Genomic DNA, 56,765 nt, shown 5'->3' on the forward strand with positions numbered 1-56,765 from the left:
TTAGCTACTACAATCACCATCGTTACCAATGGAACATGAAAAAGATGACTCCTGTACAGTACAGGAATCATCTTCTTCAAGTCGCATAAGTTTTTTTTCATATGTCCTTTACATTGGGTACAGATTATTCTTCGTACCGGTTATTCTTCTAACGCTTTCCGTTCCGCCTCGGAGCGAGGATACGTGTTCGCCTGCCACTCGGCCCGGTAAATCGAATCGAGTTGCGTCAATCCGACCTCGTCATCATCCTTATCGGCATCCACACTCGGCGTCTCGTCCCACTTTGGTTCAAGATACGTATGGTCTTCTTTCCGGGCCCGGTCGTCCAATATCTTTTGAATCCCGACCCGAGCCACCGCCGCTAGTGCCAATCCGATTCCCGCTCGCACGAGCAATCGCTTCACCATAGCCGTCCCTCCTTAACGTCCAAACCGATAAAGTGGCATCCCTTTCACGTCCGTATCGATCTTGAAGACCGAACCCGCATCCGGATGAGCGGCGAGCGCCTCGTCGTCCATGCCTTCCCGTGCCGTCGTGATTGCCAATTGCTTTAAGTCATCCCCGATAAAACTACACGACGTGACGTTCGGCGCCGGGACGATGACTTCAAGCACTTTTTCACCCGTCTCCGGATTCCACCGCGTGACGCGCCCGCCTGCAAAGTGGGCAATCCATAAAAAGCCGTCTTCATCCGACGTCATGCCGTCCGGGAACCCTTCCTCATTCTTGAAATCAATGACGACCTCACCTTCCCCGAGCGTGCCCGTTTTCAAATCGAACGGGAACTTGCGAACCGTCTCGGTCGGCGTATCGATATGGTAAAACGACGTATGGTCAGGTGACCACGTCAACCCGTTCGATAACGTCAATCCGCTCAACATGACCTCGGTCGTGCCGTCGCGGTTCAAGCGGAACAACGTCGCCTGCTCAGACTCGTCTTTTAAGTGGAGCGTCCCGGCGAAGACACGACCGTACGGGTCGGCCTTCCCATCGTTGAAGCGAAGGACACCCTCCGGGTCATCAAGTTCGACGAGTTTATCGAGTTGTTTCGACGTTTCATCCCACTCATAGATACCATCCTTCAATCCGACGATCACGCCGTCGGTCACTTTAGGGACGACAAACCCGACCTGCTGTCCCATATCAAACGAAGATAATTCATCTTCTTTCTCATCGTACCACCAGAGCGCGTGCCCTTCGATATCGACCCAGTAGAACCGCTTCAGTTCAGCGTCCCAGCAAGGCCCTTCCCCGAGCGTGTTTCTGACTCGAATCCATAACGTAGCGTTTACTGTCTCCATTGAATTGCCTCCACTCTCTGCTTTGATATCAAAAGACTATTCCCTGAGGGGGTAAGGACTATTCATCATTCACAAAAATGTTTAAAGATATTTCTCGTCTGACGCATTATACGCCCGGGCACGATAAAAACGCTCCGAATCGGTTTCGATTCGGAGCGCTCGTTTATTTGGCGCCTTCGACGTTCATTTGTTTACTACGTAATTGGCCGCACGCCGCATCGATATCGGTACCGTGCTCGAGACGCACGCCCGTATTGATGCCCCGTTTTTTCAAGACGTCGTAAAACGCCATGATGTCCTCGGTCGTACTCCGCTCGTACTGGATGTGCTCGTTGACCGGGTTGTATGGGATCAAGTTGACGTAAGACTTGTCTTTGATGTCATCGATCAACGCCGCGAGTTCTTCGGCATGTTCCGGCAAATCGTTCACTTTCGAGAGCAAGATGTACTCGAACGTGATCCGTTTATTCGTCTTCTCGACGTAGTAGCGGATCGCCGGCATCAGTTTATCGAGCGGGAACGCCCGGTTAATCTTCATGATTCTCGTCCGCAGCGCATCGTTCGGCGCGTGCAGCGAGAGGGCCAAGTTGATGCGCAGGTCAAGGTCGGCGAACTTGTAGATCTTGTCGGCGAGCCCACTCGTCGAGACGTTGATTTTACGAGGAGCGATGGCGAGACCGCGTTCGTCTTTGACGACACGGAGGAAGTCGACCAAGTTATCAAAGTTATCGAACGGCTCCCCGATGCCCATGACGACGATGTGGCTGACGCGGTCATCCTCACCGACCTCGTCTAAATAGTGTTGAACGGTCATGATTTGTTCGACGACTTCGCCAGCCGTCAAGTCGCGTGTTTTTTTCAAGAGACCGCTCGCACAGAAACTACAGCCGATGTTGCAACCGACTTGTGTCGTCACACAGACGGAACGTCCATACTTATGGCGCATGAGCACCGTTTCGATATAATGCCCGTCGTGCAGTTTAAGTAAGAATTTGACCGTGCCGTCACCCGCTTCTTGTTTGACGAACAGTTCTTGTGTCGTCAGCGCATAGTTCGCCTCAAGCTGTTCGCGCACTTCGGGACGAACCGCGATCTCGTCGAGCCGTCTGACACGGTCGATGTAAAGCGAGTCCCATATTTGTCTAGCGTGGTAGGCACTGTATCCCCAAGATACGCAAGCGTCCGACAGCTGATCAAACGTCAGCCCATATATAGATGATTTCATTGTAATCTGTCCTTTCTTCAATCCGCATACGTACCATTGTAGCGGACGTGAGCGACAGGTGCAACGTTCTTACATAGGCGGGATCGGACGCGTCACGTGGCGTTCGAACGCGTAGGCGATACGGATGAGGTCTCGTTCCGCATAGCTCGTACCCGTGAATGACAGCCCGAAAGGTGCCCCGCTCTGTTTGAGCTTGTATGGGATCGTGATCGTCGGATGGCCCGCTTTCGCCGCCATATCGTAATTCAAGTCGTGTGGCAACGCCAGGGCGTGAAGCGTTTGTTCCATCAATATACGGTCGAGACCGTCCGTTTTCGCCTGCCGGACGTCGGCTAAGCGTCGCTCGAGGTAGCTCGACTCGGTCAAGCGACCCGATAACTGATTCGCTTTCTCGAACGTAACTTGTCCGTGCGGGACCGTTTCCGGGTGACGCTTGTTCCAGTCCATCAAATCGTCGAGCGTTTCATACGGGAGCGCTGTCGTCGCCAAATACGCCTCGATCCCGAGCTTAAACTCATGGTAGAGGACGTCGCCTTGGTCAAGTCCGTCGTTTGACGGCAGGTCGACTTCGACGAGCTCGACCCCGCTCGCTTTGAGTAACGCCAGCGCCGCTTGATAGAGCGTCTGTTCTTCATCCGACAGTTCAGCCTTCACGAAACCGACACGCATGCCGACGGCTTGACGTTCGTCGAGACACGTCCGGTACGGTGGACCGGCCGGTAGATGTGTCGTCGCCGGGTCCGAGTCGTCTTCCCCGCACATCGCTTCTAGTGCGAGCACCGCGTCGCGGAGCGTCCGCGCCATCGGACCGGCCGTATCTTGCGACCGTGAGATCGGAATGATCCCGCTCCGGCTGATGAGACCGACCGTCGGCTTGATGCCGACGATGCTGTTATGAACGCTCGGGTGGATGATCGACCCGCTCGTCTCGCTGCCGACGGCGAGCAACGTCAAGTTCGCAGCGACGGCTGACGCCGAACCAGAGCTCGACCCACCGACGTCAAGCTTGTCACCATACGGATTGAGCGTCTGCCCCCCGACGCCGCTCCATCCGTTCGGCATCCCTTCTGTCAAAAAGTTGGCCCATTCCGACAAATTGGCTTTGCCCAGGATGACCGCCCCCTGTTCCCTCAACCGACGGACGAGCTCGGCGTCGCGACCGGCGAAATGGTGCTCGAGCGCGACGGCGCCGGCAGTCGTCTTCATGAGCCCTGCTGTTTCAATGTTGTCTTTAATCAATACGGGAATCCCAAGAAGCGGTAAACGCTCGCCGCGCCCGTAGGCACGTTCGGCCGCCTCGGCCTCGAACAGTGCGTCTGGGTTCACTTGGATGACCGCTTTCAGTTTATCGTTCAAGCTAGCGATCCGTGTCAAATAGTAGGCCGTCACGTCCCGGGCCGTGAACGTCCCTTCTTTATAGCCGCGCTGTGCGGTCTCGATGTCTAGTTCAAATAAGTCTTGCATCTAGTTCCCTCCTTATAGGCAATGTTATTCGGTATTCGCTGAATGCATCGAATCCCCTTCTTTTTATCGCCATTGGATGTGCAACTTGATACACTAGAAGAAACGTTATTGGAGGTAGCCATGTCCCGCTCTTACATCCTTGTTTTACTGTCCGTGTTCGCCCTGTTCTTTCTACAATTGTTCGGGGATGATTTGCCGTGGGCATTCCCTGCGTCCATTGCCCTCATTATCTTGATTGTTGGTGCCACGCTATTTCAACTTCGGCGCACACCAAATCGTTGACGTTTAAACGAGACAGATGATATGATGCTGTCACCAACTACATATCGATATCTTGAGTGAACGAGAGACCTGGCTCTACGACTTCACAGCAACCTGCTTCGGCAAGGTGCTACTTCCAGCAAGGCATCGCCTTGGACGATATGACAAAACGCTCATGTCGATGACATGGGCGTTTTTTTGGAATGAACATGAGGGGGATTTTATTTTGGAAAAAGCTACATTCGCAGGTGGTTGTTTTTGGTGCATGGTGACACCGTTCGAGGAACAGCCAGGCATCGAAGGCATCGTATCCGGTTATACGGGCGGGCACGTCGACAATCCGACGTATAAAGACGTCAAGACAGGCACGAGTGGTCACTACGAGGTCGTCGAGATCACGTTCGATCCTTCTCAATTCTCATATGAGCGCCTGCTCGAATTGTATTGGATTCAGACTGATCCGACCGACGACGGCGGCCAGTTCCAAGACCGCGGGCAACAATATGCGCCCGCCATCTTCTATCATACGGAAGAGCAACGCGTGGCGGCAGAACAGAGTCGCGACGAACTCGCCGCGAGCGGAAAGTTCAAACAACCGATCGTGACGAAAATCTTACCGGCTGACGTCTTTTACCCGGCCGAAGACTATCATCAAGATTATCATAAAAAAAATCCGGCCCACTATAAAGCGGACCGGAAACAATCTGGCCGTGACGAGTTCATCGACCAGACGTGGACAAGCTGACAACGACGGGCCTCATGCCCGTCGTTTTTTTAGCTCTTGGCGAGCCCGAGCATGAATCCAGCGACCACGATCAGACCGATCCCCATAAAGACGAAGACGCGTTCTTTCGACGTCTTTTCTTCTTTTAACAAGTAAATACCACCGAGTGTCGCGACGACGACGTTCAGTTGAGACAGTGCGAAAGACGTCGCGATGCCGACTTCTCCGCTCGAGACGAACAACCCGAAGTTCCCGATCCCCCAGGCAAGCCCGGCGAAAATGTTCTTGAACGTTTTCGGATCAAACTTTTTCACATCTTTTTCACGAAGGCTGAACAAGAGCGCGGCGATGAACATCCCGAGTGACTGCGGTAGGATGGCGGTGATGCCATCCACTTCAAAGTAGTTGGTCAGGACGGCGTACGTCACGTAACCGATGCTCGAAACGAGGAGCACGAGTAGCCCTTTTTTCAAAGCACTACTGCTGTCGGATTCTTTATTTTGTTGATATGACGTCATGACGGCCCCAATGATGATCAAGACGAGGGCCGAGAAGCCGAGCCATAGCTCGGTCGATGTCTTCCAGTCCCCAAGGACGATGACCCCGAACAGTGATGTCCCGACAAGCTGCATCCCTGTACTGATCGGCATCGCTTTCGAGACGCTTAAAATTTGGAACGACTGGAACTGAAGGTATTGTCCAAGCGCCCAGAACACACCTGATATGAAACCAGTCACGATCGCGAGCGTCGTGAACTCTGGCTTGAAGACGAGCGCGATGACAACCGCCATCACCATCGCGCCGATCGTCGTACCGATCAATTGTTGAATCGGCTTGCCGCCGACAATAGATACGATCAGCGGGATACTCCCCCACATGAGTGCGGGCAGTAGCGCTAGCAAAATCATCTCCATACGTTGCACCTGCTTTCTTAATATAACATCCTATCTATTTTTCCCAGCTCTAACGTCCATTAAACTTCAAAAAAATGATTTTCAAAGTTCTTTCGTTTTTCTTATTGCCAAATCATTTATTAGAATGATATAATAATTTCCAACGGGGCATTAGCTCAGCTGGGAGAGCGCCACGCTGGCAGCGTGGAGGTCAGCGGTTCGAGCCCGCTATGCTCCATTCCTTAAGTCGGTCCACTGATGTGGGCCGGCTTTTTTGTGTCCCCGCCTCGGTTTAAGTCGACACGAACCGGGTAATGATTGTAAGACATCATTTATCTTAAGGGGGACTTCCAATGAACCGAGCCTCTGTCGAAGAGACGATTTTGGCCGTGATCGACTGTATACGGGCGAGCAACCATTGCTTCTCGAAATGTTTACAAGAAGAAGACCTGCTGATGGTCTCGGAATGTATCCGGTTGACAAAAGAATGTGCCGAAGTCGCCACACTCACCTTGAACGCGCTCGAAACCGACTCGGCGTTCACAAGACCGATCGGGGCGCTCTGCGCGCAAGTGTGTGATACGTGTGCCGTCGAATGCGGGCGTCACTTGTACGACCATTGCCAACGCTGCTCTGAAGCTTGCTTGCGCTGCGCCGAGGCGTGTCGGCATCTCTCGGCCGCATGATCGCTTTACAGTCTAACCTTGTGTTAGACTTTTTTTGTACAGATTTTTAACGAAGAGAGGAACTTTTATGCCACATTCTATTCTAGCAATCGACGTCGAGACGGCCAATCGCGACAGTCGGAGCATCTGCTCTGTCGGTTGGAGTCTACTGACAGACGGTGAAGTCGTCGAGACGAACCAATTGCTCGTCAATCCTGAGGAAGACTTTGACCAAGGCAATATTCGCGTCCACGGGATTCGCCCGAGCGACGTCTGGGACGCCCCGGCATTGCCCGAAGTGCTCGAACAGCTCTATCCGACACTGAACGCCGTCGACGTCGTCATAGCCCATAACGCCGCGTTTGACATGGGTGCGCTCCGTAAAGCGATCGCCAAGTACGACTTGTTCACTTTCCCAACGATTGAATACGGCTGTACCGTCAAGTTGTCCCGCAAGCTCTACCCGGGGCTACCGAACCATAAGTTGAACACGATGGCCGAGCATTTGAACGTCCCGTTCATCCACCACGATGCCGCCGAGGACGCCCGCGTCTGCGCCCTGCTCATGCGCGACATGATGATCAAGACCGGGATCACCGACGTGCGCGAGTTGCACCGCTACACGTCGATCAAACTTGGAACGCTCGCGTATTGACGAAAGGCCCGACAGCTGTCGGGCCTTTTAGCGTTTGAAGATCCATCTTTTTTGGACGTAGTAACTCAATACGAACAATACACTGTCGACGGCGACCTTGAGGATGACCTCGCCGTCCCGGAACAGCAGGAACAACACGTAGACGAGACTCGCCGACAGCGCCATCTGCACAGCGACCAGCCCAAAGTATTTCAACATCGAGCGCTTCGCTTTCGATTTGAAGACGACTTTCCGATTGACGTAATAGTTGAATAACGAAGACACGATGCGCGCCAAAATCGTCGCCACGATGACATGGACTGATTCGAACCATGGATTCAATAAGAAGATCAACAACGCGTAGACGCCGATGTCCATTAAGAATGAAGCGACTGATGATAAGGAATAGGCCAAAAACATGCGATAAATGAGAATCGAATCGATGACTGGACGAAAATGTGAGGACGCGTTCTCGTCAACGTATACCGTTTCGATCGGTGTTTGATGGATCGGTACTTGCAATCGTTTCGTGAATGTCAACATGTTCATCTCGAACTCATAGCGGTTGCCCGGAATATCGATCAGTTGCTTGGCATAGCGGAGCGGAATCGCCCGCAGTCCGGTCTGTGTGTCGTTCAGACGGAGACCGCTGCCGAGCAACATGACAAATCTCGTCATTTGATTGCCGAACCGGCTCCGGAACGGAATCGCAGGCGACGAGAAATCACGACAGCCCATGATCAGATGATGCGGCCACTTCACCCCTTCATCGTACAGGTTACGGACGTCCGCCGGCAGATGTTGTCCGTCCGCATCGACGGTGATCACGCCGGTCGTCTCCGGGTACGCATCGACGATGTGGCGGAGCCCGGTCTTTAGCGCTGCGCCTTTACCGGCATTTTGTTCATGCTCGAGCAGAGCGGAGACGTCCGCCTTTACGTCATCGAACACGACGCGGCACGTATCGGCACTGCCGTCGTTCACGACGATGACATGGGCGAACCCTTCGTCCTTCAACTCCCGGACCAGCGTGACGAGCGCCTGATCAGGGTTATAGGCCGGTATTAATACGACATAGTCGTCTAAACGTTCCACGGCATGCATTTGCATCGCCACCCCTCCTTCTTTCCTCCTATACCCCAGTCAGACGAAAGTGATACCGAGACAAGAAAAAAACGTGATGGCTTTGCGCCATCACGTCAAATCGACGAGCTGATGATTCATCCGGTAAAGATGAGATATGAAGAAACGGCGTAGACGAAGACGACGAGAATCGAAGGAAGGGCGTATCTGACTTTCGATGTCACGTCTTTGCGAAGGACGCTGTACATGACCAAGATTGACAGAATCGTGATCCCGATCGCCGTGACCAAGTGTGATGCCGACACATCCGCTAAAATCGACCCGTTCTGATAAAATACGTCCGACATGGCGATGATGAGCATGTTGAAGATGTTGCTCCCTAAGATCGAGCCGAACGCCAAGTTGACGTTACCGAGTTTCAAGGCGACGAATACCGCGACCGCTTCAGGCAGCGACGTCGACGCCGCAATCAAGAAACTACCGACGAAGCTTGAGCCAAGCCCTGTGACGACGGCGATCTGGTCACCCGTGATCGACAGCGCCGTCCCGGCAGCCATGATGACGAGTGCCGCGATAACGAACCCGACGCCGGCTTGTTTCACTGAAATCGTATCCGTGACACTCGCACCGACTTCTTGTTCGACTTCTCGTTCGGCCGTCGGCTCTTGAGGCCGCTTCCCGATATAATAAATCCCAATCGCATACAAGACGGCAATTAATATCGCGTCAATGCCAATTCCTAGTACTGTATAATCAATCCGGACGATGAGCGCGACCATCGTGACGAGCGTCAACATCAATCCGAGACTGGCTGTATATAGATGGTCTCGACTCGCGTCATTGAACAGTCGCTTTTGACGATAAAATAGATCGAACATTGCCAAAATGAAGATGTTGAACAAGTTCGAACCGAGCATGTTCCCGATCGCGATATCCGGGTTATTGATCAAGACGGCGGATACGCTCGTCGTCACTTCCGGAAGTGACGTCGCACCTGCAAGCAAGACCGTCCCGACGAGCATCCCGCTCATCGTTGACTTCTCACTGATGACATCAGCGTACGTCGATAATTTTATGGCAGCATACACTGTAATCGCAGCAGCCAAAATAAAGTAAATAAATACCATGTAGATTTTTCTCCCCTTTTCATGAATTCAAAAAGACCTTTTTATGGACGCCGAAAACGCATCCATAAAAAGGTCTTGCGGACTTGGTAAGAAGCTCGATGGACCGAGTGCATACGCACCGTAATGACGACCCATCGACCACGTTCGTGGTCGCTACTCCCCTTCTCATGTTCATGACGAATATAACACGTTCAAGGTCACTTGACAATCATTTCACTTCAACAACGTGATGACGTCCTCAGACCGGAGCGCAGCCCGGTAAGATAATTCGTTGATTGCTTGCAAGACGGGAATTGACAAGTCTTGTCTAAGACCGCTGTCTTGCAGTTGATCTTTCAGCGTTTCGAGTTCAAGCCTTTCCGCTTCAGAGCCGTGACGATAGCCTTCCCGCATCGACTCGTTCAACTCGTAAGCAGTTTGACAAAGCGTCGACGACTCTTGGAGCCAATCGTCTTCGTGGAACCCATGCCCGATCACATCGAACAGTTTGTTCAACTTCTCGTCACGGTCTTCTTCGACACCGTAGAACAGCAAATTCAACTCAATCTCAAATTCATCGATCAAACTCGTCGTCTGACTGAAAGGCTGAAGTGCGTGGAGCAGCTCATGATAGTACCAAGACTGATCACGAAGCGGTCGCTTGAACCGTCCCCACACCTGCTTACCTTCACGCTCAATGTCGAGTCGGATCGAGCGCAGATTATGTAACTTGTCTGCCGCTAGAAGCGCAACTTCGTCATACTGGAGCGTATGAACTTTCTGAATCGTCATCCGCTTACGTTCTTCCCACGAGTGATGCTTCCCCGGTTCCGAGACGGCTTGGACTAACCGGGCGACTTCTCGTCCGAACTTCTGTTCAATCTCCTCGGCCGTCGTCAGCGTGTCTTCTAGTAAGTCATGGAGCAGTCCCGCCGCTACGACCGGAATCGGCTGCCGGTCTTCGACGAGCAACATCGAGACGGCGACCGGGTGGGTCACATACGGAATGTTCGTCCCTTTGCGAAACTGCCCGTCATGACGGACGGCCGCAAAGCGCAAAGCCTCTTCGATCAGCTGGTGCACGACGTTTCCCCCTTCAAATTTGTCTACTCACTCCTTCCTGTTATACCCATGACTAGGACTTATCACTCACATCCGCATTTAGAATATAGGGTAATCGTCCTACCGGCAGACTTCATCAAGACTCGTAAATCATTTTCTTTGTCATTCCACCATCGACGACGAGGTTATGTCCGTTCACGAAATCGTTCATCGGATCGATCAAGTACGTAACGGCACGGACGATATCTGTCGTCGTACCGACCCGGCCCGACGGATGTTGACGGTGGTCGACGTCTCGCAACGGGTCGTCGGACGTATGGATCCAACCTGGGCTGATCGCGTTCACCGTGACCGGTCGAGCTGCGAGCGAGACGGCCATCGAATTGGTCAACGCGACAATCCCGCCTTTTGACGCTCCGTAAGCTTCCCAGTCCGGCTCGTTTTGGTGCGCACGCGTCGAGGCGAGATTGATGATGCGTCCATACTCCGCCCCTTCATTTAGCGTCAAAAATGCTTTTGAACAAGCAAACGTCCCGACAAGGTTGACATCGATGACGTGTTTAAACGTCTCGACGTCCAACTCTTCGATCGGGGTCTCAAGTGACGACACGCCCCCATTATTGATGAGGATATGTACGACACCGAAGTCTTGTCCAATCTTCTTGAAAGTGTTCGACACGTCCTCTTGGTTGCCTAAATCCATCTGCATGAACGTCACATCGCGAAGCAACGGATCCTCTCCGATGTCGAGTCCGATGACGTGATATGACTCCGCAAAATGATGCGCGAGCGCGTAACCGATCCCTTGACTGACTCCTGTAATGACCATTGTCTGTTTCATCGTCTATCCCTCCTCGAAATCATTTACCCGGAATGTGCTTACTTAAGTCCTGCCGCACGCCAAAGCGTTTGATCGGACGTCGTCACGACCGTCGCTCCGGCCGCGAGTGCTTGCTCAACTTCATCTAGCGACGTAATCAATCCGCCCGCGAACACGGGGATACCCGTCTGTTCTTTGACGAGCCGGATGTATTTAGGGACGAGCCCCGGCAAGACCTCGATATAATCAGGTTGCGTCCGATTGATTAACCGATAACTTTTTTCGAGCGAGCTCGAATCGATCAAAAATAGGCGTTGCACGGTCTTGACTTGTTTTTGTTTCGCCTTTAGGATCACATTCCCTTTCGTCGAGATGATGCCGTACGGTTTATACGACTGACAAATATATTCGGTCGCGAACTCGTCGGCCTTCAATCCTTGGATCAAATCGAGATGGACGAAGACCTGCTTACCGTTCGTCTCAAGCAACCGAAAGACCGCATCGAGACGCGATATGTGGATCTCGAGCAAGACGCCGATGGCGAATTCACTTTCCAGAAAAATTTCTACATCCCGCATATCACGAAGCGCGGGCAAAATCGATTGGTTCTCAAACATTTGGCCGCCACACCCTTTCCATTTTCTTTCATTATTCGGACAAAGGCTTTATGAAATCAAGGTTTATGAATTCAATATAGCGGGAAAACGATTACAACTTGTGTGGAGGGGGACTCATCTTATGGTAAATGAAGTCGAGGTACGGATTGAAACACCGACACCGGAGCAACATCAACAGCTCAGGGTCAAGGCCGGAATGCCAAAGCGTTCAGACAAAGGAACGATAAAAGGACTGGCCAACACGCTATTCGGTGTGTGCCTATATAGAAACGATGAGATGGTCGGCATGGGTCGCGTCGTCGGGGACGGGGGGATGGTATTCCATCTCGCCGATATCGTCGTCGACCCGGATTGCCAAGGCCTTGGGCTCGGGAAGCTGATCATGGAACATTTGATGGACTGGATCTTGAAAGAAGCGGACGAGACTGCCATCATCAGCTTGATTGCCGACATCCCGGCCGACGGGCTGTACAAGCATTTCGGTTTTGACTATTCGCGGCCAGAATCGGTCGGCATGGAGTACCAGTGGAATCAAGACTAGTCGCTGTGGACGGCGACTCGTCACAAAGGGGTGACGTATGGAACTATTGAATATTATCGTTTTACTCGGTTTAGGACTGACCGTCATCTCTGTTCTTAGCCTTATCATCGAGCGACTCTTCTTCCCGAGTATATTGGCATTTATCGCGATCGGGGTCGCCGTCGGCTTCTTCTGGGATGGGAACGAAGTGTTCAAGGTCGCCGGTGAGATTGGGATCATCCTATTATTTTTCTTGCTCGGACTGAAGTTCCCGTTAACAGAGCTCGTCAAGCGGATGAAACAAGTCTGGAAAGCAGGCGTTTTAGACATCGTGCTCGCGTTCGGTGTCACCATCGGCATCGCCTTGCTGTTCGGGCTCGATTTTCCGCAAGCTTTCTTGATCGGGGCCGTCCTTTACGCGACGAGCTCATCGATTTCTGCCAAACTGCTCGAGCGAAATTCGGACAAGCACGAGGACATTAAAGAATTCGTGCTCGCCTTGCTCATCTTTGAAGACATCTTCGCACCACTCATCTTGACCGTCGCTCCGTTCATCATTCAAGACGAACCGATCGCTTTCTCTGACATCGGCAAAGTGTTCGTCGGTTTCCTCGTGTTCGGTGTTTTGTTGTTTGTCGGCTCACGCTTCGTCACGAAACAACCGAAGATTGCGAAGCATATGCTACGTCAGGACGATGCGAGCATCGGCTTGATCGGCTTGATTTTGTTCTTCGCGGGCATCGGCATGATATTCGGGTTATCGGAGATACTCGGAGCGTTCATCGCCGGAATCATGCTGGCCGGCATTCACGACGTCAGACCGTTGAAACGTCTGACCGTACCGGTCCGTGATTTGTTCTTACCGATTTTTTTCATCTCATTCGGAATCTCGATCAACCTCGAGCAAGGAGTGATCATCAACACGCTCTTCTTCGTATTGATCGTCTGGGGCGTGCTGTCGAAGTGGATCGTCGGCCGTGTCGGCGGCAGGCTGTTCGGGTTGACGCGGGTTCAAGCGAACGAGGCCGGTTTCTCGCTCGCACCTCGAGGCGAGTTCTCGATTCTGTTCACCGCCCTCTCGAACGGTGCCATCAACTTGTTCGTCGGATTATACATTTTCGTTTCCGCCATCATTGGCATCGTCTTGTTCCGCTTCTCTGAAAGTTTAGCGGCGAAGACGGAGCAGACGCTCAAAAGAGTCTTGCCCGAGGAAACTGATAGAAAACCTGACCAAACCGATAAAGGAGACTGAAAACTCATGGTTGAAGTTGCATTTGTATGTATTCATAACTCATGCCGTTCTCAAATGGCAGAGACGATCGGACGCGATGTGCTCGGAGATATCGCCCGCGTCCACTCAGCCGGCACGGAAGATTATCCGGAAGTAAAGCCGCTCGCGCTCGAGGCCGTCCGGGAGATCGGTCTTGATCCGTCGGGTCAACACCCGAAACGGCTTGACGATATCCCGGACCGGCTCGACTATTTGATCACGATGGGTTGCGGGGGCGAGTGTCCGTACGTACCGACGACATATCGGGATGACTGGGGGCTCGACGACCCTTCCGGTCAGCCGATCGAAGCGTTCCGGGAGACGCGTTCGCAAATCATCACGAAGATGAAGCAGTTGCGCGAACAGATTTTGAACGACCATCCTGAACTCCAAAAATAACGGGCCCTCTTAGGAGGACCCGTTTTTTAGTCGCCATCAAACCGACGACGCTTTGTTCGACTGTTTCCGTTTCCGTCGCTTCCGCCACACGACAAAAGCGATGATTGCGATGACGAGAAGCGCGTACATCACATATGAATACACGTCGAGATAGCCTAAGATCGATTCCCAGTTCTCCCCGACCCGAATTCCAATATAAATCAGAATCGAATTCCAGATCACCGTTCCGGCCGTGCTCAACAGCAAAAACTTGAAGAACGGCATGTTCGACATACCGGCCGGCAGTGAGATCAAACTCCGAACGACCGGCATGAGCCGACCAAAAAAGACCATCCAGCCGCCATAGCGGTCAAACCAAGCGTCTGCTTTTCGGACGTCTTCGATATCGAGCCTGATCCACTTCCCGTGCCGCTTCGTCCACCGCTCGATTTGTTCGACGTCTAAATATAATCCGATGCCATACAACAGGACCGCTCCTAAAATGGCACCCGCTGTCGCCGCCAAGACGACGACCCAGACGATCAAGTTTGTTTTGACCGCAAAGAACCCACCGAACAGCAAGACGACTTCTGACGGAATCGGCGGAAACACGTTCTCGATAAAGATCATGAACGCGATGCCGAAATAACCGTACTGTTCAATGATACTGATCATCCAATCTCGCATAAATCCATCAACCTCCAATATGACGTATTATACCCGTCAATGAACATCGACAACCGTTCTGACGTGCTAAAATGAATCGACAACGAAAAGGAGATGAAAGCAACATGGAAGAGACGTCACGCTGCCCTTGGTGCGGCACAGACCCGGACTACGTTCGATATCATGACGAGGAGTGGGGCCAACCGGTCCACGATGACAAGAAACATTTCGAATGTTTGACGCTCGAGAGCGCGCAGGCAGGACTCAGCTGGATCACCATCTTACGAAAGCGTGAGAACTATCGACGCGCGTATGCCGATTTCGATGTCACGCGCGTCGCAGACTATACCGATGTCGACATCGAGCGGCTGCTGTCAAACGATGGAATCGTCCGCAATCGCCGCAAGATTGAAGCATCGATCAACAACGCCAAACGGTTTCTCGAGATTCAGCACGAGTTCGGTACATTCGATGCGTACATCTGGTCGTTCGTCGACGGAAGCGTCATCAATAACGATTGGACGTCGGTCGAAGAGGTTCCGGCGACGACGGAGCTATCGCATCGCTTGAGCACAGACTTGAAACGACGTGGCTTTAAATTTCTCGGTCCGACGACCGTTTACGCCCACCTGCAAGCGACCGGTCTCGTCAACGACCATCTGATCAACTGCCCCGCCAAATGATTTTTTGTTATTTTAGTCAATGATGAAAAATAAACGTGCAGCCGATTCAATTTTGTGACAAAATCTTGTCAAGGTATAAGATATAGATTTTGAGAACGTTTTCACAACTGAATGAGGGGGCTGTTACATGAACGGAATTTTAGTTTCCATCACGATTTACATGGTGCTCATGGTCGTACTTGGCGTCGTCGCCTATCGCCGGACAGAGAGCATCGGCGACTATATGCTCGGAGGAAGAGGGCTCGGTCCCGGCGTCGCCGCCTTGTCGGCCGGGGCATCTGACATGAGCGGTTGGCTACTCATGGGCTTGCCGGGCGCCATGTTCGCGACCGGCCTCTCGAGTGGGTGGATCGTCATCGGGTTGACGATCGGCGCCTACTTGAACTGGCTCCTCGTCGCCCCGCGTTTACGCACGTATTCATATTTGTCGGAGGATGCGATCACGATCCCAGACTTTTTCGAGAAGCGGTTCAAAGATTCTCGGGGCACGCTGCGGACGTTCTCAGCCGCCGTCACCTTGATTTTCTTCACACTATACGCGACGAGCGGCTTCGTGGCCGGGGGCCGGTTGTTCAACGCCGTCTTCGGCATCGAATTTGTGACGGGCGTCTTGATTTTAGCGTCGATCATCATCCTGTATACGTTCATCGGCGGGTTCCTCGCTGTCAGTTGGACGGACTTCGTCCAAGGACTGATCATGTTGTTCGCGCTCATTTTCGTTCCGGCGATCGCGATCACGGCGACTGATGGCGTCTCGAACGCGCTCCAAACAATCGATGATATCGATTCGGCGCTGCTCGATCCATGGACGGGCCAATCGTTCATCGGAATCGTGTCTCTATTCGCCTGGGGGCTCGGTTACTTCGGACAACCGCATATCATCGTCCGCTTTATGGCCATCGAAAAATTACAAGATATTAAGACCGCCCGCCGGATCGGCATCTCGTGGATGCTCTTCACCGTCGTCGGGGCGATGGCGACCGGATTGATCGGTCTCGCCTACTACACACAGCAAGGACTTGAGATCGACAATCCAGAAAATATTTTCATAAATCTATCGGACCTATTATTCGTCGACTTGATCACGGGCGTGTTACTCGCGGCACTACTTGCCGCGATCATGTCGACCATCTCGTCGCAGTTGCTCGTCTCGTCTAGTGCGGCGACGACCGATTTTTACCAAAAGTTTTTCCGCAAACAGGCAGGTGACCGTGAACTCGTCATGGTCGGCCGGATCACCGTCATTCTCGTCTCGGTCGTCTCGATTTGGCTCGCCTTCGGTGCCGATGATACGATCTTGAACCTCGTCGGCTACGCTTGGGCCGGTTTTGGTTCCTCGTTCGGCCCGCTCATCTTGTTCAGCTTGTTTTGGAAGCGGACGACGCGCCAAGGCGCACTCGCGGGCATGTTGACGGGTGCATTTATCGTCATCGTCTGGAAGAACTTCGCCAGCGACTGGTTCGGGACCGTCGGTGAACTGTATGAGATGATTCCAGCGTTCTTCTTGTCGGCGCTTGCCATCTATGTCGTCAGTTTGATGACACCGCCACCAAGCACGACAATCACGAACGAGTTTGAACAGATGGAGCACATATTGAAAAAAGAAGGCATTTGAACCGCACAAAGTACCGGGATCCACTACCCCGGTACTTTTTTGTCTGTCGTGTCAAAAGGAGATTTAGCGCTTTTGCCGAACTTCTCTATATACACGTTCGATTTCAAATGAAAGGAAGTGACCACTCACTTGAAACGAGTGATCTTGCTAAAACAACCTGCCCTGCTTTTGTCCCTCCTTTTCCTGTTCGGCTGCACCTCAGCCGATGTCGAAACAACGCAACCCGAGCAAGCTGAGAATCCGCCGGTCGAGACCGAACAACCGGTTGATACCGTGCCCGAAGAACCGGAACCGGTCGTGACGACGACGTCCATTTACGCGATCGGCGATGTTTTGTTGCACGACTCCGTCTATGACGCCGCTAAGAGCGGTGACGGCTATGACTTCACCCCCGCGTTTGAAAAAGTTGCGTCCGCGATGTCCGAGGCCGACATTACCGTTGCCAACCAAGAGAGCATGATCGGCGGCAGTGACATCGGATTGTCGAGTTACCCTGCCTTCAATAGCCCCTACGAGATCGGTGATGCGTTGCAAGAAGCAGGCATCGACCTCGTGACGACAGCGAACAATCACACGCTCGACCGCGGCGTGAAAGCAATTGAGAATTCCATCGCCTACTGGAACTCGATCGATATGCCGTATACCGGTTCGTTCTTATCCGAAGCAGATAAAGCCAACGTCCGGACGCTGACCGCGAACGACATCTCGTTCGCGTTCCTCGCCTATACGTATGGGACGAATGGTGTCGTGCCAAAGCAGCCGTATCACGTCAATTACATTGACGTCGAAGCGATGAAACGAGATATCGAGGCGGCCGAACAAACCGCCGAGCTGACCGTCGTCGCTCTCCACTTCGGGAATGAGTACGAGCCGCTCCCGAATGAATCGCAACAAACACTCGTCCAACAACTGTCCGACTTCGGGGTCGACATCATCATCGGCCATCATCCGCACGTCCTGCAGCCGACGGCCTGGGTCGACGGCGCTGCAGGCAATCGAACGTTCGTCGCCTACTCACTCGGAAACTTCTTGTCTGGCCAGCAAGGCGATGAGCGGAATACGGGCGGCATCGTCGGTATCGACATCGTCAAGACGACCATCGACGGCGAATCGACGTTTGAGCTCACGAACCCGATGTTCTATCCGACGTTCACACGGCAATCGAGCGCGGGCCATTTCGAGGTCGTCCCTCTCCAGTCCGCCAAACCTGAGCTATTCAACGAGACGAGCGAGCATATGAAACAATGGATGCCAGAACTCGAGATCATTCAGTGACGAACCACTTTTCATAAGTGGTTCTTTTTTTTTAGAAAACCATTGCTTTCCGTCCCAGCATCCTTTAATGTAAGTTGTATATTTATAAAAACAGATGAATAATTATGTATAAGGGGTGCAATGAAATGAAACAAAAACTCGTATTAGCTTATTCAGGTGGATTAGATACTTCGGTCGCCATCAAATGGTTGAACGAACAAGGGTATGACGTCATCGCTTGTTGTTTGAATGTCGGAGAAGGTAAAAATTTGGAGCATATCCAACAGAAAGCGCTCAAGGTCGGCGCCGTCAAATCAGTCGTCATCGACGCCGTTGATGAGTTCGTCAATGACTTCGCCCGTTATTCGATGCAGGCTCACACGATGTACGAAGGTGTCTATCCGCTCGTTTCCGCCTTATCACGGCCGCTCATCTCGAAAAAGCTAGTCGAGGTCGCACAAGCTGAAGGAGCAGTCGCTGTCGCTCACGGCTGTACCGGCAAAGGCAACGATCAAGTCCGGTTCGAAGTATCGATCCACGCGCTCGACCCGTCGCTCGAAATCATCGCACCGGTCCGGGAATGGAAATGGTCGCGGGAAGAAGAAATCGCCTACGCCGCCAAACACGATATCCCGATTCCGATTGTTCAAGCAGAACCGTTCTCGATCGACCAAAATATTTGGGGGCGTGCCGTCGAGTGTGGCATCCTCGAAGACCCGTGGGCCGCTCCACCAGCAAGCGCCTATGAATTGACGGCTCCGCTCGAGGATACGCCGCATGAACCGACGTACGTCGAGATCGAATTCAAACAAGGCGTCCCGGTCGCCCTCGATGGGAAACCAGCGACGTTCACGTCGATCCTTGAACAATTGAACATCGCCGCCGGCGCCCACGGGATCGGCAAGATCGATCATATCGAGAACCGGGTCGTCGGTATCAAGTCGCGTGAAGTGTATGAGGCACCCGGGGCAATGACGTTGATCACGGCACACCACGCCCTCGAGGCGTTGACGCTCGTTCGTGAAGTCGCCCATTTCAAGCCGATCGTCGAACAGAAATTGACCGAGACGATCTATAACGGCCTCTGGTATTCACCGCTCACGAAAGCACTCCTCGCCTTCATCGATGAGACACAACAGACGGTGACCGGAACGGTGCGGATGAAACTGTTCAAAGGTCAAGCCATCGTCGACGGGCGGAAGTCGCCGATCTCGCTCTATGATGAACAACTTGCCACGTACACGTCAGCCGATACGTTCGACCAACAGGCTGCTGTCGGCTTCATCAAACTTTGGGGCCTACCGACAAAAGTCCAGGCCGAAGTATTGGCCGAGAAAGGATTGATGCCCCATGAGTAAACTATGGGGGGGACGGTTCGAGCAGACAGCGAGCGAATGGGTCGACGAATTCGGTGCCTCGATCCATTTCGACGCCCAGCTCGTGCTAGAAGATATCGAAGGGAGCATCGCCCATGTGACGATGCTCGGGGACCAGCACATTTTAACCGCTGACGAGTCCGAACAGATCATCGGCGGTCTGAACACCCTCGCTGAGAAAGCACAAGCCGGCGAGCTGTCGTTCAGCGTGTTCCATGAAGACATCCACATGAACCTTGAGTCGTTACTTCGCGAGGAAATCGGTCCGGTCGCCGGGAAGATGCATACGGCGCGCAGTCGAAACGACCAAGTCGCGACCGACATGCACCTGTATTTGAAGCGTCGCGTCGGTGAGACGATCGAAGGCATTGAAGCACTACAGACGGCGCTCTATACGCATGCGGCAAACAACGTCGAGACGATCATGCCGGGCTACACGCACTTACAACGGGCACAACCGGTCTCGCTCGCCCACCATTTGCTCGCTTATTTTTGGATGCTCGACCGTGACAAGGAACGCTTCAATGACAGTTTGAAACGGATCGATATGAGTCCGCTCGGTGCCGGTGCGCTCGCCGGGACGACGTTCCCGATCGACCGTCATCGGTCGGCCGAGCTGCTCGGCTTCAGTCGAGTCTATCCGAACAGCCTCGACGCGGTCAGCGACCGTGATTTCATCTTAGAATATTTATCAAACGCATCACTCCTGATGATGCACTTGTCACGGTTTTGCGAGGAACTTATTTTGTGGAGCAGCGAAGAATTTAAATTCATCACGATTTCAGACGTGTTCTCGACCGGTTCGAGCATGATGCCGCAAAAGAAAAACCCGGACATGGCCGAGCTCGTCCGCGGCAAATCGGGTCGTGTCATCGGTAACCTGATGGGTCTACTCACGATCATGAAAGGTCTACCGCTCGCTTACAACAAGGACTTGCAAGAAGATAAAGAAGGTATGTTCGACACGGTCAAGACACTTCAAGGTAGTTTGAGCATCATGACCGGCATGATTCAAGACATGACGTTCCACGCTGACACGATGAAACAAGCGACCGAGCGCGATTTTTCGAACGCGACCGAGCTCGCCGACTACTTGACCGCGAAAGGACTGCCGTTCCGCGAGGCCCACGAAGTGACGGGTACGCTCGTCCGCTACTGTATCGAGCAGCGCCTCTACTTGTCAGAGCTTCCTTTAGAGACGTATCAAACTCACTCCACTTTGATCGGGACTGACGTCTACGAGGCACTCTCACCGGTCACGGCCGTCAAACGCCGGAATAGCTACGGCGGGACCGGCTTCGATGCGGTACGGACGCAACTTACGGAAGCGGCCACAAAACTTCATCAACCAACGAGTTGACACGAAAGCACCTGGCCAATCATGACCAGGTGCTCATTTTATGCTTGCCAACATAAATCACTAGATGTTAACCTGTATATAGTCAACGTTAACAGAAAAGAGGTTTACATATGAAAATTCATGATTTGACACAAGTGGCCATCGGTGCCGCATTGCTAGCTAGTATCGGTTCTGTCGCCATCCCGATCGGACCCGTCCCGATCACGCTGCAAATGCTCGGCATCATGACGATTGGCGCCATTCTAGGTGCCAAAAAAGGCGGACTCGCTGTCGTCGTCTATCTACTTCTCGGAATGATCGGTCTCCCGGTCCTCAGCGGTTCCGGCGGCTTGGCCCCGTTCGTCGGCCCTACGGTCGGTTATTTGATCGCGTTCCCGATCGCCGCTTACTTGATCGGATGGTTGTCAGAACGATATCGCTCTTTCCCCGCCCTCGTTGCCTACAACCTGTTGATCGGTCTCGGTTTCGTCTATCTCATCGGCAGCCTCGGCCTCCAAGCCGTATTCGGTCTATCGTTTATCGATGCGCTTAAAGTGAACATCCCGTTCATCTTCGGCGACGTCATTAAAGCGGTGCTCGCCGCAGCCATCGCCGTCAAAGTCTCGGCAAATTCGCAAGTCCGACGTTTACTTGCTTCGTGAGCGTTCAAACGTTTCGCCTTCTTCCTTATGTGGAACTTATATAGTATGGAAGGGGGGTGTCCTTATGAGCGATTCAACGTTTAAAAAACGCTTAATGAAAGCGACCCATCTCCATCGCTCCACAAAAGGACCAAAGCGCGGCAAAGATGAATCGCGTGATGAAACACGTGACACAGAGGCGTTCGAACGACGACTCCGTGAAGCGAAGAGCAAAGTCGGCGAAATCCAAGAAAACATTGATCATATTTCTAGACGTTAAAACCCCGTCCACGGACGGGGTTTTATTGTCATTTCTTTCGTCGCGGCCGGATGAACAGTGCGACGATGAACGAAAGCGCCAGGACGACGAGCAGTCCGAGCGAGATGTCATTGAAGCCGAGCAGGTTAAGGCCGACGCTGATGGCGACGGCGACGTAAAATCCGCCGAGCGCTTTTTTGACGAGCTGCGAACTGAACCGTTGTAACTGCTTCGCCCCGATCGGCGAACCGATCATCGCACCGGCAATAAGCACCAAACCGTGCCAATAGTTCGTATCAGCACCGGCGACCGCGTAATTGATCACGCCCGAGACGACGATGAGGAACGCCGCGGCGATACTCGTCCCGACAGCCCGTTTCATCTCGGTGTTGAGCAGCTTGACTTGGAGCGGGGTCAACACGAACCCGCCGCTGACGCCCATGAGTGACGAGATGAATCCGCCGAACAGACCGATAAAACCGAGTCGTGGCACCGATTCCGATCCGATACTTCCCTCCTCGTGTTGCTTCGAACGGAAAAACGAGACAGCGAAGTACGTGAGTAGCGCGATGTAGGCGAGCGAGATGACGAGGTTGGCCCCGTCGAGCGTCTCTAAGTAAAAGACGAGCGGCGTCGCCACCCACGTCCCGACGACCCCGAACGCCCCGATCAAGAGGGCGTGTTTTGGATTGACATTCTTCAGTTTGAGATGTGAAATCGTCCCGGCCGTCGTCGACCCGAGCGTGAGCATCAAGCTGAGCGCGATGGCCGCACTCGCTTCATATCCGAAGACGAGTAGGAGCGGCGTGAGTAAGATCCCGCCCCCGATTCCGAAGAATCCGCTCAAAATCCCGATGAGCGTTCCGAGCAGTAAAAATGATAGTAACGCAGTGACATCCATATAGAACCCTTCTTTCATTCATTCTCGTTAGCAATCATATCAAAAAGGAGCGCAAGATGCGCCCCCACTCATAACGACCGCTCTAAAAAGTCGAACAGTTTTTGACGGTACTCCGTCTGGAATGATTCGTGTGACGCTACGTGCCCGTCATTGTCGGTCACCCAGAGCTCGATCCCGTCATTTTTCTCCGCCAACTGCTCACTTTCAGATACTGGGATGGCGTCGTCGCCTTTCCCGTGAATGAGCAGGATCGGTGCCTCGATTTGAGCGACATCGTCAATCGGCTTCACGATGTCCGCGTCAAGGCCAGTGAACCACGGCGTCACGGTCATGATGACCGGTGTGAACGGGAAGTTCGGCAAATCGCTCCATATCGGCAGATTCGTCTCGAGATAACCGCGAAGATCGCTGAACGGGCTGTCCGCGATGACAGCCGCGACGTCGGTCTCGTCAGCCGTCGCCAAGGCCGTCGCCGCACCCATCGACACGCCGTATAGAACGATCGGTCCATCCGTCCGCTCACGCGCAAAGTCGATGGCCGCCATCAGGTCCGTCTGTTCTCTCGCCCCGACCGTCACGCGGTCTCCTTCCGAGATGCCCGATCCCCGAAAATCGAACGTCAAAAATTGATAGCCTTGTTCATGGAACTCAGGGATGAGTTCTTTCAGCGGCAAGTCGGACTGCTCGCGGTTTTTCCCATAACCGTGGGCGAAGACGATCGTCGCCCGTGGCGTCGGATGAGGGATCCACCAACCGTACAGGTCGCTGTCGTCATCTGCCTGGATCGTCACGTTCTCATATTTGATGCCGAGCGCCTTTGGCGTGAACGTCAACGTCTCCCGCACCGGCGACGTCAATTGGTCGCCGATATGGGCCGAGATGCCGACGACGGCCAACATGGCGACGATCACCACGACACTTACCGCAATTCCTATATATTTTCCCCATCGACTCATCGCCCGACTCTCCTTCATCTTCAAAATATTGCTCGATCGTTTCATCGGAGCCAGCTCCGTAACGCGATCAAGGCGTGTTGCACCGGCTCCCATGTCGACGCCGGGATCAAGTAACACGTTGCTTCATTGATCACGAACGTCTTGACGTCCGCCCGCTTGACGATGTTCTCCCCGATGGCACCGAACGGGTCGCTGTTGACGTCCGTATGTTCGAACGTCTTCCACACCCGCTCGCCATTCTCGTATAAAGCGCAACCGAACTGCTTCACCGGTCCGTCGATCCCATATTCGGCATAGTGCCATAACGTCGTCGCGTCGAGCGGCGACCCGAGATGGAGGATACGAGCGTCTCGTTCGACCATTTTTTCGATCGGTGACCCTGGTCCGAATCCGATATCGGTCGTGTGATTCGCGACTATTTGCTCGGCGTCACGACCCCAGGCCGCGACCGACCACATCGGATGCTCGCTCCGGTGTACGCCCGGATACGTCCGGAACAGCTCGGGGACGCGGCCCATGCCGCGTGTCGCCGTTTTCCGTTGATCAAAAGCAGGCATCTCGGCTCGGATCTCGTCCCACCACTCGCTCGGGACGGGCGGCGCTTCCCATTCGGCCGGGTCGGAGTTATCCCCGCTTTGAGTCGCCATCATGATGAGCCCGCTCGGCCCGACGACGTCTTGTAACGCTTCAATCACCGCCTCCGGTCCGCCGCAAACCCACCCGAGCTTGGATAACGAGCTGTGGACGAATAATGATTCCCCCGACTTGATGCCGCTCTCGCGTAACAGGGCGACCAAACTTGATCTTGTTTCCATATGTTTCATCGGTTTCACTCCACAACGAGCTGGATCGTCGACCCGCTTCTTGATTTTTTCACTTCGATCCGCGCATCAACGCGGTCTTTCAACTCTTGGACGTGGCTGATGACACCGACGAGCCGTCCGCTCGACTGCAGCGACATCAACAGTTCGATCGCCTGGTCGAGCGATTCGGCGTCGAGCGTCCCGAAGCCTTCGTCGATGAGCATCGTCTCGAGACTGACACCGCCGCTCAGTTGCTGGACGACCTCGGCCAATCCGAGCGCGAGGGCGAGCGAGGCTTTGAACCCTTCCCCGCCCGACAAGTTTTGGACACGTCGGGATTGTCCCGTATAGGCGTCAAAGACCAATAGTTCGAGTCCAGATTTTGCGTTTCCTTTCGCCGTCTCGACTTTTCGCTCGAGTTGGAACTGCCCACTCGTCATCAGATCAAGATGAATGTTGGCCGCATGTAAAATCTGATCGAAGAACGCGGTCTGTACATACGTCTCGAACGTCAGTTTCTGCGGGTTCAAACCACGACCCGTGTCGGCGATCAGTTTGACCGTCTCGAGATTGCGTTGCTCGTCTGCGGTCTGGTCTCGAAGCCGGTCCCATTCCGAGATGACATGGCGATGGCGCTTCAATTGGCTGTCCGCTGTGACAAGTTGTTCCGCCAATGCGTCGAGACTTGCCTGCGCTGTCGTCAATCGGTCGTTTAACAGAACGAGATCCGGTTTGACCGCATCACCGATCTTGTCGGTCAATGCGTTGAAGCCGTGTTCGAGGCGGATCCCGTCTGCCTGTTCTTCCGCGAGTTGTTCTTGCAGCGACGACAACGTGTCGATCTGTTCGACGTTTGTCAAAAAGACGTCACGGCTCAATTCGTTTTTCGCTAGCGACTCCTCGAGCTCGGTCTCCGTCTGGTCAAAACGTTTCTGCTCGAGGTCGAGCCGTTCATTCAGAAGCCGCAAACGTTCTGTTTCGGTCCACTTCAAGCGTGTCACGTCCTCGAGTTCGCGTTCATACTGCGCGATAACTTGCTGCAGCCGGTCGAGCCGCGTCGATTGCGCGTCACGTTCGGCTTGCAGTTGTTGCAGCGAGGCCGCGTCCGGTTGCCGCATCGCCTGCAGCCGTTCCTGGACGGCTTGCAACCGCTCGAGCAATTGCTGCCGTCGCTCCGTCAGTTCGCGTTTCTCTTTCTCTAATCGTTTTAGATCTGTCATGACCGTGCGGTACGTGCGTTCCGCTTGAGCACGCGCCCGCTCTTCATCTCGAAGCGAACGGATGAGTCGCTCTTGCAGAACGGTCGCCTCCTGGGCCGACCCGGACAAGTCGAGTGCCTGTCTTGACGATTCGAGTTCGCCCCGGACTTCTTCAGCCTGTTGCTTCAACGCCCGGTAGTCCGCTCTCGCCTCGTGCAAGGCCGCCTCATATTGTTTCAGCATCTCCGTCGCGGCGACGAGCTCGCCTTGGTCATTCGTCACCTCGTGCGACGCGACCGTCCCATGGGTCCGCGATCCACATACGGGACAAGGCTCGCCATCAACGAGCGTCGCACTGAGCTTCTGTGCCCATAACGCCTGCTCTTCATGCATGAACTGCTCAACGATATCCGACTGGGCCTTGTGACGCCGTTGCGCTTCCTTACCGTTGCGCTCACACGATGCGAGCCGCTCCGTTACAGCTTGAAATCTTGCTTCGAGTTGCGCGTGTGCCGTGAGCCGGTCATACTTCCGTTCAGCTTCGACGAGACGGTTCGGTGTCGTTTCCTGTGCGAGCTCTGCTGACAACATCTCTTCTTGTCGTCTCAGCTCGGTTAAACGAGAATCGTTCTTGAAGACGGCGAGTTGGTCGGTCAAGCGTTTCAATTCATCTCGCTCTGTCACGGCGGTCTGCCATTCGTCCACGAACGGAAGCATGTCATCGATGGCTTTCAGACGGGCGGTGATCGTCTCGACTTCTTGCTTCGAAGACGCGATGCGCTCCGTCTTGGCGTGGAGCTCGTCTAGTTTGCTCGCGTATTGTGTCAACCGTGTTTGAACACCGTCGATGTCATGATTTAGCCGTTCGATATCTTGTCGATTCGCCAAGTAGCGATCGTATAACGGTCGGACACGGCTTGATGCCTCCAACCGTTCAATCAATCGGCGGCGCTCCACCCGGTCGGCTTCACCCGATTTGTAGCGTTCAAGGGCGCGGGCCTGCTCGTCACGCTCGACGAACAACCGGACGAGCGCGTTCGCCTGTTCGAGTTCGCTCCGGATCGCATCGACCCGTTTCGATTGTACGTCCCGTTCGCCTCGTAACGACTCGGTCGCGGTCAACAGGCGCTCTTCTCTAGACTCGAGCCAGTCCTGAATCTCCGGCAAGTTACGCTCGGCGACGGTTTCGATGTCATCGTCTTCAAGTTCGAGCAGCTTCAAGCGTGTCGTCTCAGTCGCCCACTCGACTTGTTTCCGATACTTGCCATACCGCTCGACCCAATTCTCTTGAAACGCTCGATACGCCTCGGTCTTAAAGATCGACTGAAGGATCTGTTGTTTCTTCATCGAGTCCGAGTCGAGTAGTTGGCGGAACTGGTTTTGCGGGAGCAACAGGATTTGGCTGAACTGCTCATAATCAAGTTGCAGCAACGATTCGATCTGCTGCTCGACGTCCCCGACTTTCGTCGCCAGCGGTTTCCAGCTGTCCGCCCATTCATAGAGGACGGCCTCATGAGGGATCGGTGTCTTATTTTTCGGGTGCGGTTGTTGGGGCTGGCGGACGATCCGGTACCGCTCCTCGCGAATCGTGAACGAGAAATCGATCTCCGTCTTTCGTTCCGGCTCGGCGTATTGGCTTCTAAAATCACTGGCGTTCCGGAGGGCACCGCTCGCCCGTCCATACAAGGCGAACGTCATCGCATCAAAAATCGTCGTCTTGCCGGCGCCGGTTCGTCCACTGATGACGAACATCGAGCGCCCTTCAAGCTGTGTGAAGTCGATCTGTTCCGTCTCGGCGTAAGGACCGAATGCGGTGATCGTCAATCGTTCAGGTCTCATATCGGTCCATCTCCTTCCACGAATCGTCGTACCGTCTCATCGGCGTCTCGGCCATGGACAGCTTTATAGAACTCCATATAGACGTCCTCGATCGACCGCCGTTCGAGCGTCTCACGCTCGAAGCGGGACGTCTCGTCTTGGCGGCGCAACAGCTCGAGCTCGAGATGTAAAATGTTCGGATAGACGGTCCGCAGTTTCGCCATCGGGTCGAATAACGCAGACTCGTCGGTCAAGACGATTTTCAAGTAATCATCCGTTTTCTCGTCTTGATAGAACACCGGGTCGAGCAGTTCATTCAACGTGCCCGTCAAGATGCGCAAGTCGCGTCTTGCTTGAAGCGGACGACGGCGGCGCGTCCATCCTCCGTCCCATTCAATGACATCGACCGATTTCACATGGTTCGCCTCAGAGAATGAATATTTCATGAGCGAACCGCTATAGGCGATCTTATCATCGCGGAGCGCGTCGCGGTTATGGAGATGGCCGAGCGCCGTATAACCGAACGGTTCGTACAGTCCTTTGGCGACTTGTCCGGCCGTGCCGACCGACAGTTGCCGCTCAGAGTCGGTCTCGAGACCCCCGGCGACGAAGCTGTGGCCGATCCCGACCGCTCGGGCATCGATGGAACCGAACGATTCGACGACGGCCGTGAGCGCGTCGTGATGGGTCCGGATCGTCTCGTCTTGCAGCGTGTAGCGGATCCGGGCCGGTTCTAAAAACGGCATCAAGTAAAACGGGATGCCAGCGACGATGATCGGTCCCGCACCCGGCTCATACTTCCCGACGATATGGAGCCCGACTTTCGTCAACAGCTTCGAACTATATTGTAGCCGTTCGGCCGAATCATGGTTGCCGGCGATCGCGAGCACGGGAATGTTCCGTTCGAGCACGAGCGCTTTCCACATCTCATCGAGTAAATCGACTGCTTCAACCGGGGGAACGGACCGGTCGTACAAGTCGCCTGCGACGACAATCGCGTCCGGTTGTTCCTCGTCGACAATTTGTAACAAGGATTCAAATAAAATGATGCGTTGATCTTCTGTCATGTGGCGGCCGTGGACGATTTTTCCTAAATGCCAATCGGCCGTATGTATCCATTTCATTCGTTCTCACCTCTCTTTCCATTCTAGCATTTTTCATCGCAACGGTTCGACGTCTTGACACTTGTTTTCGAAACAGCGACAGTTAATAGGAAAGGGGGACGTTCGATGGAGTCCACAACTACTTGGCAAGCTTTCCTTCGCTTGTTCCGAGTCGCCAAACCGCCGAAACAATTGTTTATCGGTGCCGTATTGATTTCTTTAGTCCAAGCGATGGCAGCCCTCGCCATCCCGCTCATTTTGCAACGAGTCGTCGACAATTGGAGCGAGGCCGTGCTCGACGCCCGGCTCGTCGCCATTTTTGTCGTCGCTTTTCTCGTCCAAGTCGTCTCGAGCGCCATTTCCATCTATTGGCTACATATCGTCGGACAACGAGTCGTCGCCAATCTCCGGACGACGTTATGGGAGCACCTCGTCGCGTTACCGATCCCGTTCTATGACGGTGTCAAATCGGGGGACCTCGTCTCCCGCCTGAACAACGATACGACGACGCTGCAACAGCTGTTGTCGGAACAGAGCGTTCGGCTGCTCACTTCGTTCGTATCGGTCATCGGGGCCGTCGGTATCTTGTTCACGCTCGACTGGCAGATGACGCTCGTCATCTTGTTCTCGGTCCCGACGACGCTCGTGATCGTCATCCCACTCGGCCGCAAACTTAGAACGATTGCCAAGAAGACGCAACACGAGCTCGGCGGGTTGTCTGGATTTTTCGCCGAGCTGCTCGGTGAGATCCGGCTCGTCAAATCACAGGCGACCGAACGTGAGGAAGTCGCCGAAGGGAGCCGGCGGATTGAACGTTTGTTCGATTACGGTGTGAAAGAAGGACGGATTCAAGCGATCTTGATCCCGCTCTTGAACGTCACACTGACGGCGATGCTGATCGCCATCCTCGGTTTCGGGGCGTACCGTGTCTCGACCGGGGCGTTATCGACCGGGGCGCTGCTCGCTTTCATGCTCTACTTGTTCCAAATCATCACCCCGCTCATTACGATGACAGAATTTATCACGCGCCTGCAAAAGGCTCGCGGCGCGACCGAGCGCATCTCTGAACTGCTCGCGGTCGAACCGGAACGTTACGCCGCTGCCACGGAACACATCCAACAGTCGACACTGACGTTCGAGGACGTCACGTTCCGCTATGATGAGCAACCGGTCATCGACACCATCTCGATGACCGTTCCGTTCGGGGCGACGACCGCGATCGTCGGACGGAGCGGCGCCGGCAAGACGACGCTGTTCGCGCTCGTCGAACAGTTTTACGTCCCATCGTCGGGGCGCATCCTTTATGGCGACCGCGACATCGATTCGTACGGCCGCGACAACTGGCGGCAAGTCATCGGTTATGTCGCCCAAGACTCACCCGTCCTCTCGGGAACGGTCCGACAAAACATCTTGTACGGCCTGAAGCGTGACGCGACCGATACTGAAATTCAAAACGCCTGTGAAATGGCGAACGCTTGGTCGTTCATCGATACGATGCCGAACGGGCTCGAAACCGAAATCGGCGAACGCGGTGTCCGCTTATCAGGTGGACAACGGCAACGGCTCGCCATCGCCCGGGCGCTGCTCCGAGATCCGCAAATCTTATTGCTCGACGAAGCGACGTCGAGCCTTGATTCAGAGTCCGAGCGTGTCGTCCAAGAAGCGCTCGACCGGCTCATGAGAGGACGGACGACGCTCGTCATCGCCCACCGCCTCTCGACCGTCCAACACGCGGATCAAATCATCGTCCTTGAGAACGGAGGAATCAGCGGACTCGGTACGCACAAGACGCTGCTTCAAGACAACGAATTATATGAACGGCTCGTTAAACAGCAACTACTAGGAGGAAATCAACCATGAAGACAATCGGATTTATCGGACTCGGCGTCATGGGTCAATCGATGGTCAGAAACTTAATGAAGGCAGGCTATACCGTCCAAGCGTACACGCGGACGAAAGACAAGGCCGCCGACCTGCTCGCAGAAGGCGTGGCGTGGTGTGACTCCATCGAAGCGGTGTGTCAAAACGCCGATGCGGTCATCACAATCGTCGGCTATCCGTCAGACGTCGAAAGCATCTATTTCGGTAAAGGGATGATTCTCGACTCCGCCGAACCAGGCACACTCGTCATCGACATGACGACATCGTCACCGAAGCTCGCCGAACGAATCGCTGAAGCCGCAATCGACCGCAGCCTGCTCCCGCTCGACGCCCCGGTCACGGGCGGCGATGTCGGCGCCAAGAACGGGACGCTATCGATTCTCGTCGGCGGTGGCGAATTCGCGTTCACGAAAGCAATGCCGCTGTTTGAAGCGATGGGGCAAGCGATCGAACGGATGGGATACGCCGGGAGCGGGCAGTACGCCAAACTCGCCAACCAGATCGCGATCGCCGGCATCATGATGGGCAACGCCGAACTGCTCGCCTTCACGAAGCGTGCCGGGCTCGACCCCGATCAATTGCGCCAGACGATCCGTGGCGGCGCGGCCGGCAGTTGGACGCTCGAGAACCTGGTACCTCGCATGATCGTCGAAGATTATTCGCCAGGCTTCTTCATCAAACACTTCATCAAGGACATGGCGCTCGCCCTCGAGAGCGCGAAAGAGTTAGGTGTCAAACTGCCGAGCCTCGAGCTCGCATACCGACTCTATTCGATTTTAGAAGAGAACGGATACGGTGAGAACGGGACGCAGGCGCTCATCGAATACTATATGAATCAAGACGTTTGAATCGACGCTGTTGTGGAATTAGTAGTACAGAAGGGAGCGATCATGATGCCTTGGAATATGAAAGATTATCCGGAATCACTGAAAAACTTCGACCCGCTCGTCAAAAAGAAAGCGATCGATATCGCCAATGCCCTCATAGCTCAAGGGTATTCCGATCAAAAAGCGATACCGATCGCGACAGAACAGGCTAAAAAGTGGCATGAACATGCGACGAATGAAGAGAGACAAGACTTTAAGGACGCGCCCGATCCACAGAAGTCGGATCGGCACGGATCATAAAAAAACCACGGTCGGCTGAGATTCAGCCGGCCGTGGTTTCGTTTGCTTGTTTTTCTGCTTTGATTTCGAGGTAGAGCCCGCCGAGCGCCGTATGAAGATACGGCTGGACGAAGATATAGGCGATCCCGCCTGTCATGAGGACAAGCACGTACCAACCGATAAAGCTTGCATACAGCCTGAGCATGATCTGTTTTTTCCCGCGCATGAGGCGTCGGCTCTCACGCATCGCCGTGAACGCCGTCAGTTCGGGCTGATCGCGCAGGATGAACGGGACCATTCGATACGTCAAGTAAAACCAAACACCCGGGACGATCAAGAAGAGCATGAGCACGTTCAGTCCAAGATAGAATACGGCGTAATACGTGACGGCACGGACGTAGTCTTTAACGGACCCGAACGACTCGAGCAAAAGACCGAATCTTGGTTTTTCCGCTTTGGCGATGTCGAGGAAGATCCAGTTTCGTCCCATCTCGAGCGGGGCGAGCAAGACGGTCGCACCGTACAAGAGACCGATCGAGACGAGCATGACGGACGGGTCCGTCGATGACAAATCGAGTTGTGTCGTGATCATCGCTTGAACGAGCATCGTCGAGAGCACGGCAAGGAGTGAGATTCCCCAGTTTCCGGACAACATCCGGAGCGCAAATTGTTTATAGACTGCTGATTGCATGACGTCACCTTCATTATCGTTTTTTTCATTATAGCAAAAAAACAGTCATCCGACTGTTTTTAGCGTTTCATTTGCTCGAGCAGGTTTTGAAATTTCGCCTCGTCGAGTCTACCGTCCGTCCGAACGCCGTTGCCGACATGGACGAAAGGAACATCGAGCCGGGCGACGAGTTGAACGACGTTGTCCGCCGTGATCCCCGCTCCAGGCAGGATCGTCATCGTCGCCGTGTCCCGCATCGCTTCGAGACGTTCGATCCCTTCAACGGCCGTCACCGCTCCCCCGGACGTCAAAATTTGATCGACTTCCGGAAAATCGTTCAACACGTCCAGCGCTTGAATGAGATCGGCCACCTCGTCGATCGCCCGGTGGAACGTGAGCGCCATGTCGCCTTTATGCTTGATGACCTCGCCGAGCAGCCGTTCATCGATTCGTCCGTCTTCCGTCAATGCGCCGAAGACAATCCCATCGGCCCCGAGCTCGCGGCACAGCCCGACATCCGCCAAAATCGTCTCACTATCATCTTCGCTGTAGACGAACGAGTCGGTATGCGGCCGGATCATGACGTGGACAGGGATCGTGACGTTCTCCAATACGTTACGGATCGTCCCGAAGCTCGGGGTCGTCCCACCGGCACGCATATCGGCAATCAGTTCGAGCCGATTCGCCCCGTATCGTGCTGCTGCTTTCGCTTCGTTTAACGTCGTGACGATGACTTCGATCATAAATGACTCCTCCTTTAGTTATGGAGCGAAACGCCATTCGACCTCGTGTTCGGCCAACGTCCGCTTCCAATCGGTCGGTTCTGGAAAATCTGAGATAATCGTCGTCACCGTCGAGAAGTCGGAGACACGATATCGTTTCTGTTGATTAAACTGGGTGTGGTCGGCGAGCAGATAACACATGCGGCTTTGCGTCATGACGGCTTGCGTCACAGTCGACAGCCCATGGGCGTCACACGTCAGCCCGAGCGTCGCGTCGACCCCTTCGACAGACAAAATCGCCATATCGAACACGTACGCTTTCAGTTGTTGAAGCACTTGTTCGCCGACGGTAACGAGATGTTTCGGGTCGATCGTACCTCCGAGCAATTGAATATCGCCCGTGAACACACCTTTGGCCCGCTGCTCGAATAGCGCTTTCGCGACCATGAGTGAAGGCGTGACGACCGTCAAGTTTCGCCCGCGGAGCCTTGACGCGACTTGCTCGGGGGCGACACCATGCCCAATGTAGAGTAGCATGTCGTCTTCGACGAGTTGAAACGCCGTATAGGCGATGCGACGAATCCCGTCCATGTTCGAAATCGTCATCGGCTGGAACGAGACGCTTTGATGCAAGACGGCTCCCCCGTATACCCGTTTGATGCGATGTTCTTTCTCAAGCTCTTCTAAGTAGCGGCGAATCGACTCCCCCGAGACGTTCAACCGTTCGATCAGTTCACTCGTCTTCACTTTACCTTCCCGCTCGATCCACTCGACAATCTTTTGTTTACGTTCTTCTCCAATTAACGACACAAGCCTGCCTCCTCCGCAAAAATCGCTTCCTCTCCCATTTTAGCGAACGGATGTAAATTTAACGTAAACTGAAAGTAAAGAACGGGCAAATCCAACACTTTTTTCATTCTTTTTAGCAAAAATCCACGAAAATCCACAACAATTGGTAGGTCGTTCGAAATTGTTTCGTCGCAAACGCCAAAAACCGAACTGAACCTGATAAACAGGTCCCGTTCGGCAACATCTTTATTTTTTCTTTTGGAACAGCGGCACTTTCGGTTCGGTGCCCGCGCGGATCCGTTGCCAGTTCGTACGGTGCTTGATGATGATGAACAAGGCGAGCGGCACGATGACGATGAGCGGCAACCAATCTTTCGTGATGGCGCTATACGTCACGACCGTCACGAGTCCGACGGCTGACGCCGCCATCGACGAGAGCGACACCATCTTCGAGATGAGGAGCGCCACGATAAACGTCCCGACGACGACGAAGAAGAACCATGGGAACGCCGCGAGTAAGATCCCGGCGCTCGTCGCGACCGATTTTCCGCCTTTGAACTTGGCGAAGATCGGGTACGAGTGGCCGATGATGGCTGGAATCCCTGCGAGCAAGAGACTCATGTCGCTCCCGAACAGGAGCGGCAACAGCGCCGCGACCAACCCTTTCCCCATATCTCCTAACAATACGAGCGTCCCCGCTTTTTTTCCGAGCACGCGGAACGTGTTCGTCGTCCCTAAGTTCCCGCTCCCATGCTCTCGCACATCGACTCGATAGCCGAGCTTTCCGACGATGAGCGCGAACGGGATCGAGCCCAGCAAATAGCTGATGATGATGATCATCACTTCTGTCATGTAAGGCATCGCAATTCCCCTTAGTCCATTAATTGCTCGAGGTAGCGCTCGAACGGAACGTTCGTTTTATGAACGTTCGTCGCATGGTCTACCCCGATATATCGTAAGTGCCACGGTTCATACATATAACCGGTTTCCGCTTCGTAAGCACGTTGGTAACGGACGATAAACCCGTACTTGTGTGCATTGTCGGCAAGCCACTTGCCCTCTGTCGTCTGTTCAAGCTCTTGCGTCAGTTGATAACCGACTGATGCGCTCGAGACGTCGATCGCGAGCCCTGTCTGATGCTCTGAGTGTCCTGGAGGCGCCGAGTACATCATGGCCTGCTCCTTGCCGTCACGCGCGACGTAGGCGTTGAACAACTGCACTTGATACGCATACGTCCGGAACGCGCTCGTCCCTTTCAAGTCAATCCCGGCCGCTTTCGCGTCCTTCATGAGTGACTCGATGGCACGGGCCGCTTCTTTACGCAACATTCTACGCTCACCGGTCGCCGAATCGACGAAATCGATGTTCGCCGGCACCAAATCGGCCGGTTGATAATCACTCGGCAAGGCAATCTGTTTATTGACGAGGACGAGTGCGTCCAACTCAAGGTTTGCTTGCCCGTTCAATTCGATCGGTTGACTCGGCTCGGCCACCGGTTCTTCCTCGACTGGTTGCTCTGGTTCGGTCGCCGGTTGTTCGTCCTTATCCGTTTCGGCCGGCTCTTCTGCTTCCGGAGCTGGCTCTGCCGGTGCCGTCTCGTTATCAGCAGGCGTTTCCGCCGGCTTCTCCGTGTCAGACACGGTCGGTTGTTCTATCGGTTCGTTCGGATCAGCTTGTTCGCTTGTCGTACATCCCACTAACGTGAGCGTCAAGGCGCAGCACACCATCAACATAGATGGTTTTAGCATGCGATCTTCCCCTTTCTTCATACAAAAAAATACCGTCAAGATATGATACCACACTGACGGTACAAAGGAACGACTGTTATTGAACCGGGCTCAAGACTTTCAAATACATATTGTGCCATGCCGGGAATTCCCGGTCGAGCCGGATCGGCTTGAAATCGCCGCGCTTCACGACGACATGCGTCGTCTTCGCGGTCCCGACCAAATCATTGTTTTGGTCGGTCAACTCATATCCGTAGACGGTACGGATCTTCGAATAACTGTCGACCCAGACGCGCACGTTGACCGTGTCTCCGAACGTGACGCTCTTCTTATAGTCGACCGTAACGTTCGTCACCGGCGACACGAATCCGGCCTGTTCCATGTCTTTATATTCCACTCCGAGTTGTCGTAACAACTCGGTTCTCGCGATCTCAAGGTAGACTAAATAATTCGCATGATAGACGATCCCCATCATGTCTGTCTCTTGATATCGTACAGGAATCTGAATCGTATGCATCAAATCGCCCTCTTTTCAGTATACAGTATATTATAACTTACTCTTAATATCTACTACTAAAATCTGATTTAACTCGCTATCCTCGGCGTTCTCGGCGATGAGCCGGTACGATTGCCGGGCAATCGCCTCATCGATGAGCGATAGCGCCGTCCGTGCGTTCGGTTTATCTGCATGCTTCAGTCGTTCGGACAGTGCCGCTTCGAAACCGTCCCCGAACGCATAACCGAACTTCTCGGCATAGCTGTTCGCGATTTGGGAAAGTTGAGCGAGTGAGTAGTCGTCGAACTGAATCGTTCGTTTGATCCGGCTGCTCAGTCCTGGGTTCGAATCGATCAACCGGCGCATCGGCGCCTCATAGCCCGCCAAAATGACGACGAGGTTCTCCCCGTGCTTCGGCATCTCGTCGACGAGCGTATCGATTGCTTCGCGTCCGTAGTCGTTCGGACCGCCGTTCAAACTGTACGCCTCATCGATCAGTAATACCCCGCCGAGCGCGTCACGGATGGCTGCTTTCGTCTTTTGAGCCGTCTGTCCGACGTAGCCGCTGACGAGGTCGGCACGGCTGACGACTTTCAAATGTCCCCGTTTCAAGTAGCCCGTCTTCTTCAGCAACTGAGCGTACACGTGCGCGAACGTCGTCTTGCCGGTACCACTGTTGCCGACGAGCGCGGCGTGAAGTTGGACCGGAGCCGTCTTCAGCCCGAGCTCGCGCCGCCGTTTTTGAATCGTGATCAGCGCCTCGATCTCCTGAAGCTGTCGTTTCGCTTCTTCCATCCCGATCATGTCATCGAGCGTCGAAGCCGTGCCGTCTTCGCTCGTCGCCTCTTCAAAATCGAGCTCTGTCAACAAAGCCATCTCGTCGAGCGGGGCGTCGGCACCGAAACGAGATCCTTTTTTGAACATCGCATCGAGCAAGATGTTATGGACGGTCCGGGCGTTCCCGAACGTCGCATCGACTCGTTCCCGGTCAATCCGGGCGATGAGGGCGCGCTTGGCATCGGTCGTCAGCACATAGTTGTTCTCTTCGGCCACTTTCTCCCCGATCGCGACGAGCTCTTCGTCGCTGTAGTTCGGCAGCTCGTAATGGTTCGATTCAGGGAACCGCGACCTGAGTCCTGGATTCGCGAGTAAGAAGTGGCGCATCTCTTCCGGATAACCGGCCAGGATGACGACGAACTTTCCGGCATATTCGCCGCTCGTCATCGCGGCGACGAGTGTGTCGATTGCTGCTTGTCCATAATCGCTCCCGCTCGCATCTTGCCGTTTGAGCGCGTATGCCTCATCGATGAACAAGACGCCCCCTTCGGCTTCCTTGACTTTATTCATGACTTGTTCTTCCGTCTGGCCGACGAAAGCACCGACAAGGCTCGAACGGTCTGCCTCGATAACATCGGGCCGTCCGAGAAGACCGAGCTCGAAATAGGTCTCGGCCATGAGCCGGGCGAGCGTCGTCTTGCCGGTACCGGGGTTCCCTGTGAAGACGAGATGGAGCGATGGTTGATGTTTCGACGAGAAACCGGCCTTGTCCCGTTCTTTTTGGAACAACAAGAACCGATACCACGCTTTTACCCGCTGCTTCACTTCCGTTAGACCGATCATCGACTCGAGCGACTCGATCGCACTCGAACGGACCTCCCGTGGACGTTCCGGCAACAGCTCGCAAATCGCATCGATCCGTTGTTTGACGAGACCGACCCGCTCACCGAAACGACGGAACGCCTCCCGGCTGAAGTAGTTGCCTTGCATCGACGCGAGCAGTGACGCGGTGTCATCTTCGAGCGACGCGACTTCTTGCATCGCTTCGATGACGACCTCGAACAAACGCTCCAATTGATCTTTGAACTCGGAGTCCCGCAGATCTGACTTGGCCCGTTCGATTTCGTCGTGTAACCGATCGAGCTGATCAAGCAGTTCGGACGTCTTCGCTTCGTACTCGGTCAAAATTTGGACTTTCATCGAGGCGTAGTCGGCTTCGCGAAGAGTCGGCCAGTCGACATGGAGCGATTGTCTGAAGCGGCGCAACTTCTCATTCAGTTGGCTGACTCTCAGTTCGGCCGGTAAAGCGCCGAGCGACTCGAGTTCCTTCACCCAGCGATTGAGAAGTGGATCGATCGTTTTGTTGTGCTGCAACCGTCTCGTCGAAAGCAGTGTCAACGTCCGGATCAACTCGTCGTTATGCTCTGTCGCACGCGACCAGTGGGCATAGGACAAGAGCGCCGCTTCATCGACCTTGTTGCCTTGTTCCCACCGTTCCAAGTCATGTTGAACTTGTTCCAAATGGATCTGTTTCATAAAGTTCTCCCTTTCAGACGACAAAGGAGCCGACGTCTCAGTCTGCTCCTCGTCGGGTTATAGTGCTTCAAAAGAAGTCATGCGAATCGAGTGGAACAAGTTCCCGTTGTTGCGTGACTCGGCAGCGAGCAGGATCCGTTCGTTCACATCGACGTAATACGTCACCGCTTCCTCATTTTCGTCTTCGTCGAAGATCGATGGGTATTTCTCGACCCACTCCGCAGGTACCGCCTCGGCGGATTCCGTTTTGACGAACGCCTGAGCTGTCCGACCGATGATATTGACGTCACCTTCACCCGTGCCTAACGTCCCGTCATCAAGCCACTTGCGAATCTGTTCGTTCGTCGCCCGCGACAAGAACGGATGAGGTGCGACTGCACCCGAACTCGTCTCTTGACTGTTCGTTTCGTCGCCTTCCGGATTGAACTCACGGTACATCGTGCCATCCCATTCGGCCCGGGCACCGGCGTTCGGTCCCGATACGACCTCGGATACGAAATGTCCGTTCTCATCGTACGTGACGAGGTAGTTGCGAACTTCGAGCGTCTCCCCGTTTTCCGGCAACTTCTTCTCTTCATAGCCGATTTCGACGGACGTGTAGAACGGTTCGGTCCGATTCTCACGACCATTGTCATCATCATCATTCAAGTTAGTGACCAAATAAAAATTATAAGCGAGCAGAGCCCCGACGATGAGGATGCCGGCAAAAATGATCCAACTGAGCCGCTTTTTCACTTCTCGTTTCATAACATGCCCTCCCAATATTCTTCACTTACTATCCTACACTAGCGAGGGTGCCATGCAAAACATTTACAACTAAAAAAAGGGCCTCGACTGAGACCCCTTACTTTTATCCAAGTTTATCTTCATCACGCTTATAGATTTCAATCCATTTATCCCGTTCGTCCGGTTCATCGGCCAAGTCCTTGAACAAGGCGACGATCATCAGAATCAGCACGAAGATGAACGGGAAGGCGACAAGAATCGCGACGGCTTGAAGCGCGCCGAGACCACCCGCATACAAGAGCACGGCTGCGATCGATGATTGAATGAAGCCCCAAATCAACTTGATCCGCATCGGTGGGATGAGTTTCCCTCCTGTCGTCAGCATTCCGAGCACATATGTCGCCGAGTCGGCTGATGTGATGAAGAACGTCGAGATCAAGAAGATGGCAATGATGCTTAGTACCGTCCCGAATCCGCCGAACGTCTCGAACAAGGCGAACAGCCCGACTTCCGTTCCAATCTCGTTGACCGCGTCAATCAAGTTCGCTCCACCGAACAAATCAGCCCAAATGGCCGATCCGCCGAAGACAGAGAACCAAAGCAGTCCGAACGATGTCGGTACGAGCAAGATTCCGATGATGAACTCACGGATCGTCCGACCTTTTGAGACACGGGCGATAAACGTCCCGACGAACGGTGACCAAGAAATCCACCACGCCCAGTAGAAGATCGTCCAGCCGTTGATCCATTCACGTTCCGCCGGTTCAAAGGCGGCTGTGCGGAAGCTGACCGACGGTAGCTGTTGCAAGTACGTCCCGATCGTCTGCGTGAACAAGTTAAGAATGAATGCGCTCGGTCCCGCGATGAGCGTCGCGACGAGCAGGACGATGGCGAGGAAGATGTTCGTATTACTGAGTATGCGAATCCCTTTATCTAATCCGGTTGAGGCACTGATCATATACAGCACCGTCACGACAGCGATGATGATCAACTGCGTCGAAAACGCGTTCGGCACGCCCGGAATTAAGTAATGAAGTCCACCGGCAATCTGCTGGGCACCAAATCCGAGCGACGTCGCGACCCCAAACGCTGTTGCGACGACGGCCAAAATATCGACCATCTGTTTGACCGGACGTTCATAGCGGTCGTTGACGAGTGAACCGATTGTCTCCCCGATTGTCGCCGGACGCCCTTTGCGGAACGTCGAGTACGCGATCGCGAGAGCGATCATCGCGTAAATCGCCCACGGGTGGAGGCCCCAATGGAAGAAGGCGTAACGCATCGCCGTACGCGCGTTCCCTTCGGGGCTGCTAGATTCGAACGGCGGTGTGTGGAAGTGAAGCAACGGTTCCGCCGCTCCCCAGAAGATAAGGCCGATTCCCATCCCGGCGCTGAACAACATGGCGAACCATGTCAAATATCCGAAATCTGGTCGGTCTGTATCTTTTCCGAGTCGGATCGACCCGAAGCGCGAAAAGATTAAAAAAATCGCGACGAGTAAAATCCCGGTCGCGCTGAGCAGATAGAACCAGCCCATCCCGTTCGAGAGCCAATCTTGCAGCTTCGTCGTCACGTTGATCAGGCTTGCGTTTCCGAGCAAGCTTTCAGGGAAGATTCCCCAAATCGTAAAGAGGACCGTAATGATAGCTGATACGATAAAGACGGTCGTCACTTGGCTTTTTCTTTCCATAATCTCACTCCTATTCAATTTTCTTATTTTCATATACGTTTTCCACCCTAACACAGTTTACAATCTCGGCACAACCCGAAAACGTGTTCGCTCGTGTCACGATGAAAAAAGTGACGATGGCATCTCGTCACTCGGTCGACTTCGGTTCTAACGATACGATCAACGTCTCATCGACGACGTAATAGGGCCGTTTTGGCAACACTTTCAAATAGCCGCCTTCACGCAGACGCGTCAAATCAATTTGCGCCGTCTGTTGGAATTTACGTAGCGGTAATTTTTTTTCTTGCTCGAAATATAAGTCGAGCGCCCGCTGCACCTGGTCCATCTCATAGACGACGTCACGCTCGTCCTCTGGGGCGATGTGGAACGTCTCTTTTGACATGTAAAACCGCTGTCTTGGTTTGCCTGGCAAGTGACGTTTCAAACGTCCGAGATCGATCTCTTGGGACTCGTCCAACAGCACCGTCCGGTTGACCCCTTTCGGTAACGTCTGTTCATACTCATGAATGGCTTCTCGTAGCTGCGGCAACGTGATATCGACTTCTTGCTCGACCACGTCTTCTTTTTGAGTCAGACGCTGCCACCAATTTTTACCTGACCGTGTTTGTCGCTCCATACACTCCCCCCTCTCCCCGTTCCTTTCCCGTTATCTTTGACCATCTCACCTTATATTCGCATATTCACGAAAAAAACCTTCCTTTTTTCAAAGGAAGGTTTGACGCTTATTTCAATTTGTTACGGAGGACCATCTGGAGGATCCCGCCGTGACGGTAGTAGTCGATCTCAATTTCCGAGTCGAAGCGGGCGACGACTTTGAACGCTGTCACGGTGCCGTTTTCATGCGTGGCCGTGACGTTCAAGATGTCGCGCGGACGTACCGACTCATCGACTTGAATATCGAGTGCCTCTTCGCCTGTCAGTCCGAGTGATTCCGCAGACTGCCCGTCCATGAACTGAAGCGGTAACACACCCATCATGACGAGGTTTGAACGGTGAATCCGTTCGAAGCTTTGGGCGATGACGGCACGAATACCGAGCAGGTTCGTACCTTTGGCTGCCCAGTCACGCGACGAGCCCATGCCGTAGTCGTTTCCGGCGAGCACGATCAAGCCTGTGCCCTGCTCTTTATATTTCATAGCCGCATCATACATCGGCATGATCTCACCTGTCGGCCAGTACGTCGTGTACCCGCCTTCTGTGCCAGGCGCGACTTGGTTACGGATACGGATGTTCGCGAACGTACCGCGCATCATCACTTCGTGGTTACCACGACGCGACCCGTATGAGTTGAAGTCGAGCGGCGCGACGCCTTTCGACTGCAGGTATTGCCCAGCTGGTGTCGTCTTCGAGAACGCTCCTGCCGGCGAGATGTGGTCAGTCGTAACCGAATCGGCGAACTTACCGATGACACGAAGACCATTAAGTGGGAGCACAACGCCCGCTTCCGGTTCGAGGTTTTCGAAGAACGGCGGGTTTTGGATGTACGTCGAGTCGTCCGAGAAGTCGTACAAGTTACCTTCTGGGACGGCGAGTGCGTTCCAACGTTCGTTGCCCGTGAACACCGTGTCATACTCTTTACGGAACGCTTCCGGCGAGACGACGTCTTGGACGACCATCTTGATCTCATCGTTTGACGGCCAGATGTCTTTGAAGAAGACCTCGTTGCCGTCTTTATCCGTCCCGAATGATTCATTCATGATGTCGAAGTTGACCGACCCTGCGAGCGCGTAAGCGACGACGAGTGGCGGTGACGCCAAGAAGTTCGCTTTGACGAGCGGATGGACGCGGCCTTCGAAGTTACGGTTACCCGAGAGGACAGACGACACGAGAAGATCGTTCGACGTGATCGTCTCTTCGACTTCGCGGTCGAGCGGCCCAGAGTTCCCGATACATGTCGTACAGCCGTAACCGACCGTGTTGAACCCGAGCTGGTCGAGGTACGTCGTGAGTCCGGCTTTATCGAGGTAGTCAGTAACGACTTTCGAGCCCGGGGCGAGCGACGTCTTCACGTATTTCGGTACCGTGAGTCCACGTTCGACGGCTTTCTTGGCCACGAGGCCAGCGCCGACCATGACGTAAGGGTTCGACGTGTTCGTACAGCTCGTGATCGCCGCGATTGCGACGTCACCCGTCTGCATGTCGACCGGTCCATCCTCATAATGGATGGCAGCTTTCTTGTCGAGCTCAGCACGGTCGAGACCGAAGCCGCTGTGTCCGGCCGGTGCGCTCAAGCTGTCGATGAACGCCGTATGCAAGTCAGACAAGTTGATGCGGTCTTGCGGACGTTTCGGGCCTGCGAGTGAAGGTTCTACTTTAGACAAGTCGAGCGTGAGCGTCTTTGTGAACGCCGGATCGGCTTGATCAGGTGTGTAGAACATGTCGTTCGCTTTCGAGTACGCCTCGACGAGGTCAATCAACTCTTCTGAGCGACCTGTCGTACGCATGTAGTTCAACGTTTCCGTATCGACCGGGAAGAAGCCGCAAGTCGCCCCGTATTCAGGCGCCATGTTAGCAATCGTCGCCCGGTCAGAGAGAGGCATCGTGTGGAGCGACGGTCCGAAGAACTCGACGAACTTGCCGACGACTTTCTCGTTACGGAGCATCTCGGTCACGACGAGCGCAACGTCTGTCGCTGTGACACCTGGGTTGACCTCACCGATGATCTTGACGCCGACGACGTCTGGTACCGGGAAGTATGACGGTTGGCCGAGCATGCTCGCTTCGGCTTCGATTCCGCCGACACCCCAGCCGAGGACACCGAGTCCGTTGATCATGGTTGTGTGCGAATCCGTTCCGACGAGTGAATCTGGATACGCGACATTTCCTGTCCCATCATTCTTTTCAAGCACGACCGACGCCAAGTACTCGAGGTTGACTTGGTGGACGATTCCCGTCGCCGGTGGTACGGCACGGTAGTTGTCAAATGCAGTCTGCGCCCAACGTAAGAATTTGTAACGCTCTTCGTTCCGCTCGAACTCGATGTCCATGTTTTTCATGAGCGCGCCGGCGAATCCGTAGGCATCGACTTGGACCGAGTGGTCGACGACGAGATCGACCGGGATTTCCGGGTTGATTTTGTTCGGGTCGCCACCAAGGTCAGCCATCGCTTTACGAAGTGAAGCGAGGTCGACGACAGTCGGGACACCCGTGAAGTCTTGCAAGACGACGCGAGCCGGTTTGAACGGTACGTCAATGTCTTTCGAGACTCCGGCAGTACCCCATTTTGCCAAGTTCTCGACGTGTTCTTTCGTGATGGCACGGCCGTCTTGTTGACGCAAAACTGATTCGAGCAAGACGCGAATCGAGTATGGGAGGCGGCTGAGTTCCGTCACCCCATCTTCCTCTAACTTTTTAAGTCGGTAATAATCGTAAGCTTGTCCGTTGACCTCGAACTGTGTCCGAGATGAAAAAGCGTCTACTACGTTCGTCTGTTCCATACAATTTCCCCCTTTTTGAAAGCGACGACCACAGCAGTTGCCGTAATCGCTTACTTATCACATGTTTATCATAATACAACTATAGCGTGACGTAAAATACATTCCGTCACAAATTAGTCATAAGTAAAACTTATCAATTGCTCCGATCATCTCAAAACACGAAAAAAAGACGGCCATCTAAGGCCGCCTTTACAATCTAGCTTATTCGGCACCGATCTCGACATTGACATCGAGTGCGTCGACGAGCGTCAACTCATCTTCATAGCGTTCTTTGAAACGGTCAAACGTGAACTCGTTGGCGAACAAGAACACAGGGCGTTCCCAACGGTCGGTCACGAGCATGTTCCGTGAGTCTTGGAACGGCTTGAGCGCCTTCAATTCTTTGTCCTTCACCCAACGAGCGACACTGTACGATACCGGCTCCATCCGGATGTCGACCCCGTACTCGTTATTGAGACGATATTCGAACACCTCGAACTGGAGTTGACCGACCGCGCCGAGATAAATCTCGTTATACTCGTTGCGGTACACTTGGATCGCTCCTTCTTGGGCGAGTTGCTCGACACCTTTGTGGAAGTGTTTCGACTTGAGCGAGTTGATCGGCGAGACGCGCATGAACAATTCCGGCGGGAACGTCGGCAACGCCTCGAACGCGATCTTTTGCTTCGACGTCGTGATCGTGTCACCGATTTGGTACGTCCCAGAATCGTAAATCCCGATGACGTCACCGGCAAACGCCTTATCGACAGTCTCACGGTCGTTGGCCATCAACTGCGTCGATTGACTCAGTTTGATTTTCTTGCCGGTCCGCGTCAACGTGACGTCCATTCCCCGTTCGAACACACCCGAACAGATGCGGACGAAGGCGATGCGGTCACGGTGGGCCGGGTTCATGTTCGCTTGAATCTTGAAGACGAAACCACTGAAGTCTTCAGACGTCGGGTCGATCGGACCGACGTTCGATTTACGGGCCTCTGGGGCCGGCGACATATCGAGGTAGTGGTCTAAGAAAGACGTCACCCCGAAGTCGACGAGCGCCGTGCCGAAGAAGACAGGTGTCAGCTTACCTGATTGGATCGCCTCGACGTCAATGTCGTTGCCGGCACCGTCTAACAGGTCGATCTCGTCGCGCAAGTTCGTCAAGTTTTCTTCTGTCAAGTAGTTGGCGAGCACAGGATCGTTGACCCCGTCCTCGTTCAACGTGAGCTTGCCTTTCTCGCCACGGAACAAGTGGATCTCGTTCTTGATACGATCGAACACACCTTCGAACTGCATCCCGCTGCCGATTGGCCATGTGACGGCGACCGAAGGCATTCCGAGCACTTCTTCAAGTTCTTCCATGAGCTCAAGCGGATCTTTTGCCTGACGGTCCAACTTGTTCATGAACGTGAAGATCGGGATACCACGCATACGACAGACTTGGAATAATTTCTTCGTCTGTGTCTCGATCCCTTTGGCGGCATCGATGACCATGACCGCGCTGTCGACAGACGTCAAGACGCGGTACGTGTCTTCTCCGAAGTCGTTGTGACCCGGCGTGTCCATGATCGAGACGACCTTGTCGCGATAGACGAACTGCATGACAGACGACGTGACAGAGATGCCCCGTTGTTTCTCGATTTCCATCCAATCGGACTTGGCGTGTTTTGAGTTTTTGCGGGCTTTGACCGTCCCCGCCTCGCGGATCGCTCCCCCGTGTAAGAGCAATTTCTCCGTGAGTGTCGTCTTACCCGCATCCGGGTGGGAGATGATGCCGAAAATGCGGCGTTTCTCTACTTCTTGTTTTAATTGATTCATATAGAGTCCTTTCCTTTCCAGACTTTCAAATTCATTCTCATTTCTGACTGCAACGCTCTCTATTCTAACGAAACGGTGTCGTTTCGTCCATCATTATAGGATGCTCATGCTTTTGTATTCGCGGTCTTTTTTGTATACTAAGCTTGAATGATTGTGAAATGAAAGAACGGGGGAAAGACGATGCCAGAAAACTTGATGATGTATTTCATTGTCTTCTGGGGATTTGTGATGATCGGGTTGATGACGATCGGCGGATACTTCATGTTCCGTAAGTTTTTAAAACGGATGCCGAAAGAAGACGGCCGCTCTCTCCTAGATATCGAGGACGATTACATCGCGAAGACACGCCACCTGTGGACACCCGAGACACGGACGCTACTCGATCGGCTCGTCACGCCAGTGCCTGAGCTGTTCCGCGATGTCGCCATTCGCAAGATCGCCGGCAAGATCGGACAGTTCGCGCTCGAATCGAGAGCGAAAGTGATGACGACGGAACTCGTCGTCAAAGGATATATCGCCGCCACACCGAAGCGGGACCACAAGTTTTTGAAGAAAGCGCTCGAAGAAGAACAGATTGATTGGATGACTTATAAACGTTATTTCCAACAGTGAGCCCCTGGATTCCATGGGGCTCATTTTTTGATGCACATTAGCCAATATGTGACATACTGTCACTAGGTCTAAAGTACTTTTTTGTCTTCTTTTTAGTATTCTTGTATAGAGTTCAAATTATAGATAATATTGAAAACGATTACATTTAATTGGTATGACCAATATTAGTATAATAAATGGATAATAACAAATAAAAAATGGATAGCTTTTCCTTTATTACCGTTTCTATAATGTAGCTATCTTGATTACCGAGGAGGTCCACCGATGCATGACGTCACGCAAGCCACGCGTACGGAAAGTACACGTTCTGCCGAATCAATCGTCGAAAGCGCCACATTCCACCAACTGATGCGAGAAAAAAACCGTTTCATTCTTCCATCCATCATCTTTTCCCTTATCTTCTATTTCACGCTCCCCATCTCTACGAGCTATTTCACGTTCCTCAACATCCCTGTGGCTGGGGATATCACTTGGGCCTGGGTCCTTGCTTTCGCCCAGTTCTTCATGACGTGGACGTTTTGCGTTTTGTATAGCCGCCGTGCTCGTCGCTTTGACAAGTTCGTCGAGAAAATCAAGCAAGAGGAGGACGGACGATGAACTGGACAGCCATTCTCTTGTTCCTCGCCATTGTCGGCTTGACGCTCGTGATCACGTTCTTCGCCGCCCGCAAGACGAAGACGGCGAGTGACTTCTATACGGCCGACGGCGGCTTGACCGGTTTTCAAAACGGGCTCGCCATTGCCGGGGACTACATGTCGGCCGCCTCATTCCTCGGCATCGCCGGGATGATCGCACTCGCCGGGTTTGACGGTTTCTTTTATTCGATCGGTTTCCTCGTCGCTTATCTGGTCGTCTTATACCTTGTCGCCGAACCGCTTCGTAACCTCGGCAAGTACACGATGGCCGACATGATCGCTGCCCGATTCAACAAGCCGCGGGTCCGCGGGGTCGCGGCGATGAACGCGATCGTCATTTCGATTTTCTACATGATTGCCCAGCTCGTTGGCGCCGGTGCGCTCATCGAGCTACTGCTAGGCATCCCTTACACGACGAGTGTCGTCGTTGTCGGCTTGTTGATGACCGTTTACGTTGTCTTCGGCGGCATGACGGCGACGTCTTGGGTCCAGATAACGAAAGCGGTGCTCTTGATGATCGGGACGGCGATCATCTCGTTTCTCGTGTTCGCGAGATTTGATTTCTCAGTGCTCAACATGTTCTCCGAAGTCAGCAAAGCGACACCACTCGGGGAAAGCTTCTTGAATCCGGGTAATAAGTTCAAACTTCCGCTCGATACGATCTCGTTGAACTTGGCGCTCGTCCTCGGGACGGCCGGGCTGCCGCATATTCTCATCCGTTTCTTCACGGTCAAGGACGCACCGACCGCGCGTCAATCCGTCGTCTACGCGACTTGGATCATCGGAGCGTTTTACATCCTCACGATCTTCCTCGGTTTCGGCGCTGCCGCCTTCGTCGGGTCAGACGCCATCATCGCAGCGAACCCAGCTGGTAACATGGCCGCACCGCTCCTCGCGCAAGTACTCGGCGGCGACTTATTATTTGCCTTCGTGGCAGCGATCGCATTCGCGACGATTCTTGCCGTCGTCGCCGGACTCGTCTTGTCGGCGGCATCGGCTTTTGCCCACGACTTTTACGGGCACATCGTCAGAAAAGGTGAAGCGACGGAGAAAGAACAAGTCTTGGCAGCACGGATCGCCTCGATCGCCGTCGCGATCGTCTCGATGGGACTCGCTTTCTTCGCCCAATCGATGAACGTCGCGTTTCTCGTCTCGCTCGCTTTCGCGGTCGCGGCGAGCGCGAACTTGCCGGTCATTTTGTTCACGATCTACTGGCGACGCTTCAATACGGGCGGAGCCATCTTCGGGATGGTCGTCGGGTTGTTCTCGTCGCTCTTCCTCGTCGCAATCAGTCCGAACCTATGGGCACCGGACGGCTCAGCCATCTTCGTCGGCGAAGCGTTGTTCCCGCTGACGAACCCGGGCATCGTGTCGATCCCGCTCGGTTTCCTTGCCGCCATCGTCGGGACATATTTGACAAAGTCGGACGAGGCCGCCGGAAACTTCGAACGGATTCTTGTGAAAGCGAACACCGGGATCGATGCCAAGACCGAAGTCGCCATGGCCAAACGCTCAAACTGAAAACAACGGCGTACCTCGCTCGAGGTACGCCGTTGTTTATGTCGTCGCGATGCGCTTATATTTTTGATACATGGCAATCCGCCACGGCACGATCATGCCCCAGGCGATCAAATAGAACAAGCCGCCCGTCGCGAAAATGTTGACCTCATCGCCGAGGAACGCTTTCATGACCGTCCTGATAGCGAGTAAGGCGAAGACGACGATGAAAAACGCTTTCGAGCGGGATAAATAAACCTCACCATCACGTTTTTCAAAATTGGACGTCTTGATCAAAAAGATACTAAAAATCAAGCCTACGACAAGCGCCTCACCGACCTCGAGCCATGTCAGACGAAAAGCCGGCACTAAAAATTGAAGCATGCCCGTCGACATCGCGAGCGGTGGAATCAAGATTTTTTTCGCATTCGTCGGTCGGGCCGATGCCTTCACGCGAACGAAACTCGCGATGACCCCCATCAGCAGTGCGACGAGAGTCGATCCCCAAAATATCGACATATGGTCAGCCCCTTTAGAATCCGGTGAATCCCACTAGTTCGCTCATCCAGGCAGCGAAGCGGTTCATTCCATCAAAATATAATACGACTCCGAAAGCCATCATCAAATAGCCTCCGAACTTTGTTACTTTCGCGCTGTTGCGCGCCAAATATTTGATTTTGCCGACGAAACCGGCCATGACGAGAAATGGGATCGAGAACCCGATGACGTAAGCGAGCATATACCCCATGCCTTGGCTCGGGTTAGACGCAGCCAGTGCGATCACCCCGGCGAGAATCGGTCCTGTGCACGGCGTCCATCCGGCTGCGAACCCGATTCCGATCAACACGGTCCCAAAATACCCGCTCTTCCGTTCTCCAAGTGCGAGTTTCTTTTCGCGCATCATGAAGCGCGGTTGCCATAGCCCCGCTAAAAAGACCCCGAACACAAAAATAAGGATTGCCCCGAACATGCGTAGACTATCTTTAAATTGAATGAAGAAGTCGGCGATCAACGAAGTTGATAAACCGAGGACGAGAAAGACGATCGAGAATCCGAATAAGAATGAGAACGTATGAAACCAAGCCGTCCGTTGCCGGAGCCCTTCGCTTTTCAAGTCAGAGACAGATACCCCTGTGATATACGACAAAAAGACCGGATAGAGCGGCAGCGTACACGGTGATAAAAAAGACAAGACGCCCGCCCCAAAAGCGAGCCATAAAGTGACTTCCATGCGTTTTTCCACCTTTCAGCCCCATTATAGCGAAAACCATTTCAAAATGCTCGCATCTTTTCTCCGTCCACTTCTTCCGATTTTGTAATCATTGAAATGGAAATGTAACTTGTGATGTGTAGTGTTGAATGCTAAGATTTGGATATTCTACTTCACCAGGTTCTATTTTAATATGATGGGGGAAATACCGTGGCGGTCATCACAGCTGAAACCTTACACTATGCCATTGAACAAAAACGCGATGAACTGTATGAAATCGCCTCGCAGTACAGTTGGACGTCTCCAGAAGTGATTCATGTCAGCCAAGAGCTAGACACGTTAATCACGTCTCACGTCCTGTCGAAACACCTAGCAGACAACTTAAATTGATCATCAACTCCAGCTCGTCACTTTCTAGTGGCGAGCTTTTTCCATGGAAAAAGGACACCCCCACGGGTGTCCTTTGCAAATTATGACATCAGACGTTGTCCTGATTGTAACTCGTACATTTTTTTGTACAATCCATCATGCTTCAATAAGGCCTGATGATTGCCCCGTTCGACGATCTCGCCGCGATGTAAGACAAGAATCAAGTCGGCATCCTGTATCGTCGACAAGCGGTGGGCAATCGCGATCGTCGTTCGTCCACGACGCATCCGGTCGAGGGCGAACTGTACCCGCTCCTCTGTCTCCGTATCGATCGAGCTCGTCGCCTCGTCCAAGATCAGGATTTTCGGATCACGGGCGACCGTTCGGGCGAAAGCGAGCAGTTGCCGTTCCCCGCTCGAGAACGTCGCTCCCCGTTCGCCGACTGTATGACCATACCCCGTCTCGAGTTTTTCGATGAACGTATTGGCTTGGACAAACTCCGCCGACTGGCGTACTTTATCGGAATCAACTGTCGGGTTGAACAATTTTAAATTATCCTCGATCGTGCCACTGAACAAGAACGGGTCTTGCAAGACGAGACCGATCTTATCTCGAAGTTCCACTTCCTCGAACTGTTCGAGCGGGTGTCCGTCGATGGTGATCCGTCCCCCTTCATACGGATAAAACCGAGTGAGCAAGTTGATGATCGAACTTTTCCCGCTCCCCGTGTGACCGACGAGCGCGACCGTCTCACCCGGCTTGGCGACAAACGAGATGTTCTTCAAAACATCGACTTCCCCGTCATAACTGAACGTGACATCGTCAAACCGCACTTCTCCTGCCCCGATTGTTGCCTCGCCAGAGAGACTTTTTCCTGGCGCCGGTTCATCGGTGTCGAGCACTTTGAAGACGCGGTCTGCCGAGACGACCGCTTGTTGGAACTCACTCAGCCGTTGCATGATATCGAGCACGGGGCGGAAAATGCGCTCGATGTAACTGATGAACGCATAGACGACGCCGACTTGAACTTGTTCCGTCATCGACAGGAAGCCATAGTAGCCGAGCAAACCGATAATCGAGAACGCAAGCAATAGCTCGATGATCGGGCGGAGCAACATACTATCGAGCTTCAAGTTCTTGAAGCGCGCTTCTTGATGCGCCTCGTTCGTCGCTTCGAACTGACGGACGAGACGCTCTTCTTGACGGAATTGTTGAACGATACCCATACCGTTGATCGACTCGCTCAACTGCGCGTTCAGTTGCGATAACAAATCACGGACTTGGGCAAAGTATTTAGTCGAGTACCGGCGATACGCCCAAATGATGAGCCAAAACAACGGGAGGAGGACGAGCCCGATCGTGGCGAGCGTCGGCTCTAAAATGTACAGGAAGATGTACGTCCCGAGCAATTGAACGCCCGACTGGACGAACGTGCTCATCACGCCGACGTACAACTCTTTCACCGCTTCCGTGTCGTTCGTGATCCGGGAGACGAGCACACCGGCCGGCGTCCGGTCGAAATAGGCGAGACGCAGCCCCATCACATGACGGAAGATGTCCATTCGAATATTTTGGACGATTTTAAGGGCGATCTTCTGAAACGCAATCGATTGTAAATAGTCGAAGATGACGGCCGAGATGTGTAACACCATATAGACGACGAGCAGCGTGACGACCCAATTCGTCGGATAGACGCCCGGTGTCACGAACTCATCGATGAACACTTTGATTAAAAACGGCCCGGCAAGCTTCGCTCCCGTCGCAAGAAGCAAAAAGACGAAGGCGAGGCTGAGCGGCCGGCCGTATCGTTTCGTATAGGCCAATAATCGCTTGATGACCGCCCATTCTTGAATATCATGCTTCATGGTGGCCCCCTCCTTCCACAATCGCCTCCAGTTGTTGGCGGTCGTACGTATCTTTGTACCAGCCCGGTTCTCGAATGAGATCGTTGTGTCTGCCTCGCTGAATGACTTGGCCATCAGCAAGTACGAGAATCTCATCGGCATGCTCCACTGCCGACAGACGGTGGGCGACGATCAATCGAGATTGCTCCGGATTGCCGACACGGAAATGTTCGATGATGGCTTCTTCCGTCTTCGCATCGACGGCGGACAACGCGTCATCAAGGATTAATAGATCGGCCTCGATCATAAGCGCCCGGGCAATCGAGATACGTTGCTTCTGTCCCCCCGAGAGAGTTACGCCGCGTTCACCGACGAGCGTGGCATACCCTTCCGGCAACCGTAAGATGTCGTCATGCACTTCGGCAATCTTGGCAGCTTCCATGATCTCATCCATTTTTGCTTCCGGTTTTCCGAAGGCGATATTGCTCGCAATCGAATCTGAGAACAGGAAGTGGTCTTGCGGGACGAGGGCGACTTTATCTAGTAGAAGTGATTTTTTGACTTGACGAACATTGACGCCGCCGATTTTGATTTTACCGTCGGTCACGTCATATTCACGGGTCAACAATCGAACGATCGTCGTCTTACCAGAACCGGTCCGACCGACAATCCCGAGTGTTTTGCCACGCTCGATCCGGAACGTGACATCACGCAGCACGGTCGTATCGTCATAACGGAACGAACCGATATCCGCCTCGAGCTCGGAATGATCCAGTTTCGTCGCCGCCATCGGATCGTCTTGGATCTCTGGCTTGATGGCGAGCATGCGCTCAATCCGGTCGTACGAAGCACGACCACGTTCGACGATATTGAACAACCAACCGAAAGCGAGCATCGGCCAAGTGAGCAGACTAAGATAAGCGGTAAAACTGACAATCTGACCGATCGTGAGCTCGCCTTGCTCAATCAAATAGGCCCCGTAGCCGATCGACAATATGTAAGATAATCCGACGATCCCGAAGATTGTCGGGTCGTACAAGGCGTCAATTTTAGCGACTCGGACGTTTTTTGCCATAACTTCATCTGACAACTTCTCGAACGATTCGACGTCGTGGTCGACTTCCCCGGTCGATTTCAAGACGCGAATCCCACTCACACTCTCCTGAACCTTGTCATTCAATTCGGAAAATGCCGCTTGGGCGACACCGAACCGGCTATGGAGCATCTTTCCATATCGTGTCGTCAAAATGACCATGATCGGCAGCGGCAGTAAAGCGACAACCGTCAGCTTCCAGCTGATCGTCGTCACCATCGTAATGATGACGAACGTGCCCATCGTCACACTGTCGACGAGCGTCAAAATACCCGCCCCCGCCGTCGTCGAGACAGCCTGAACATCGTTCGTCGCATGCGCCATCAAATCACCGACACGCGACTTTTTATAAAACCGTTGATCCAAATCCGTGAAGTGACGATACAGTTGGCTCCGGAGCAGGCGTCCGAGCCGGATCGAGGCCCCGAAAATGAAGTAGCGCCAAAAAAAGCGAGCCACATAGTTTCCGATCCCGACAGCCGCGAGGCCTCCTAGCAGCATCCACAGTAAGTCCGCTTCGAGCGAACCTTGGTTCATCCCATCGATGACTCGGCCGATAATGCGCGGCGGTATGAGCTCGAGTGCGGCGACAAACATGAGCAAGACAATACCGACTGCATACGTCCGCCATTCGAGCCTGAAGAACCAAGCTAATTGTTTAAATACACGAATCTGAAACGCCCCCTATATCTTGAAATAAGACTATTCATTTATGGTAGCGAAAGTTTGTTCGATTGTCGAACAAAATATGGATAAAAAAAACACTTCGCGGATGCGAAGTGCTTCGGTGACTCATTATGATTTTTTTTCGTTCTTCGCTTGAACGTTCATGGCACGCATCACTTGGTTGACTTTTTTCTGTGACGGTTTTTGACCCATCTGCATCATTAACGTACGAATCATGTCTTCGTTGATTGGTGGGTTCTGTTCAAGGTAGTTCATCATGTATTTACGAGCGATGAAGAATCCGATCGCGATACCCCCGATGAGTGCTGCCACGACAAGAAGAATCCAAAATAATGTACTCAAGGTTTTACCTCCTCTACCATATGAAACATCGTTTTTTACTATACACTATATTACGCTAATTCGCTAGTCGTCAGAAAAAAAAGTGATGACCTAGACATTGCTAGGCCATCACACGTTTTTAATGACAATTATAGTGATTTGACAGCGTCGATGACATTCTCGACAGACATGCCATACTCTTTCATGAGGAGGTCCCCAGGAGCAGAGGCACCGAACTTGTCGATTCCAAGCACTTTACCGCCGAATCCGACGTACTTGTACCATCCGAGCGTCGCACCCGCTTCAAGCGAGACGCGCTTCGTGATCGACGAAGGAAGAACTGATTCTTTGTACTCGGCCGATTGGGCTTCGAACAGTTCCCATGATGGCATTGAGACGACAGCAGCGTTCACGCCTTCAGCAGCGAGTTGTTCGCGTGCTTCGACGAGGACATGGACTTCTGAGCCTGTACCAAGAAGAAGAACGTCCGCTTCGCTAGACTTACCTGCGACGACATAGGCACCTTTCGCCGCGTCTTCGACAGATGTACCGACGAGTTCTGGCAACGCTTGGCGTGTCAAGACGAGAAGTGATGGAGCTGACGTCGTCGTGATCGCTTGTTTCCAAGCGGCGATCGTCTCTTTTCCGTCTGCCGGACGAAGAACTGACAAGTTCGGCATTGCCCGGAAGCTCATCAAGTGCTCGACCGGCTCGTGCGTCGGACCGTCTTCACCGACTGCGATCGAGTCATGCGTCAAGACGAATGTCGACGGGATTCCCATGAGTGCAGCGAGACGTACCGCTGGACGGAGGTAATCCGAGAAGACGAAGAACGTCGCGCCGTAAGGAAGTACGCCACCGTGAAGTGCCATACCGTTGACAGCTGCCGCCATTGCGAATTCACGGACACCGAACCAGATGTTACGGCCAGCCGGATCTTCGTCGAAGTCAGCAGCGCCTTTGATCATCGTATTGTTCGAGCCGGCGAGGTCAGCCGATCCACCGAACAACGTCGGGACCGTCTTCGCGATCGCGTTCAAGACTTCTCCACTCGTTTGGCGTGTCGCTTTTTTCGATCCGACTTCAAACGTCGGCAACTCGCTATCCCAACCTTCAGGAAGTTCGTTGTTCATCGCACGTTCGAACTGAGCACCGAGCTCAGGATGAGCCGATTTGTAGGCTGCGACGAGCTCGTTCCAATCCGACTCAGCTTTAGCTCCAGGCTCAACGACTTTATCGTTGAACAAGTCGTACACTTCGTTCGGGACGTAGAAGTTCTCGCCTTCCCATTTATAGAACTGTTTCGTGAGCTCGATTTCTGCTTCTCCAAGTGGAGCGCCGTGTGATGCCGATTTACCTGATTTATTCGGTGAACCGAAACCGATGACGGTCTTCACTTCAATCATCGTCGGTTTCGACGTCTCAGCTTTCGCCTCGTCGATCGCTTTGGCGATTGTATCGATGTCCGTTCCATCCTCGACGCGAATGACTTGCCATCCGTAAGCGTTGAATCGATCTTCTACGCTTTCCGAGAACGACTTATGAAGGTCGCCATCAAGTGAGATGTCGTTTGAATCATACAAGACGACGAGTTTCCCGAGTTTCAAGTGACCGGCGAGTGAGGCAGCCTCGGCCGACACACCTTCCATCAAGTCACCGTCTCCACAGATCCCGAACGTATAGTGATCGACCACGTTGAATTCATCGCGGTTGTATGTTGCTTCCAAATGTTTTTCAGCCATCGCCATACCTACAGCCATCGCAATCCCTTGGCCGAGTGGTCCCGTCGTCGCGTCTACACCAGCCGTGTGACGATACTCAGGGTGTCCTGGCGTCTTCGAGTCTTTTTGACGGAACGACTTGAGGTCGTCGATTGAAAGGTCATAACCAGACAAGTGAAGCAGCGAGTACAATAGCATCGAACCGTGTCCCGCTGAAAGGACGAACCGATCGCGGTTGAACCAGTTCGGGTTTTTCGGGTTGTGACGCATTTTGTCTGTCCAAAGCGTGAACGCCATCGGGGCCGCACCCATCGGCATACCTGGGTGACCTGAGTTCGCTTGTTGGACAGCATCAATCGAGAGCGTCCGAATCGAGTTAATCGCTAATAATTCTTTAGTAGTTGTTTCCACTAATTTCATCCTCTCTGTTGTAAAGAAAGTTTCTACCCGTCATATTTTAGCACACTCAATCGTGTGTCACAACTAATTAAATAGTATGTCACATTGATTGGAATCGTTTACTTCCATACGTCTGTTTTCGAGGGAATGGTCGAACCTTATCGAGCTTCGTGTATAACAAACATGCACATCCTATACGAAATAGGATGTGCATTCGAGTTCATTCAGAACGGTGTCGGTTCTGTTCGTCTTTTAGTTTTTCTGGTGTCACGTCGTTGCCTTCCGGATCGACGACTTTCATGCCCATCATCTGGGATTTGAACGATTGACGGAACGCTTTTAAATATTGTTGACGCAACGCTTGTTGCTCGTCCATCTCTTGTTGTG

57 protein-coding genes, 1 tRNA gene and 1 riboswitch (1 of these 59 running past the window's edge) are annotated in these 56,765 nt (G+C 53.4%); of the genes, 23 read left to right on the forward strand and 35 right to left on the reverse strand.

Annotated elements, in window-relative coordinates:
* Window positions 1-89, forward strand: an 89-nt coding sequence (locus EVJ24_RS03440) for an IS3 family transposase (protein ID WP_145984890.1), incomplete at its 5' end; no start/stop codon positions are given.
* A 51-nt stretch (window positions 90-140) separates the two neighbouring features.
* Here the strand turns inward: EVJ24_RS03440 and EVJ24_RS03445 are convergent.
* The 4 genes from EVJ24_RS03445 to EVJ24_RS03460 form a co-directional block, all read right to left on the reverse strand.
* Window positions 141-407 (reverse strand): hypothetical protein, encoded by a 267-nt coding sequence (locus EVJ24_RS03445; RefSeq protein ID WP_016509018.1) that lies wholly within the window; start codon window positions 405-407, stop codon window positions 141-143.
* 12 nt (window positions 408-419) lie between these two features.
* The gene (locus tag EVJ24_RS03450) at window positions 420-1,301 is read right to left on the reverse strand and encodes an SMP-30/gluconolactonase/LRE family protein (protein ID WP_131439657.1); all 882 of its coding nucleotides are present in this window, start codon (window positions 1,299-1,301) and stop codon (window positions 420-422) included.
* A gap of 163 nt (window positions 1,302-1,464) precedes the next feature.
* On the reverse strand, window positions 1,465-2,526 hold the full coding sequence (gene rlmN, locus EVJ24_RS03455) for a 23S rRNA (adenine(2503)-C(2))-methyltransferase RlmN (protein WP_016509033.1): 1,062 nt from the start codon (window positions 2,524-2,526) through the stop codon (window positions 1,465-1,467).
* Between the two features lie 69 nt (window positions 2,527-2,595).
* Window positions 2,596-3,990, reverse strand: a complete 1,395-nt coding sequence (locus tag EVJ24_RS03460) for an amidase family protein (protein WP_131439659.1) — start codon at window positions 3,988-3,990, stop codon at window positions 2,596-2,598.
* A 120-nt stretch (window positions 3,991-4,110) separates the two neighbouring features.
* Here EVJ24_RS03460 and EVJ24_RS15430 point away from each other — a divergent pair, with 120 nt between their 5' ends.
* Window positions 4,111-4,272: a hypothetical protein gene (locus EVJ24_RS15430; RefSeq protein ID WP_173647367.1), complete on the forward strand. Its 162-nt coding sequence runs from the start codon at window positions 4,111-4,113 to the stop codon at window positions 4,270-4,272.
* Window positions 4,273-4,316: 44 nt separating this feature from the next.
* A riboswitch (SAM riboswitch) is annotated at window positions 4,317-4,416 on the forward strand.
* A gap of 61 nt (window positions 4,417-4,477) precedes the next feature.
* A complete protein-coding gene (gene msrA / locus EVJ24_RS03465) occupies window positions 4,478-4,996 on the forward strand; it encodes a peptide-methionine (S)-S-oxide reductase MsrA (RefSeq protein WP_131439661.1) in 519 nt (172 codons plus the stop codon).
* A 29-nt stretch (window positions 4,997-5,025) separates the two neighbouring features.
* Here msrA and EVJ24_RS03470 read toward each other — a convergent pair whose 3' ends face one another.
* Window positions 5,026-5,889 carry a GRP family sugar transporter gene (locus tag EVJ24_RS03470; protein ID WP_070327190.1) on the reverse strand — a complete coding sequence of 288 codons (864 nt, stop codon included), beginning with the start codon at window positions 5,887-5,889 and terminating at the stop codon, window positions 5,026-5,028.
* Window positions 5,890-6,033: 144 nt separating this feature from the next.
* Here EVJ24_RS03470 and EVJ24_RS03475 point away from each other — a divergent pair.
* The 3 genes from EVJ24_RS03475 (at window position 6,034) to EVJ24_RS03485 (ending at window position 7,188) form a co-directional block, all read left to right on the forward strand.
* Window positions 6,034-6,106 (forward strand) — tRNA-Ala (locus EVJ24_RS03475).
* A gap of 115 nt (window positions 6,107-6,221) precedes the next feature.
* Window positions 6,222-6,554 carry a four-helix bundle copper-binding protein gene (locus EVJ24_RS03480; RefSeq protein ID WP_131439663.1) on the forward strand — a complete coding sequence of 111 codons (333 nt, stop codon included), beginning with the start codon at window positions 6,222-6,224 and terminating at the stop codon, window positions 6,552-6,554.
* A gap of 67 nt (window positions 6,555-6,621) precedes the next feature.
* Entirely contained in the window at window positions 6,622-7,188 is a 567-nt protein-coding gene (locus EVJ24_RS03485) for a 3'-5' exonuclease (protein WP_131439665.1), read from the forward strand.
* Between the two features lie 27 nt (window positions 7,189-7,215).
* On the opposite strand, the gene EVJ24_RS03490 is transcribed toward EVJ24_RS03485, so the two are convergent.
* From EVJ24_RS03490 to EVJ24_RS03510, 5 genes are all read right to left on the reverse strand, one after another.
* Window positions 7,216-8,277: a bifunctional glycosyltransferase family 2/GtrA family protein gene (locus tag EVJ24_RS03490; protein WP_131439667.1), complete on the reverse strand. Its 1,062-nt coding sequence runs from the start codon at window positions 8,275-8,277 to the stop codon at window positions 7,216-7,218.
* Between the two features lie 110 nt (window positions 8,278-8,387).
* Window positions 8,388-9,377: a sodium:calcium antiporter gene (locus EVJ24_RS03495; protein ID WP_131439669.1), complete on the reverse strand. Its 990-nt coding sequence runs from the start codon at window positions 9,375-9,377 to the stop codon at window positions 8,388-8,390.
* A gap of 213 nt (window positions 9,378-9,590) precedes the next feature.
* The gene (locus tag EVJ24_RS03500) at window positions 9,591-10,439 is read right to left on the reverse strand and encodes an HD domain-containing protein (RefSeq protein ID WP_131439671.1); all 849 of its coding nucleotides are present in this window, start codon (window positions 10,437-10,439) and stop codon (window positions 9,591-9,593) included.
* Between the two features lie 115 nt (window positions 10,440-10,554).
* Window positions 10,555-11,259: an SDR family NAD(P)-dependent oxidoreductase gene (locus EVJ24_RS03505; protein WP_131439673.1), complete on the reverse strand. Its 705-nt coding sequence runs from the start codon at window positions 11,257-11,259 to the stop codon at window positions 10,555-10,557.
* A 38-nt stretch (window positions 11,260-11,297) separates the two neighbouring features.
* Entirely contained in the window at window positions 11,298-11,855 is a 558-nt protein-coding gene (locus EVJ24_RS03510; protein WP_131439675.1) for a glycerol-3-phosphate responsive antiterminator, read from the reverse strand.
* A 121-nt stretch (window positions 11,856-11,976) separates the two neighbouring features.
* Between EVJ24_RS03510 and EVJ24_RS03515 the strand changes: the two genes are divergently transcribed.
* The 3 genes from EVJ24_RS03515 to EVJ24_RS03525 are packed head-to-tail and all read left to right on the forward strand — an operon-like array spanning window position 11,977 to window position 14,044.
* Window positions 11,977-12,396, forward strand: coding sequence for a GNAT family N-acetyltransferase (locus EVJ24_RS03515; RefSeq protein WP_070327182.1), 420 nt, complete (start codon window positions 11,977-11,979; stop codon window positions 12,394-12,396).
* Between the two features lie 37 nt (window positions 12,397-12,433).
* Window positions 12,434-13,627 (forward strand): cation:proton antiporter, encoded by a 1,194-nt coding sequence (locus tag EVJ24_RS03520; RefSeq protein ID WP_131439677.1) that lies wholly within the window; start codon window positions 12,434-12,436, stop codon window positions 13,625-13,627.
* A gap of 6 nt (window positions 13,628-13,633) precedes the next feature.
* Window positions 13,634-14,044, forward strand: coding sequence for an arsenate reductase ArsC (locus tag EVJ24_RS03525; protein WP_131439679.1), 411 nt, complete (start codon window positions 13,634-13,636; stop codon window positions 14,042-14,044).
* 36 nt (window positions 14,045-14,080) lie between these two features.
* On the opposite strand, the gene EVJ24_RS03530 is transcribed toward EVJ24_RS03525, so the two are convergent.
* Window positions 14,081-14,710 (reverse strand): DedA family protein, encoded by a 630-nt coding sequence (locus EVJ24_RS03530; protein ID WP_131439681.1) that lies wholly within the window; start codon window positions 14,708-14,710, stop codon window positions 14,081-14,083.
* A gap of 104 nt (window positions 14,711-14,814) precedes the next feature.
* Between EVJ24_RS03530 and EVJ24_RS03535 the strand changes: the two genes are divergently transcribed.
* From EVJ24_RS03535 to EVJ24_RS03565, 7 genes are all read left to right on the forward strand, one after another.
* Window positions 14,815-15,372 carry a DNA-3-methyladenine glycosylase I gene (locus tag EVJ24_RS03535; protein ID WP_131439683.1) on the forward strand — a complete coding sequence of 186 codons (558 nt, stop codon included), beginning with the start codon at window positions 14,815-14,817 and terminating at the stop codon, window positions 15,370-15,372.
* A 127-nt stretch (window positions 15,373-15,499) separates the two neighbouring features.
* Window positions 15,500-16,987 carry a sodium/proline symporter PutP gene (gene putP, locus EVJ24_RS03540; protein ID WP_131439685.1) on the forward strand — a complete coding sequence of 496 codons (1,488 nt, stop codon included), beginning with the start codon at window positions 15,500-15,502 and terminating at the stop codon, window positions 16,985-16,987.
* A 138-nt stretch (window positions 16,988-17,125) separates the two neighbouring features.
* A complete protein-coding gene (locus EVJ24_RS03545) occupies window positions 17,126-18,262 on the forward strand; it encodes a CapA family protein (RefSeq protein ID WP_236637563.1) in 1,137 nt (378 codons plus the stop codon).
* A gap of 125 nt (window positions 18,263-18,387) precedes the next feature.
* The gene (locus EVJ24_RS03550) at window positions 18,388-19,599 is read left to right on the forward strand and encodes an argininosuccinate synthase (protein ID WP_070327175.1); all 1,212 of its coding nucleotides are present in this window, start codon (window positions 18,388-18,390) and stop codon (window positions 19,597-19,599) included.
* Entirely contained in the window at window positions 19,592-20,977 is a 1,386-nt protein-coding gene (gene argH, locus EVJ24_RS03555) for an argininosuccinate lyase (RefSeq protein WP_131439690.1), read from the forward strand. The genes EVJ24_RS03550 and argH overlap by 8 nt, the downstream gene beginning before the upstream one ends.
* Before the next feature lie 110 nt (window positions 20,978-21,087).
* Window positions 21,088-21,618 carry a biotin transporter BioY gene (locus tag EVJ24_RS03560; protein WP_131439692.1) on the forward strand — a complete coding sequence of 177 codons (531 nt, stop codon included), beginning with the start codon at window positions 21,088-21,090 and terminating at the stop codon, window positions 21,616-21,618.
* A 64-nt stretch (window positions 21,619-21,682) separates the two neighbouring features.
* Window positions 21,683-21,877, forward strand: coding sequence for a hypothetical protein (locus EVJ24_RS03565; protein WP_131439695.1), 195 nt, complete (start codon window positions 21,683-21,685; stop codon window positions 21,875-21,877).
* Between the two features lie 28 nt (window positions 21,878-21,905).
* Here the strand turns inward: EVJ24_RS03565 and EVJ24_RS03570 are convergent, their stop codons facing one another.
* The 5 genes from EVJ24_RS03570 to EVJ24_RS03590 form a co-directional block, all read right to left on the reverse strand.
* Entirely contained in the window at window positions 21,906-22,757 is an 852-nt protein-coding gene (locus EVJ24_RS03570; protein WP_131439697.1) for a sulfite exporter TauE/SafE family protein, read from the reverse strand.
* A gap of 68 nt (window positions 22,758-22,825) precedes the next feature.
* The gene (locus tag EVJ24_RS03575) at window positions 22,826-23,713 is read right to left on the reverse strand and encodes an alpha/beta hydrolase (RefSeq protein ID WP_131439699.1); all 888 of its coding nucleotides are present in this window, start codon (window positions 23,711-23,713) and stop codon (window positions 22,826-22,828) included.
* Window positions 23,714-23,754: 41 nt separating this feature from the next.
* A complete protein-coding gene (locus EVJ24_RS03580; RefSeq protein WP_236637541.1) occupies window positions 23,755-24,528 on the reverse strand; it encodes an aminoglycoside N(3)-acetyltransferase in 774 nt (257 codons plus the stop codon).
* 14 nt (window positions 24,529-24,542) lie between these two features.
* Window positions 24,543-27,554, reverse strand: a complete 3,012-nt coding sequence (locus tag EVJ24_RS03585; RefSeq protein WP_131439704.1) for an AAA family ATPase — start codon at window positions 27,552-27,554, stop codon at window positions 24,543-24,545.
* Window positions 27,551-28,657, reverse strand: coding sequence for an exonuclease SbcCD subunit D (locus tag EVJ24_RS03590; protein ID WP_131439706.1), 1,107 nt, complete (start codon window positions 28,655-28,657; stop codon window positions 27,551-27,553). The genes EVJ24_RS03585 and EVJ24_RS03590 overlap by 4 nt, the downstream gene beginning before the upstream one ends.
* 105 nt (window positions 28,658-28,762) lie before the next feature.
* Here EVJ24_RS03590 and EVJ24_RS03595 point away from each other — a divergent pair, with 105 nt between their 5' ends.
* Genes EVJ24_RS03595 through EVJ24_RS03605 form a run of 3 tightly spaced genes read left to right on the forward strand, consistent with a single transcriptional unit; the run spans window position 28,763 to window position 31,644 of the window.
* Window positions 28,763-30,496 (forward strand): ABC transporter ATP-binding protein, encoded by a 1,734-nt coding sequence (locus tag EVJ24_RS03595; protein ID WP_131439708.1) that lies wholly within the window; start codon window positions 28,763-28,765, stop codon window positions 30,494-30,496.
* Window positions 30,493-31,365 (forward strand): NAD(P)-dependent oxidoreductase, encoded by an 873-nt coding sequence (locus tag EVJ24_RS03600; protein ID WP_131439710.1) that lies wholly within the window; start codon window positions 30,493-30,495, stop codon window positions 31,363-31,365. The genes EVJ24_RS03595 and EVJ24_RS03600 overlap by 4 nt, the downstream gene beginning before the upstream one ends.
* 42 nt (window positions 31,366-31,407) lie before the next feature.
* A complete protein-coding gene (locus EVJ24_RS03605) occupies window positions 31,408-31,644 on the forward strand; it encodes a hypothetical protein (RefSeq protein ID WP_070327164.1) in 237 nt (78 codons plus the stop codon).
* Between the two features lie 22 nt (window positions 31,645-31,666).
* On the opposite strand, the gene EVJ24_RS03610 is transcribed toward EVJ24_RS03605, so the two are convergent.
* The 12 genes from EVJ24_RS03610 to EVJ24_RS03665 form a co-directional block, all read right to left on the reverse strand.
* Window positions 31,667-32,314: a DUF975 family protein gene (locus EVJ24_RS03610; RefSeq protein WP_131439712.1), complete on the reverse strand. Its 648-nt coding sequence runs from the start codon at window positions 32,312-32,314 to the stop codon at window positions 31,667-31,669.
* Between the two features lie 59 nt (window positions 32,315-32,373).
* Window positions 32,374-33,036 carry a copper homeostasis protein CutC gene (locus EVJ24_RS03615; protein WP_131439714.1) on the reverse strand — a complete coding sequence of 221 codons (663 nt, stop codon included), beginning with the start codon at window positions 33,034-33,036 and terminating at the stop codon, window positions 32,374-32,376.
* 18 nt (window positions 33,037-33,054) lie between these two features.
* Window positions 33,055-33,825: a DeoR/GlpR family DNA-binding transcription regulator gene (locus tag EVJ24_RS03620; protein ID WP_131439717.1), complete on the reverse strand. Its 771-nt coding sequence runs from the start codon at window positions 33,823-33,825 to the stop codon at window positions 33,055-33,057.
* 225 nt (window positions 33,826-34,050) lie between these two features.
* Window positions 34,051-34,665, reverse strand: a complete 615-nt coding sequence (gene plsY / locus EVJ24_RS03625) for a glycerol-3-phosphate 1-O-acyltransferase PlsY (protein WP_442899255.1) — start codon at window positions 34,663-34,665, stop codon at window positions 34,051-34,053.
* Between the two features lie 11 nt (window positions 34,666-34,676).
* Window positions 34,677-35,552, reverse strand: a complete 876-nt coding sequence (locus tag EVJ24_RS03630; protein ID WP_236637542.1) for a M15 family metallopeptidase — start codon at window positions 35,550-35,552, stop codon at window positions 34,677-34,679.
* 76 nt (window positions 35,553-35,628) lie between these two features.
* Window positions 35,629-36,048 carry an acyl-CoA thioesterase gene (locus tag EVJ24_RS03635; protein ID WP_071397620.1) on the reverse strand — a complete coding sequence of 140 codons (420 nt, stop codon included), beginning with the start codon at window positions 36,046-36,048 and terminating at the stop codon, window positions 35,629-35,631.
* 30 nt (window positions 36,049-36,078) lie between these two features.
* Entirely contained in the window at window positions 36,079-38,340 is a 2,262-nt protein-coding gene (locus EVJ24_RS03640) for an AAA family ATPase (RefSeq protein ID WP_131439721.1), read from the reverse strand.
* A 57-nt stretch (window positions 38,341-38,397) separates the two neighbouring features.
* On the reverse strand, window positions 38,398-39,087 hold the full coding sequence (locus EVJ24_RS03645) for a hypothetical protein (protein WP_071397622.1): 690 nt from the start codon (window positions 39,085-39,087) through the stop codon (window positions 38,398-38,400).
* A 103-nt stretch (window positions 39,088-39,190) separates the two neighbouring features.
* On the reverse strand, window positions 39,191-40,756 hold the full coding sequence (locus EVJ24_RS03650) for a BCCT family transporter (RefSeq protein WP_131439723.1): 1,566 nt from the start codon (window positions 40,754-40,756) through the stop codon (window positions 39,191-39,193).
* Window positions 40,757-40,883: 127 nt separating this feature from the next.
* Window positions 40,884-41,372 (reverse strand): DUF3939 domain-containing protein, encoded by a 489-nt coding sequence (locus EVJ24_RS03655; protein ID WP_084812897.1) that lies wholly within the window; start codon window positions 41,370-41,372, stop codon window positions 40,884-40,886.
* Between the two features lie 106 nt (window positions 41,373-41,478).
* Window positions 41,479-44,193, reverse strand: coding sequence for an aconitate hydratase AcnA (acnA, locus tag EVJ24_RS03660; RefSeq protein ID WP_131439725.1), 2,715 nt, complete (start codon window positions 44,191-44,193; stop codon window positions 41,479-41,481).
* Between the two features lie 201 nt (window positions 44,194-44,394).
* Window positions 44,395-45,990: a peptide chain release factor 3 gene (locus tag EVJ24_RS03665; protein WP_131439727.1), complete on the reverse strand. Its 1,596-nt coding sequence runs from the start codon at window positions 45,988-45,990 to the stop codon at window positions 44,395-44,397.
* A gap of 180 nt (window positions 45,991-46,170) precedes the next feature.
* Here EVJ24_RS03665 and EVJ24_RS03670 point away from each other — a divergent pair, with 180 nt between their 5' ends.
* From EVJ24_RS03670 to EVJ24_RS03680, 3 genes are all read left to right on the forward strand, one after another.
* The gene (locus EVJ24_RS03670; RefSeq protein ID WP_070327153.1) at window positions 46,171-46,602 is read left to right on the forward strand and encodes a DUF2621 family protein; all 432 of its coding nucleotides are present in this window, start codon (window positions 46,171-46,173) and stop codon (window positions 46,600-46,602) included.
* Between the two features lie 264 nt (window positions 46,603-46,866).
* Window positions 46,867-47,199 carry a DUF485 domain-containing protein gene (locus EVJ24_RS03675; RefSeq protein WP_070327152.1) on the forward strand — a complete coding sequence of 111 codons (333 nt, stop codon included), beginning with the start codon at window positions 46,867-46,869 and terminating at the stop codon, window positions 47,197-47,199.
* Complete coding sequence (locus EVJ24_RS03680; protein ID WP_131439729.1) at window positions 47,196-48,758, forward strand: solute symporter family protein; 1,563 nt, start codon at window positions 47,196-47,198, stop codon at window positions 48,756-48,758. The genes EVJ24_RS03675 and EVJ24_RS03680 overlap by 4 nt, the downstream gene beginning before the upstream one ends.
* Before the next feature lie 36 nt (window positions 48,759-48,794).
* Here EVJ24_RS03680 and EVJ24_RS03685 read toward each other — a convergent pair whose 3' ends face one another.
* Together EVJ24_RS03685 and EVJ24_RS03690 are read right to left on the reverse strand one after the other, a co-directional pair.
* A complete protein-coding gene (locus tag EVJ24_RS03685) occupies window positions 48,795-49,253 on the reverse strand; it encodes a CcdC family protein (RefSeq protein ID WP_174545499.1) in 459 nt (152 codons plus the stop codon).
* Window positions 49,254-49,266: 13 nt separating this feature from the next.
* Complete coding sequence (locus EVJ24_RS03690) at window positions 49,267-49,965, reverse strand: cytochrome c biogenesis CcdA family protein (RefSeq protein WP_016510637.1); 699 nt, start codon at window positions 49,963-49,965, stop codon at window positions 49,267-49,269.
* A gap of 189 nt (window positions 49,966-50,154) precedes the next feature.
* Between EVJ24_RS03690 and EVJ24_RS03695 the strand changes: the two genes are divergently transcribed.
* Window positions 50,155-50,334 (forward strand): aspartyl-phosphate phosphatase Spo0E family protein, encoded by a 180-nt coding sequence (locus tag EVJ24_RS03695; RefSeq protein WP_070327150.1) that lies wholly within the window; start codon window positions 50,155-50,157, stop codon window positions 50,332-50,334.
* An 80-nt stretch (window positions 50,335-50,414) separates the two neighbouring features.
* Here the strand turns inward: EVJ24_RS03695 and EVJ24_RS03700 are convergent, their stop codons facing one another.
* The 5 genes from EVJ24_RS03700 to EVJ24_RS03720 form a co-directional block, all read right to left on the reverse strand.
* Entirely contained in the window at window positions 50,415-52,178 is a 1,764-nt protein-coding gene (locus EVJ24_RS03700; RefSeq protein ID WP_131439731.1) for an ABC transporter ATP-binding protein, read from the reverse strand.
* Window positions 52,168-53,922, reverse strand: a complete 1,755-nt coding sequence (locus tag EVJ24_RS03705; RefSeq protein ID WP_131439733.1) for an ABC transporter transmembrane domain-containing protein — start codon at window positions 53,920-53,922, stop codon at window positions 52,168-52,170. Before EVJ24_RS03705 ends, EVJ24_RS03700 begins: the two co-directional genes overlap by 11 nt.
* 123 nt (window positions 53,923-54,045) lie before the next feature.
* The gene (locus EVJ24_RS03710) at window positions 54,046-54,279 is read right to left on the reverse strand and encodes a YneF family protein (protein WP_131439735.1); all 234 of its coding nucleotides are present in this window, start codon (window positions 54,277-54,279) and stop codon (window positions 54,046-54,048) included.
* Window positions 54,280-54,407: 128 nt separating this feature from the next.
* Entirely contained in the window at window positions 54,408-56,399 is a 1,992-nt protein-coding gene (tkt, locus tag EVJ24_RS03715) for a transketolase (protein WP_131439737.1), read from the reverse strand.
* A gap of 199 nt (window positions 56,400-56,598) precedes the next feature.
* Window positions 56,599-56,765, reverse strand: the 3' portion of a protein-coding gene (locus tag EVJ24_RS03720) for a DUF896 domain-containing protein (RefSeq protein ID WP_070327145.1). 67 nt of this gene lie beyond the right edge of the window; 167 of the gene's 234 nt are visible here — the last part of the coding sequence; the start codon falls outside the window, past its right edge; the stop codon is at window positions 56,599-56,601.

The sequence above is a fragment of the Exiguobacterium sp. SH1S21 genome, from assembly GCF_004337175.1.
Taxonomy (GTDB): Bacteria; Bacillota; Bacilli; order Exiguobacteriales; family Exiguobacteriaceae; genus Exiguobacterium; species Exiguobacterium aurantiacum_A.

Excerpts from the sequence above, each read along its gene's own strand:
- EVJ24_RS03665 (WP_131439727.1), bottom strand. The coding sequence starts at position 45,990 with ATGAATCAATTAAAACAAGAAGTAGAGAAACGCCGCATTTTCGGCATC.
- EVJ24_RS03570 (WP_131439697.1), bottom strand. The coding sequence starts at position 22,757 with ATGGATGTCACTGCGTTACTATCATTTTTACTGCTCGGAACGCTCATC.
- EVJ24_RS03550 (WP_070327175.1), top strand. The coding sequence starts at position 18,388 with ATGAAACAAAAACTCGTATTAGCTTATTCAGGTGGATTAGATACTTCG.
- tkt (WP_131439737.1), bottom strand. The coding sequence starts at position 56,399 with ATGAAATTAGTGGAAACAACTACTAAAGAATTATTAGCGATTAACTCG.
- EVJ24_RS03610 (WP_131439712.1), bottom strand. The coding sequence starts at position 32,314 with ATGCAATCAGCAGTCTATAAACAATTTGCGCTCCGGATGTTGTCCGGA.
- EVJ24_RS03650 (WP_131439723.1), bottom strand. The coding sequence starts at position 40,756 with ATGGAAAGAAAAAGCCAAGTGACGACCGTCTTTATCGTATCAGCTATC.
- EVJ24_RS03680 (WP_131439729.1), top strand. The coding sequence starts at position 47,196 with ATGAACTGGACAGCCATTCTCTTGTTCCTCGCCATTGTCGGCTTGACG.
- EVJ24_RS03585 (WP_131439704.1), bottom strand. The coding sequence starts at position 27,554 with ATGAGACCTGAACGATTGACGATCACCGCATTCGGTCCTTACGCCGAG.
- EVJ24_RS03525 (WP_131439679.1), top strand. The coding sequence starts at position 13,634 with ATGGTTGAAGTTGCATTTGTATGTATTCATAACTCATGCCGTTCTCAA.
- EVJ24_RS03600 (WP_131439710.1), top strand. The coding sequence starts at position 30,493 with ATGAAGACAATCGGATTTATCGGACTCGGCGTCATGGGTCAATCGATG.
- EVJ24_RS03480 (WP_131439663.1), top strand. The coding sequence starts at position 6,222 with ATGAACCGAGCCTCTGTCGAAGAGACGATTTTGGCCGTGATCGACTGT.
- EVJ24_RS03700 (WP_131439731.1), bottom strand. The coding sequence starts at position 52,178 with ATGAAGCATGATATTCAAGAATGGGCGGTCATCAAGCGATTATTGGCC.
- EVJ24_RS03605 (WP_070327164.1), top strand. The coding sequence starts at position 31,408 with ATGATGCCTTGGAATATGAAAGATTATCCGGAATCACTGAAAAACTTC.
- plsY (WP_442899255.1), bottom strand. The coding sequence starts at position 34,665 with ATGCCTTACATGACAGAAGTGATGATCATCATCATCAGCTATTTGCTG.
- EVJ24_RS03655 (WP_084812897.1), bottom strand. The coding sequence starts at position 41,372 with ATGGAGCGACAAACACGGTCAGGTAAAAATTGGTGGCAGCGTCTGACT.
- EVJ24_RS03685 (WP_174545499.1), bottom strand. The coding sequence starts at position 49,253 with ATGTCGATATTTTGGGGATCGACTCTCGTCGCACTGCTGATGGGGGTC.
- EVJ24_RS03445 (WP_016509018.1), bottom strand. The coding sequence starts at position 407 with ATGGTGAAGCGATTGCTCGTGCGAGCGGGAATCGGATTGGCACTAGCG.
- EVJ24_RS03645 (WP_071397622.1), bottom strand. The coding sequence starts at position 39,087 with ATGAAACGAGAAGTGAAAAAGCGGCTCAGTTGGATCATTTTTGCCGGC.
- argH (WP_131439690.1), top strand. The coding sequence starts at position 19,592 with ATGAGTAAACTATGGGGGGGACGGTTCGAGCAGACAGCGAGCGAATGG.
- EVJ24_RS03565 (WP_131439695.1), top strand. The coding sequence starts at position 21,683 with ATGAGCGATTCAACGTTTAAAAAACGCTTAATGAAAGCGACCCATCTC.
- EVJ24_RS03690 (WP_016510637.1), bottom strand. The coding sequence starts at position 49,965 with ATGGAAGTCACTTTATGGCTCGCTTTTGGGGCGGGCGTCTTGTCTTTT.
- EVJ24_RS03470 (WP_070327190.1), bottom strand. The coding sequence starts at position 5,889 with ATGGAGATGATTTTGCTAGCGCTACTGCCCGCACTCATGTGGGGGAGT.
- EVJ24_RS03530 (WP_131439681.1), bottom strand. The coding sequence starts at position 14,710 with ATGCGAGATTGGATGATCAGTATCATTGAACAGTACGGTTATTTCGGC.
- EVJ24_RS03590 (WP_131439706.1), bottom strand. The coding sequence starts at position 28,657 with ATGAAATGGATACATACGGCCGATTGGCATTTAGGAAAAATCGTCCAC.
- EVJ24_RS03615 (WP_131439714.1), bottom strand. The coding sequence starts at position 33,036 with ATGATCGAAGTCATCGTCACGACGTTAAACGAAGCGAAAGCAGCAGCA.
- rlmN (WP_016509033.1), bottom strand. The coding sequence starts at position 2,526 with ATGAAATCATCTATATATGGGCTGACGTTTGATCAGCTGTCGGACGCT.
- EVJ24_RS03595 (WP_131439708.1), top strand. The coding sequence starts at position 28,763 with ATGGAGTCCACAACTACTTGGCAAGCTTTCCTTCGCTTGTTCCGAGTC.
- EVJ24_RS03560 (WP_131439692.1), top strand. The coding sequence starts at position 21,088 with ATGAAAATTCATGATTTGACACAAGTGGCCATCGGTGCCGCATTGCTA.
- EVJ24_RS03520 (WP_131439677.1), top strand. The coding sequence starts at position 12,434 with ATGGAACTATTGAATATTATCGTTTTACTCGGTTTAGGACTGACCGTC.
- EVJ24_RS15430 (WP_173647367.1), top strand. The coding sequence starts at position 4,111 with ATGTCCCGCTCTTACATCCTTGTTTTACTGTCCGTGTTCGCCCTGTTC.
- EVJ24_RS03640 (WP_131439721.1), bottom strand. The coding sequence starts at position 38,340 with ATGAAACAGATCCATTTGGAACAAGTTCAACATGACTTGGAACGGTGG.
- EVJ24_RS03535 (WP_131439683.1), top strand. The coding sequence starts at position 14,815 with ATGGAAGAGACGTCACGCTGCCCTTGGTGCGGCACAGACCCGGACTAC.
- EVJ24_RS03580 (WP_236637541.1), bottom strand. The coding sequence starts at position 24,528 with ATGGAAACAAGATCAAGTTTGGTCGCCCTGTTACGCGAGAGCGGCATC.
- EVJ24_RS03575 (WP_131439699.1), bottom strand. The coding sequence starts at position 23,713 with ATGAGTCGATGGGGAAAATATATAGGAATTGCGGTAAGTGTCGTGGTG.
- EVJ24_RS03670 (WP_070327153.1), top strand. The coding sequence starts at position 46,171 with ATGCCAGAAAACTTGATGATGTATTTCATTGTCTTCTGGGGATTTGTG.
- EVJ24_RS03630 (WP_236637542.1), bottom strand. The coding sequence starts at position 35,552 with ATGCTAAAACCATCTATGTTGATGGTGTGCTGCGCCTTGACGCTCACG.
- EVJ24_RS03635 (WP_071397620.1), bottom strand. The coding sequence starts at position 36,048 with ATGCATACGATTCAGATTCCTGTACGATATCAAGAGACAGACATGATG.
- EVJ24_RS03460 (WP_131439659.1), bottom strand. The coding sequence starts at position 3,990 with ATGCAAGACTTATTTGAACTAGACATCGAGACCGCACAGCGCGGCTAT.
- EVJ24_RS03505 (WP_131439673.1), bottom strand. The coding sequence starts at position 11,259 with ATGAAACAGACAATGGTCATTACAGGAGTCAGTCAAGGGATCGGTTAC.
- putP (WP_131439685.1), top strand. The coding sequence starts at position 15,500 with ATGAACGGAATTTTAGTTTCCATCACGATTTACATGGTGCTCATGGTC.
- acnA (WP_131439725.1), bottom strand. The coding sequence starts at position 44,193 with ATGGAACAGACGAACGTAGTAGACGCTTTTTCATCTCGGACACAGTTC.
- EVJ24_RS03675 (WP_070327152.1), top strand. The coding sequence starts at position 46,867 with ATGCATGACGTCACGCAAGCCACGCGTACGGAAAGTACACGTTCTGCC.
- EVJ24_RS03495 (WP_131439669.1), bottom strand. The coding sequence starts at position 9,377 with ATGGTATTTATTTACTTTATTTTGGCTGCTGCGATTACAGTGTATGCT.
- EVJ24_RS03450 (WP_131439657.1), bottom strand. The coding sequence starts at position 1,301 with ATGGAGACAGTAAACGCTACGTTATGGATTCGAGTCAGAAACACGCTC.
- EVJ24_RS03485 (WP_131439665.1), top strand. The coding sequence starts at position 6,622 with ATGCCACATTCTATTCTAGCAATCGACGTCGAGACGGCCAATCGCGAC.
- EVJ24_RS03510 (WP_131439675.1), bottom strand. The coding sequence starts at position 11,855 with ATGTTTGAGAACCAATCGATTTTGCCCGCGCTTCGTGATATGCGGGAT.
- EVJ24_RS03515 (WP_070327182.1), top strand. The coding sequence starts at position 11,977 with ATGGTAAATGAAGTCGAGGTACGGATTGAAACACCGACACCGGAGCAA.
- EVJ24_RS03490 (WP_131439667.1), bottom strand. The coding sequence starts at position 8,277 with ATGCAAATGCATGCCGTGGAACGTTTAGACGACTATGTCGTATTAATA.